Annotated in this window: 52 protein-coding genes and 2 tRNA genes (1 of these 54 only partly in view); 19 read left to right on the plus strand and 35 right to left on the minus strand. The window is 66.1% G+C overall.

Features of this window, described 5'->3' with window-relative positions; translation table 11 throughout:
- Positions 1-1617 (plus strand): RNA degradosome polyphosphate kinase (locus RhoFasB10_RS20795; RefSeq protein WP_167678354.1); only part of this gene is annotated, 1617 nt, incomplete at its 5' end.
- The gene (locus RhoFasB10_RS20800; RefSeq protein ID WP_114331264.1) at positions 1617-2552 is read left to right on the plus strand and encodes an NUDIX hydrolase; all 936 of its coding nucleotides are present in this window, start codon (positions 1617-1619) and stop codon (positions 2550-2552) included. The genes RhoFasB10_RS20795 and RhoFasB10_RS20800, both read left to right, overlap by 1 nt.
- A gap of 133 nt (positions 2553-2685) precedes the next feature.
- Here RhoFasB10_RS20800 and RhoFasB10_RS20805 read toward each other — a convergent pair whose 3' ends face one another.
- The 3 genes from RhoFasB10_RS20805 to leuC form a co-directional block, all read right to left on the minus strand.
- Positions 2686-3381, minus strand: coding sequence for an HU family DNA-binding protein (locus tag RhoFasB10_RS20805; protein WP_068428477.1), 696 nt, complete (start codon positions 3379-3381; stop codon positions 2686-2688).
- 148 nt (positions 3382-3529) lie between these two features.
- Positions 3530-4147, minus strand: a complete 618-nt coding sequence (gene leuD, locus RhoFasB10_RS20810; protein ID WP_068428474.1) for a 3-isopropylmalate dehydratase small subunit — start codon at positions 4145-4147, stop codon at positions 3530-3532.
- A 50-nt stretch (positions 4148-4197) separates the two neighbouring features.
- The gene (leuC, locus tag RhoFasB10_RS20815; protein ID WP_167678356.1) at positions 4198-5622 is read right to left on the minus strand and encodes a 3-isopropylmalate dehydratase large subunit; all 1425 of its coding nucleotides are present in this window, start codon (positions 5620-5622) and stop codon (positions 4198-4200) included.
- A 190-nt stretch (positions 5623-5812) separates the two neighbouring features.
- On the opposite strand from leuC, the gene RhoFasB10_RS20820 reads away from it, so the two are divergent.
- From RhoFasB10_RS20820 to RhoFasB10_RS20830, 3 genes are read left to right on the plus strand one after another with little or no spacing between them, the layout of a single operon-like run.
- Positions 5813-6514, plus strand: a complete 702-nt coding sequence (locus RhoFasB10_RS20820) for an IclR family transcriptional regulator (RefSeq protein WP_068428468.1) — start codon at positions 5813-5815, stop codon at positions 6512-6514.
- A 55-nt stretch (positions 6515-6569) separates the two neighbouring features.
- Positions 6570-7079 (plus strand): PPOX class F420-dependent oxidoreductase, encoded by a 510-nt coding sequence (locus RhoFasB10_RS20825; protein ID WP_114331288.1) that lies wholly within the window; start codon positions 6570-6572, stop codon positions 7077-7079.
- Positions 7080-7134: 55 nt separating this feature from the next.
- Positions 7135-7302 carry a DUF5302 domain-containing protein gene (locus RhoFasB10_RS20830; RefSeq protein WP_165839592.1) on the plus strand — a complete coding sequence of 56 codons (168 nt, stop codon included), beginning with the start codon at positions 7135-7137 and terminating at the stop codon, positions 7300-7302.
- Between the two features lie 56 nt (positions 7303-7358).
- Here the strand turns inward: RhoFasB10_RS20830 and RhoFasB10_RS20835 are convergent.
- Both RhoFasB10_RS20835 and RhoFasB10_RS20840 read right to left on the minus strand, forming a co-directional pair.
- Positions 7359-7431: transfer RNA gene (locus tag RhoFasB10_RS20835), tRNA-Glu, on the minus strand.
- 116 nt (positions 7432-7547) lie between these two features.
- Positions 7548-7619: transfer RNA gene (locus RhoFasB10_RS20840), tRNA-Gln, on the minus strand.
- Between the two features lie 206 nt (positions 7620-7825).
- On the opposite strand from RhoFasB10_RS20840, the gene RhoFasB10_RS20845 reads away from it, so the two are divergent.
- The gene (locus RhoFasB10_RS20845) at positions 7826-9346 is read left to right on the plus strand and encodes a bifunctional 3'-5' exonuclease/DNA polymerase (RefSeq protein WP_167678391.1); all 1521 of its coding nucleotides are present in this window, start codon (positions 7826-7828) and stop codon (positions 9344-9346) included.
- Here the strand turns inward: RhoFasB10_RS20845 and RhoFasB10_RS20850 are convergent.
- The 3 genes from RhoFasB10_RS20850 to RhoFasB10_RS20860 are packed head-to-tail and all read right to left on the minus strand — an operon-like array spanning position 9328 to position 12612.
- Positions 9328-10311, minus strand: a complete 984-nt coding sequence (locus RhoFasB10_RS20850) for a YihY/virulence factor BrkB family protein (protein ID WP_346764443.1) — start codon at positions 10309-10311, stop codon at positions 9328-9330. The two genes, RhoFasB10_RS20845 and RhoFasB10_RS20850, sit on opposite strands and share 19 nt — an antisense overlap.
- A gap of 19 nt (positions 10312-10330) precedes the next feature.
- Positions 10331-11803, minus strand: coding sequence for a glutamate--tRNA ligase (gltX, locus tag RhoFasB10_RS20855; protein ID WP_167678358.1), 1473 nt, complete (start codon positions 11801-11803; stop codon positions 10331-10333).
- Between the two features lie 35 nt (positions 11804-11838).
- Positions 11839-12612, minus strand: a complete 774-nt coding sequence (locus RhoFasB10_RS20860) for a fumarylacetoacetate hydrolase family protein (RefSeq protein WP_068428456.1) — start codon at positions 12610-12612, stop codon at positions 11839-11841.
- A 187-nt stretch (positions 12613-12799) separates the two neighbouring features.
- Here RhoFasB10_RS20860 and RhoFasB10_RS20865 point away from each other — a divergent pair, with 187 nt between their 5' ends.
- The gene (locus RhoFasB10_RS20865) at positions 12800-13945 is read left to right on the plus strand and encodes an MFS transporter (RefSeq protein ID WP_167678395.1); all 1146 of its coding nucleotides are present in this window, start codon (positions 12800-12802) and stop codon (positions 13943-13945) included.
- Positions 13946-14020: 75 nt separating this feature from the next.
- Here the strand turns inward: RhoFasB10_RS20865 and RhoFasB10_RS20870 are convergent, their stop codons facing one another.
- The 5 genes from RhoFasB10_RS20870 to RhoFasB10_RS20890 all read right to left on the minus strand — a co-directional run bounded on the left by RhoFasB10_RS20870 (position 14021) and on the right by RhoFasB10_RS20890 (position 20343).
- Positions 14021-15031 carry a 3-isopropylmalate dehydrogenase gene (locus tag RhoFasB10_RS20870; protein ID WP_068428450.1) on the minus strand — a complete coding sequence of 337 codons (1011 nt, stop codon included), beginning with the start codon at positions 15029-15031 and terminating at the stop codon, positions 14021-14023.
- 41 nt (positions 15032-15072) lie between these two features.
- Entirely contained in the window at positions 15073-16668 is a 1596-nt protein-coding gene (gene serA / locus RhoFasB10_RS20875) for a phosphoglycerate dehydrogenase (RefSeq protein ID WP_114332652.1), read from the minus strand.
- A gap of 148 nt (positions 16669-16816) precedes the next feature.
- A complete protein-coding gene (gene ilvC, locus RhoFasB10_RS20880; RefSeq protein ID WP_174551464.1) occupies positions 16817-17818 on the minus strand; it encodes a ketol-acid reductoisomerase in 1002 nt (333 codons plus the stop codon).
- 57 nt (positions 17819-17875) lie between these two features.
- Positions 17876-18379 (minus strand): acetolactate synthase small subunit, encoded by a 504-nt coding sequence (ilvN, locus tag RhoFasB10_RS20885; RefSeq protein ID WP_068428441.1) that lies wholly within the window; start codon positions 18377-18379, stop codon positions 17876-17878.
- A complete protein-coding gene (locus RhoFasB10_RS20890) occupies positions 18376-20343 on the minus strand; it encodes an acetolactate synthase large subunit (RefSeq protein WP_068428439.1) in 1968 nt (655 codons plus the stop codon). The genes ilvN and RhoFasB10_RS20890 overlap by 4 nt, the downstream gene beginning before the upstream one ends.
- Positions 20344-20597: 254 nt before the next feature.
- Between RhoFasB10_RS20890 and RhoFasB10_RS20895 the strand changes: the two genes are divergently transcribed.
- A complete protein-coding gene (locus RhoFasB10_RS20895; protein ID WP_243637017.1) occupies positions 20598-21110 on the plus strand; it encodes a PH domain-containing protein in 513 nt (170 codons plus the stop codon).
- Positions 21111-21179: 69 nt separating this feature from the next.
- Positions 21180-23021 carry a dihydroxy-acid dehydratase gene (gene ilvD, locus RhoFasB10_RS20900; RefSeq protein WP_167678360.1) on the plus strand — a complete coding sequence of 614 codons (1842 nt, stop codon included), beginning with the start codon at positions 21180-21182 and terminating at the stop codon, positions 23019-23021.
- Between the two features lie 52 nt (positions 23022-23073).
- Here the strand turns inward: ilvD and RhoFasB10_RS20905 are convergent, their stop codons facing one another.
- Positions 23074-23979: a DoxX family protein gene (locus RhoFasB10_RS20905; RefSeq protein ID WP_068428434.1), complete on the minus strand. Its 906-nt coding sequence runs from the start codon at positions 23977-23979 to the stop codon at positions 23074-23076.
- A 114-nt stretch (positions 23980-24093) separates the two neighbouring features.
- Here RhoFasB10_RS20905 and RhoFasB10_RS20910 point away from each other — a divergent pair, with 114 nt between their 5' ends.
- On the plus strand, positions 24094-25233 hold the full coding sequence (locus tag RhoFasB10_RS20910; protein ID WP_068428432.1) for a PQQ-dependent sugar dehydrogenase: 1140 nt from the start codon (positions 24094-24096) through the stop codon (positions 25231-25233).
- Positions 25234-25235: 2 nt separating this feature from the next.
- On the opposite strand, the gene gatB is transcribed toward RhoFasB10_RS20910, so the two are convergent.
- The 4 genes from gatB to RhoFasB10_RS20930 form a co-directional block, all read right to left on the minus strand.
- Positions 25236-26741: an Asp-tRNA(Asn)/Glu-tRNA(Gln) amidotransferase subunit GatB gene (gene gatB / locus RhoFasB10_RS20915; RefSeq protein WP_167678362.1), complete on the minus strand. Its 1506-nt coding sequence runs from the start codon at positions 26739-26741 to the stop codon at positions 25236-25238.
- Between the two features lie 112 nt (positions 26742-26853).
- Complete coding sequence (locus tag RhoFasB10_RS20920; protein WP_068429134.1) at positions 26854-27885, minus strand: ATP-dependent 6-phosphofructokinase; 1032 nt, start codon at positions 27883-27885, stop codon at positions 26854-26856.
- A gap of 59 nt (positions 27886-27944) precedes the next feature.
- Positions 27945-28607 carry a response regulator transcription factor gene (locus RhoFasB10_RS20925; protein ID WP_167678364.1) on the minus strand — a complete coding sequence of 221 codons (663 nt, stop codon included), beginning with the start codon at positions 28605-28607 and terminating at the stop codon, positions 27945-27947.
- A 10-nt stretch (positions 28608-28617) separates the two neighbouring features.
- Complete coding sequence (locus RhoFasB10_RS20930) at positions 28618-29811, minus strand: histidine kinase (RefSeq protein ID WP_167678366.1); 1194 nt, start codon at positions 29809-29811, stop codon at positions 28618-28620.
- A gap of 185 nt (positions 29812-29996) precedes the next feature.
- Between RhoFasB10_RS20930 and RhoFasB10_RS20935 the strand changes: the two genes are divergently transcribed.
- Entirely contained in the window at positions 29997-30620 is a 624-nt protein-coding gene (locus tag RhoFasB10_RS20935; RefSeq protein ID WP_068428425.1) for a hypothetical protein, read from the plus strand.
- Positions 30617-31975, plus strand: coding sequence for an alpha/beta-hydrolase family protein (locus RhoFasB10_RS20940; protein ID WP_084423860.1), 1359 nt, complete (start codon positions 30617-30619; stop codon positions 31973-31975). Before RhoFasB10_RS20935 ends, RhoFasB10_RS20940 begins: the two co-directional genes overlap by 4 nt.
- Here RhoFasB10_RS20940 and RhoFasB10_RS20945 read toward each other — a convergent pair.
- Genes RhoFasB10_RS20945 through gatC form a run of 3 tightly spaced genes read right to left on the minus strand, consistent with a single transcriptional unit; the run spans position 31972 to position 34770 of the window.
- Entirely contained in the window at positions 31972-32985 is a 1014-nt protein-coding gene (locus RhoFasB10_RS20945) for an alpha/beta hydrolase-fold protein (protein WP_068428417.1), read from the minus strand. The genes RhoFasB10_RS20940 and RhoFasB10_RS20945 overlap by 4 nt on opposite strands.
- Before the next feature lie 16 nt (positions 32986-33001).
- Positions 33002-34474: an Asp-tRNA(Asn)/Glu-tRNA(Gln) amidotransferase subunit GatA gene (gene gatA / locus RhoFasB10_RS20950; RefSeq protein ID WP_068428415.1), complete on the minus strand. Its 1473-nt coding sequence runs from the start codon at positions 34472-34474 to the stop codon at positions 33002-33004.
- Positions 34471-34770: an Asp-tRNA(Asn)/Glu-tRNA(Gln) amidotransferase subunit GatC gene (gatC, locus tag RhoFasB10_RS20955; protein WP_167678367.1), complete on the minus strand. Its 300-nt coding sequence runs from the start codon at positions 34768-34770 to the stop codon at positions 34471-34473. Before gatC ends, gatA begins: the two co-directional genes overlap by 4 nt.
- 88 nt (positions 34771-34858) lie before the next feature.
- On the opposite strand from gatC, the gene RhoFasB10_RS20960 reads away from it, so the two are divergent.
- Entirely contained in the window at positions 34859-35002 is a 144-nt protein-coding gene (locus RhoFasB10_RS20960) for a hypothetical protein (RefSeq protein ID WP_167678369.1), read from the plus strand.
- Between the two features lie 51 nt (positions 35003-35053).
- Entirely contained in the window at positions 35054-35704 is a 651-nt protein-coding gene (locus RhoFasB10_RS20965) for an ACT domain-containing protein (protein ID WP_068428409.1), read from the plus strand.
- 4 nt (positions 35705-35708) lie between these two features.
- Here the strand turns inward: RhoFasB10_RS20965 and ligA are convergent, their stop codons facing one another.
- The 8 genes from ligA to RhoFasB10_RS21005 all read right to left on the minus strand — a co-directional run bounded on the left by ligA (position 35709) and on the right by RhoFasB10_RS21005 (position 44998).
- A complete protein-coding gene (ligA, locus tag RhoFasB10_RS20970) occupies positions 35709-37844 on the minus strand; it encodes an NAD-dependent DNA ligase LigA (RefSeq protein WP_167678371.1) in 2136 nt (711 codons plus the stop codon).
- A gap of 51 nt (positions 37845-37895) precedes the next feature.
- A complete protein-coding gene (locus RhoFasB10_RS20975; protein WP_167678373.1) occupies positions 37896-38915 on the minus strand; it encodes a methionine synthase in 1020 nt (339 codons plus the stop codon).
- On the minus strand, positions 38912-40003 hold the full coding sequence (gene mnmA, locus RhoFasB10_RS20980) for a tRNA 2-thiouridine(34) synthase MnmA (RefSeq protein WP_114332641.1): 1092 nt from the start codon (positions 40001-40003) through the stop codon (positions 38912-38914). Before mnmA ends, RhoFasB10_RS20975 begins: the two co-directional genes overlap by 4 nt.
- The gene (locus tag RhoFasB10_RS20985) at positions 40003-41241 is read right to left on the minus strand and encodes a cysteine desulfurase family protein (RefSeq protein WP_068428402.1); all 1239 of its coding nucleotides are present in this window, start codon (positions 41239-41241) and stop codon (positions 40003-40005) included. Before RhoFasB10_RS20985 ends, mnmA begins: the two co-directional genes overlap by 1 nt.
- Positions 41242-41302: 61 nt before the next feature.
- The gene (locus RhoFasB10_RS20990) at positions 41303-42220 is read right to left on the minus strand and encodes a lysophospholipid acyltransferase family protein (protein ID WP_167678375.1); all 918 of its coding nucleotides are present in this window, start codon (positions 42218-42220) and stop codon (positions 41303-41305) included.
- Complete coding sequence (locus RhoFasB10_RS20995; protein ID WP_167678377.1) at positions 42217-43059, minus strand: GNAT family N-acyltransferase; 843 nt, start codon at positions 43057-43059, stop codon at positions 42217-42219. Before RhoFasB10_RS20995 ends, RhoFasB10_RS20990 begins: the two co-directional genes overlap by 4 nt.
- A 137-nt stretch (positions 43060-43196) precedes the next feature.
- Positions 43197-44153, minus strand: coding sequence for an electron transfer flavoprotein subunit alpha/FixB family protein (locus tag RhoFasB10_RS21000; protein WP_068428393.1), 957 nt, complete (start codon positions 44151-44153; stop codon positions 43197-43199).
- Between the two features lie 44 nt (positions 44154-44197).
- Entirely contained in the window at positions 44198-44998 is an 801-nt protein-coding gene (locus RhoFasB10_RS21005) for an electron transfer flavoprotein subunit beta/FixA family protein (protein WP_068428390.1), read from the minus strand.
- A 209-nt stretch (positions 44999-45207) separates the two neighbouring features.
- Between RhoFasB10_RS21005 and RhoFasB10_RS21010 the strand changes: the two genes are divergently transcribed.
- The 3 genes from RhoFasB10_RS21010 to RhoFasB10_RS21020 are packed head-to-tail and all read left to right on the plus strand — an operon-like array spanning position 45208 to position 48796.
- The gene (locus RhoFasB10_RS21010) at positions 45208-46008 is read left to right on the plus strand and encodes a class I SAM-dependent methyltransferase (RefSeq protein ID WP_346764444.1); all 801 of its coding nucleotides are present in this window, start codon (positions 45208-45210) and stop codon (positions 46006-46008) included.
- A 32-nt stretch (positions 46009-46040) separates the two neighbouring features.
- A complete protein-coding gene (locus RhoFasB10_RS21015) occupies positions 46041-47552 on the plus strand; it encodes a glycoside hydrolase family 57 protein (protein WP_167678397.1) in 1512 nt (503 codons plus the stop codon).
- Positions 47549-48796 carry a glycosyltransferase family 4 protein gene (locus RhoFasB10_RS21020; protein ID WP_167678381.1) on the plus strand — a complete coding sequence of 416 codons (1248 nt, stop codon included), beginning with the start codon at positions 47549-47551 and terminating at the stop codon, positions 48794-48796. The genes RhoFasB10_RS21015 and RhoFasB10_RS21020 overlap by 4 nt, the downstream gene beginning before the upstream one ends.
- Here RhoFasB10_RS21020 and RhoFasB10_RS21025 read toward each other — a convergent pair.
- Positions 48779-49555, minus strand: coding sequence for an acyltransferase (locus RhoFasB10_RS21025; protein WP_068428383.1), 777 nt, complete (start codon positions 49553-49555; stop codon positions 48779-48781). The genes RhoFasB10_RS21020 and RhoFasB10_RS21025 overlap by 18 nt on opposite strands.
- A gap of 189 nt (positions 49556-49744) precedes the next feature.
- Here RhoFasB10_RS21025 and RhoFasB10_RS21030 point away from each other — a divergent pair, with 189 nt between their 5' ends.
- Positions 49745-51013: a PQQ-binding-like beta-propeller repeat protein gene (locus RhoFasB10_RS21030; RefSeq protein ID WP_346764445.1), complete on the plus strand. Its 1269-nt coding sequence runs from the start codon at positions 49745-49747 to the stop codon at positions 51011-51013.
- 15 nt (positions 51014-51028) lie between these two features.
- Here RhoFasB10_RS21030 and RhoFasB10_RS21035 read toward each other — a convergent pair whose 3' ends face one another.
- Genes RhoFasB10_RS21035 through RhoFasB10_RS21055 form a run of 5 tightly spaced genes read right to left on the minus strand, consistent with a single transcriptional unit; the run spans position 51029 to position 55810 of the window.
- Entirely contained in the window at positions 51029-52201 is a 1173-nt protein-coding gene (locus RhoFasB10_RS21035; protein WP_068428377.1) for an SAM-dependent methyltransferase, read from the minus strand.
- A gap of 7 nt (positions 52202-52208) precedes the next feature.
- Positions 52209-53237 carry a class I SAM-dependent methyltransferase gene (locus RhoFasB10_RS21040; RefSeq protein ID WP_068428373.1) on the minus strand — a complete coding sequence of 343 codons (1029 nt, stop codon included), beginning with the start codon at positions 53235-53237 and terminating at the stop codon, positions 52209-52211.
- Positions 53238-53289: 52 nt separating this feature from the next.
- Positions 53290-54069: an enoyl-CoA hydratase/isomerase family protein gene (locus RhoFasB10_RS21045; protein WP_068428371.1), complete on the minus strand. Its 780-nt coding sequence runs from the start codon at positions 54067-54069 to the stop codon at positions 53290-53292.
- Positions 54070-54095: 26 nt separating this feature from the next.
- Positions 54096-54929 (minus strand): NUDIX hydrolase, encoded by an 834-nt coding sequence (locus RhoFasB10_RS21050; protein WP_068428369.1) that lies wholly within the window; start codon positions 54927-54929, stop codon positions 54096-54098.
- A 38-nt stretch (positions 54930-54967) separates the two neighbouring features.
- Positions 54968-55810, minus strand: coding sequence for an ABC transporter ATP-binding protein (locus RhoFasB10_RS21055; RefSeq protein ID WP_068428365.1), 843 nt, complete (start codon positions 55808-55810; stop codon positions 54968-54970).
- 31 nt (positions 55811-55841) lie between these two features.
- On the opposite strand from RhoFasB10_RS21055, the gene glgX reads away from it, so the two are divergent.
- Positions 55842-57360, plus strand: the 5' portion of a protein-coding gene (gene glgX / locus RhoFasB10_RS21060) for a glycogen debranching protein GlgX (RefSeq protein WP_346764446.1). It continues 629 nt past the right edge of the window; the window shows 1519 of its 2148 coding nt (coding positions 1-1519); the start codon lies at positions 55842-55844; the stop codon falls past the right edge of the window.

The raw sequence follows: 57360 nt of genomic DNA on the forward strand, positions 1-57360 counted from the left end.
TTCCCGTACATCAGCGGCCTCAGCCTGAATCTCGCTGTCACGGTTAAGGATTACGCCACCGCAGGCGAGCACTTCGCGCGCGTCAAGGTTCCGGACAACGTCGACCGTTTCGTGCGTGTGCGACGCGGCGGCGACGGCCAGGCCGTCGATGCGTTCCTCGCGATGGAAGAGGTCATCTCGGCGCACCTCGACGTCCTGTTCCCCGGAATGGAAGTCGTGGAGAGCCACGCGTTCCGCATCACGCGCAACGCGGATTTCGAGGTCGAGGAAGATCGAGACGAGGATCTGCTGCAGGCACTCGAACGCGAGCTGGCGCGTCGCCGATTCGGTTCTCCGGTCCGCCTCGAGATCGCCGACGACATGACCGAGCACATGCTGGGTCTGCTGTTGCGCGAACTCGACGTCGACCCCGGTGACGTCATCCAGGTGCCGGGCCTCCTCGACCTGTCCTGCCTGTGGCAGGTGTACGGCGTCGACCGTCCCACCCTCAAGGACGCACCGTTCGTGCCCGCGACGCATCCGGCGTTCGGCGAGCGCGAGACACCGAAAAGCGTGTTCTCGACGCTGCGCGACGGCGATGTGCTGGTGCAGCATCCGTACGATTCGTTCTCGACGAGTGTGCAGCGCTTCATCGAGCAGGCGGCTGCCGATCCGCACGTGCTCGCCATCAAGCAGACTCTCTACCGCACCTCCGGTGACTCACCGATCGTCAACGCACTCGTCGACGCGGCAGGCGCGGGCAAGCAGGTCGTCGCACTGGTCGAGATCAAGGCGCGGTTCGACGAGCAGGCCAACATCGAATGGGCACGCAAGCTCGAAAAAGCCGGGGTACACGTCGTATACGGTCTCGTCGGCTTGAAGACGCACTGCAAGACGTGCCTCGTCGTTCGACGCGAAGGATCGGTCATTCGTCGGTACTGCCATATCGGAACCGGCAACTACAACCCGAAGACTGCCCGCATCTACGAGGACGTGGGCTTGTTGACGTCGTCGCCCGAGATCGGCGCCGACCTCACCGACCTGTTCAATTCGCTGACCGGATACTCCCGCAAGTCCCACTACCGGAACCTCCTGGTGGCTCCGTACGGGGTTCGACGCGGAATCATCGAGCGCATCGAACGCGAGGTCGAGCACAAGCAGGCCGGCCGCAACGCCGGTGTCCGGTTGAAGGCCAACGCGCTCGTGGACGAACAGGTCATCGACGCCCTGTACCGTGCGTCCGCTGCCGGAGTCCCGATTCAGGTCGTCGTGCGCGGCATCTGCGCGCTGAAGCCAGGCGTACCCGGCTTGAGCGAGAACATCGAGGTGCGTTCCATTCTCGGGCGTTTCCTCGAACACTCACGGGTACTCGAGTTCCGCGGTTCGGAAGAATTCTGGATCGGCAGCGCGGACATGATGCATCGCAATCTGGACCGCCGCGTGGAAGTCATGGCGCAGGTGAAGGATCCACGGTTGACTGCTCAACTCGACGACATCTTCGAGTCCGCTCTCGACCCGACCACGCGCTGCTGGGTTCTGCAGCCCGACGGCAGCTGGGCCGCGTCGCCCGCACAGGGTGAGACCGTGCGCGAGCACCAGGTCGAGCTGATGCGCAGCCGTCGGAGTCGGGCCTCCTGATGAGCCGCGGCGACAAATCGCTGCGCGCCAACATCTTCGCCGCGGGTGCCGTCCTGTGGCGACGATGCCCCGGCGACGGAGGCGACATTCGTGTCGCTCTCGTTCATCGCCCGAAGTACGACGACTGGTCTTTTCCGAAGGGAAAGATCGACCCGGGCGAGAACGCCGTCGTGGCCGCAGTGCGGGAAATCGCCGAGGAGACGGGGTTCGACGCCCGATTGGGCCGGTATCTGACCAAGGTCACGTATCCCGTTCCGGGGCACCAGAAGACGAAGAAGGTCGACTACTGGGCCGCGGAGGCACGCGACGGCAAATTCGAAGCGAACTCCGAAGTGGACGAGCTGAGATGGGTAAGCCCCGAGCACGCCGCGCGTGAATTGTCGTATCCGATGGATCGCAAGGTGCTGAACAAATTCCTGAAGCAACCGGCGGACACCCGGACCCTGTTGCTGGTTCGGCACGGTCGCGCCGGGCAACGATCGCGCTACAAAGGCGACGACGCGTTACGCCCCTTGGACAAGCTCGGACAAACCCAGGCAGCGGCGCTCGTCGGACAGCTGCGAGCGTTCGGAGCGGAGACCGTGCACGCGGCGAATCGGCGGCGGTGTGTGCAAACCGTCCAGCCTCTTGCGGACGCGCTGGGGGAACAGATCACGTTGGAACCCTTGCTGTCCGAAGAGGGGTATTGGGAGGACCCGCCGACCGCTCGCCGGCGTGCCCGCGAGATCGCGTCGGCCGATCACGTGACCGCACTGTGCAGTCAGGGCAAGGTCATTCCGGATCTGCTGTCGTGGTGGGCGGAGAAGGACGGCGTCACGCTACCGCCGAACCGCAATCGAAAAGGCAGCGTCTGGGTGCTGACGCTGTACGGCGACAAACTGATCGCGGCCGATCACCTGGCGAGCCCGCTGCCGACCGTGCCTGCCGAAGACTGATACGCGGTACGACACGACACAACGGCCGACACAGAAACGGTCCACGACAACGACATACAGGACGACGACAGGGCCCCGACATCGAATGTCGGGGCCCTGTCGTTGTTTTCGGTACTGCCGTACCGTTCGACGCTTACTTGCGTGCGGTGCGCTTGGCCGGGGCCTTCTTGGCGGCGGTCTTCTTGGCTGCGGTCTTGGCCGGAGCCTTCTTCGCTGCAGCCGTGGTCTTCTTGGCTGCGGTCTTGGCCGGAGCCTTCTTCGCTGCAGCCGTGGTCTTCTTGGCAGCCGTTTTCGCGGGAGCTGCCTTCTTGGCGGCGGCGGTGGTGGTCTTGCGGGCCGTCGTCTTGGCCGGTGCTGCCTTCTTCGCGGCGGCGGTGGTGGTCTTGCGGGCCGTCGTCTTGGCCGGTGCTGCCTTCTTGGCTGCCGTGGTCTTACGAGCGGTCGTCTTGACTGCTGCCTTCTTGGCTGCGGTCTTCTTCGCTGCTGCAGTCTTCTTCGCCGGCGCAGCAGCCGATCCACGCTTGACGGCAGGGCCGGACGCCGGAAGCTTCTGTCCGCCAGCGATGACGGCCTTGAACTGAGCACCCGGACGGAAAGCAGGAACGTTGGTCGGCTTCACGCGAACGGTCTCGCCGGTACGAGGGTTGCGCGCGACACGAGCCGCACGGCGACGCTGCTCGAACACACCGAATCCGGTGATGGTGACGCTCTCGCCACGGTGAACTGCACGCACGATGGTGTCGACGATGTTCTCGACAGCCTCGGTCGCGCTCCGCCTGTCAGACCCCAACTTCTCGGTCAGGGCATCGATCAGCTCTGCCTTGTTCATGGATTTCCTCCGCAATATTGTGGCCCATCGTCGGACCGACTACTACAACGGTAAACCCCAAGACGTCAAGAGTCTATGCGCCACGCCAATTTTCATCAGGCGCAACGGAAAGATTTACCGCCACAGTAGGTCTCGGAGGCCGAATTTCCTACCCTTCGGACGGGGCCTCGATGCGCTCGGGAAGCGTCGTAGGTTTCCATGAAGGCCTTGCCTTTTCGTACTCGGCAATGGCGTCTACCTGGCGTAACGTCAATCCGATGTCGTCCAGGCCCTCCAGCAGGCGCCACCTCGTGTAGTCGTCAATATCGAAGCGCACCACCAAGGTTCCCGCTGTGACGGTCTTCTCTTCCAGATCGACGGTGATCTCGAGTCCCGGCTGCTCTTCGAGTGCCTTCCAGATCAATTCGACGTCGCTCTGCTCGACCTGTGCGGCCAGCAAACCCGCCTTTCCGGCGTTCCCGCGGAAGATGTCGGCGAAACGCGACGCGATGACGACCCGAAATCCGAAGTCGGAGAGGGCCCACACCGCATGCTCCCTCGAGGACCCCGTTCCGAAGTCCGGTCCCGCCACCAGAACCGAACCGCGGTCGTACGGACTGTTGTTGAGAATGAAATCAGGATCGTTTCGCCACGCGGCGAACAGACCGTCCTCGAAACCCGTACGCGTGACTCGCTTCAGGTACTCGGCCGGAATGATCTGATCGGTGTCGACGTTCGACCGACGCAGCGGTACGCCGATTCCTTTATGGCTGGTAAAGGGTTCCATCGAAAAATCTCCTACGGTCAACGAATAATTCGTGCGAATGAAAGGCCGGGTCAGACGAGATCGGCGGGCGACGACAGCGTGCCTCGTACCGCAGTGGCAGCCGCGACGAGCGGCGAGACCAGGTGAGTACGGCTCCCTTTCCCTTGACGCCCTTCGAAGTTTCGGTTGGAGGTGGACGCCGAACGCTCGCCGGACGCGAGCTGATCCGGGTTCATTCCGAGACACATCGAGCATCCGGCCTGGCGCCATTCGGCGCCTGCGGCGGTGAAGATCTCACCGAGACCTTCCTCCTCGGCCTGTGCGCGCACGCGCATCGATCCGGGCACGATCAGCATGCGCACACCGTCGGCGACCGTGCGGCCGTCGAGAACCTCTGCGACGGCACGCAGATCCTCGATGCGACCGTTGGTGCAGGATCCGACGAACACGGTGTCGACCGAGACCTCCCGCAGCGGAGTTCCTGCCTCGAGACCCATGTACTGCAGCGCCTTCTCGGCAGCCAATTTGGCGCTCTCGTCGGCGAAATCGTCCGGATTCGGAACGCGATCACCGAGTGGCGCGCCCTGCCCCGGGTTGGTACCCCACGTCACGAACGGCGTGAGCGACGACGCGTCGATGTGAACCTCGTTGTCGAAGACGGCATCCGGATCGGTCTTCAGCTGGTCCCACGCCGCGACGGCCTCGTCCCAGTCCGCGCCCTGCGGTGCGTGCGGCCGCCCCTTGATGTATTCGTAGGTGATCTCGTCGGGCGCGATCATGCCGGCGCGAGCCCCCGCCTCGATCGACATGTTGCAGATCGTCATTCGAGCTTCCATCGACATCGCGCGGATGGCCTCGCCGCGGTACTCGAGAACGTAACCCTGACCGCCACCGGTGCCGATCTTCGCGATCACGGCGAGGATCAGGTCCTTGCTCGTGACGCCGGGCGCGAGCTGCCCGTCGACGGTGATCGCCATCGTCTTGAACGGACGCAGCGACAGCGTCTGCGTCGCCATGACGTGTTCGACTTCGCTCGTGCCGATTCCCATTGCGATGGCGCCGAAAGCACCGTGCGTCGAAGTGTGACTGTCTCCGCAGACAACCGTCATTCCCGGCTGCGTCAGGCCCAGCTGCGGGCCGATGATGTGGACGATGCCCTGATCCAGATTGCCCATGGGGTGCAGCCGAACTCCGAACTCCTCGCAGTTCTTGCGGAGCGTGTCGACCTGCGTCCGCGACACGACATCCGCGATGGGCGCGAAGATGTCGGCGGTCGGGACGTTGTGGTCCTCGGTGGCGATGGTGAGGTCCGGCCGTCGGAGCGGTCGCCCGGCGAGACGGAGGCCGTCGAACGCCTGAGGACTGGTGACCTCGTGCACGAGATGCAGATCGATGTAGATCAAATCGGGCTCACGCGAAGCACCTTCACCTTCGCCGCGTACGACGACGTGCTGATCCCACACCTTCTCCGCCAGCGTGCGTGCTGTTCCGGACATGGTTACCACCAATCTCTACTTCGCTCGAGTCACTTCTGCCTGTCGCGCCGGTGGGCTACGGGCCGGCCCACGTCGCGTCGTTCGTCGACACTGCACAGCACACACCCACTGCGCGTCTCTCGCATCGTGCGCGCACCCTGTGCGATCTCACAATGTGCATTCCCACTATGCGAGACGCTAGTATCGACCTATGAGACAGCATAGCGGCATCGGAGTTCTGGACAAAGCTATGGGCGTTCTGTACGCGGTAGCCGAGGAACCCTGCACGCTGAGCGATCTCTGCGCACGAACCGGACTCCCCCGCGCGACTGCCCACCGTCTGGCCGTCGGACTCGAGATCCACCGTCTTCTCACCCGAGACGCCAACGGCCTGTGGCGTCCTGGACCCGGTCTGGCGGAACTCGCCGCCACCGCGTCGGACACGCTTCTCGACGCGGCCGCCTCGGTCCTTCCCCGCTTGCGTGAGATCACCGGCGAGAGCGTGCAGATCTACCGGCACGAAGGATCGGTTCGCGTCTGCGTCGCCTCCATGGAACCTCCGACGGGACTGCGCGACACGGTCCTCGTCGGAGCGCGCCTTCCGATGACTGCAGGCTCCGGCGCCAAGGTCCTTCTGGCGTGGGCCGATCCGCACGCTCAACGAGCGATATTGCCCGAGGCCGAATTCGGCGAGCGCGCGTTGGCCGAGGTGCGTCGACGCGGATGGGCACAGAGTGCAGGCGAGCGTGAGCCCGGCGTCGCGTCGGTGGCCGCGCCGATTCGCGACGCGGTCGGCAATGTCGTTGCGGCAGTGTCGGTTTCCGGTCCAATCGATCGAATCGGTCGGCGCCCCGGCGCCCGCTGGGCCGCCGACCTCCTCGCGGCGGCGGAGGCCATTCACAAGCGATTGTGAGCCGTCGTTCGTCGAATGCGAACACCGATCGGTCTCCTCTGATAGGAAGATGCTCGTGGGAACCAATCAACGGGCACAGATCACGATGACCGACGCCGAGATCGGCGAATTTCTCGAACGCAGCCGCGTCGCAACCCTCGCGACGATTGGTCGTGACGGCACACCGCATCTCGTCGCGATGTGGTACGCGCTGCTCGACGGCGAAATCTGGTTCGAGACCAAAGCGAAGTCCCAGAAGGCCGTCAACCTACGCCGCGATCCGCGCATCACGGTTCTCGTCGAGGACGGTCATACGTACGACACACTGCGCGGTGTGTCGATCGACGGCCACGCCGAGGTCGTCGACGATCCGGACGCCACCCTGAACGTCGGCATCAGCGTCTGGGAGCGCTACACCGGTCCCTATTCGGACGAGGTTCGCCCGATGGTCGAGCAGATGATGAACAAGAGAATCGTCGTTCGCGTCGTCGTCGACCGGATTCGTTCCTGGGATCACCGCAAACTGGGGCTCCCGACGCTTCCGCTCGGCGGCACCACGGCTCAGTACCTTTCGAAAATGGGGTGAGTCCGACCTGCCGGGAGGAGTACCTTCGTGGGCAGTCGACGCCCGAGGAGTGATCATGACCCAGTCCGACAACGAGAATCTGAAGAAGAAGTTCCGCGAAGTGCTGGACAAGAAGAACCACAAGTCGGTGACCGCGACCGACCACCTGGACGGCGGACCCAAGGTGCACAACGCGCACGGGCCGGCCGATCACCAGAAGATGTTCCGGCGCAAGAGTGTATGACCGTCCCGACGAACGAAAAAACCCTCCCACCGCGATCGGTGGGAGGGTTTTCGTTGTAGCCCCGACGGGATTCGAACCCGCGCTACCGCCTTGAGAGGGCGGCGTCCTAGGCCGCTAGACGACGGGGCCAGGATCTTTACAGCACTTGCAGTGTTGCTTCCGGTTGCACTCCGCCAACCACTCGCTGAGTGCTCAGGAAGCTTAACCGGCTCGCGCTCTGCGACCAAATCGCCGCTTCGCGCTTGCTGGGGTACCAGGACTCGAACCTAGAATGGCGGTACCAGAAACCGCTGTGTTGCCAATTACACCATACCCCAATGACCTTCTCGAACTGCTCGGCGAGCGTTTCCGCTGCGCTCTGCACCTCGTTTCGAGCCGTGATAGAGATTAGCAGGGCCCACCCATGATTCTCCAAATCGCCTGGTCAGAGGCATTGACTTGACTCCGCGGCCCCGTCGATGGCCTGTAAACGACACTACTGAAGACTGCATGGGGTGAACGTTCGCGAGAATCCGCCGTGAAGATGGTCGTCGCACCGTCGGGCGCGGGTGGCGTCCTGGTTCCGATCGATGACGACGGAACGGTCCGCGACGGAATCACATGTTCCGATCTTGCGGACACCGTCTGCAGGATCGAGGCCGACTCTCACCCACGCTGGATCTGGGACTCTGCAGCGCGCGTCTATCCCCCGCTGCTCGACGCAGGCGTTCGCGTCCAGCGCTGCCACGACCTCGAGCTCACCGAGTCGATTCTGGCGACGCGGCGCGGCGAGGTGATGGTGGCCGCCGTCGACCGCGACGATCGGCCGGGCCTCTTCGAGACGTACGACCCTCCGTCGCCTGGCTCATTGGTCGAGTCGTATCGGACGCACGCCATCGCGATGCAGGATTCGGCGACGCTTCGACTGCTCGTCGCCGCCGAATCGGCGGGAGCACTCACCGCCGCAGAGATGAGCTACGACGGGCTGCCGTTCTCGTCGACGCGTCATCGGCAGTACCTGGAGACAGTCCTGGGTCCCCGTCCACCCGACGGATCGCTGCCGCGGTCGATGATCGAACTGGAAATCGCCGTCGGCGAGGTCTTCGGTCGCCGAGTCAATCCGGCATCGCCCGCCGAGGTGGTGGCCGCATTCGCCCGGGAGGACATCGTGCTCGACTCCACACGCGCCCATGTTCTGCGACGGATCGACCATCCTGCGATCCCGCTGATTCTTCGCTACCGCGATCTCGCGAAATTGTTCAGCACCAACGGATGGTCGTGGCTCGACACCTGGGTGAGGAACGACCGGTTCCGTCCCGTGTACGTTCCCGGTGGGGTCGTGTCCGGGCGTTGGGCGAGCCGTGGCGGCGGTGCACTGCAGATTCCGAAGGCCCTGCGGCACAGTGTGATCGCGGATACAGGACACACCTTCGTGATCGCCGACGCCGGTCAGTTGGAGCCGCGCATTCTCGCCGCGATGTCGGGTGATCGACAGATGATGAATGCAGCGGGCAGCGACGATCTCTACGCACTGGTCGCCGGCGCCGCATTCGGCGGGGACCGAGCCAAGGCCAAGGTCGCGATCCTCGGAGTCCTCTACGGCGCGACGTCGGGTGACGCGCGGGCCCTCCTCACGCTGCTGCGTCGCCGCTTCCCGGACGCCGTCGACTACGTGGAACGCGCCGCGCGCGCCGGCGAACGGGGTGAGACGGTCCGTTCGTGGCTCGGACGAGCCTGCCCGCCGCCGACGCCGGAGTGGTGGTCCCACGGCGACACCCATGCCCGCGGCCGCTTCACACGGAACTTCGTCGTGCAGGCGACGGCGTCGGAATGGGCGCTTTGTCTCCTGGCCGAACTACGGCGACGCCTGTCGGCACATCCAGGATCAGGCGAACTGGTGTTCTTTCAACACGACGAAGTCGTGGTCCACACGTCCGACCCCGACACCGCGCGCGGACTCGTCGTCGACTCCGCGCTGGCGGCGACGCGACTGCTGTTCGGCGACACCGTCGTACGCTTCCCGATGGACATCGCGGTCCGGCCGCACTACGCCGATCCGGATTGACCGTTCGGTCCCGGGCCGTCGAAACTGACGTCGATCTCCTCGAACCCCTTGCTGCGTTGCGCCTCCGCCTGCCCGGTGTAGGTGAGACGGTCCCCTTCGGTCAGGTCGACATCGTCGGTGAACGGGGTCAACAGCGAACGCGGATAGAGCTTGTCGACGCGTACGACGTTGATCTCGACCGCGACGACGATGAGAACCGCTGCGACGTACATGAAGGCGAGCAGTCCGAGCACGACCGCGAACACACCGTTGATGATCGAGGCTCGGCTCACGACATGTTTGATGTAGACCCCGCCGAACGTCTGCAGGAGCTGCCAGATCACCCCTGCCGCTACAGCACCCGGCAACACGTCCCCCACCGACAGTGGCCTCGCCGTGGCGAGCCGGAACGCGACACCGAACACCACGATGTTCAACAGAACGACAGCAGCCAGCACGACGGTGCCCGTGATCTCCCCGAAGTAGCCCGCGGAACTGATCACGTTGACCGCGGTGATGCCGAGTACCGCGACTCCGACGGTACTGAGCAGCCCCAGACCGCGTAGGCGTGCCCGAATCGGGTCCGGGCGCAGATTCTTCGGGACGGCCCACGCGGTGTTCATCGCATTCTGGAACGCCACCGCGACACCGAGACCGCCGTACAGCGATCCGACGACGCCGACGACGAGACCCAGTGTGCCGCCACCGATGCGAGTGGGTTCGCCGACGTCCTGCCCGACAATCGGGATCTGATTCAGCGCCGAGTCCAGAATCTGTTGCTGCAGATCGGGATTGCCCGCGAGCACGATCCCCAGAATGGTCGAGCCCAACAGCAACAGCGGAAAAAGAGATACGAACGCGTAGTAGGCGATCAGGGCGGCGAGGTAGCCACCCTGATCGTCGACGAACTTGTAGACGACAGCGAGCGGAAACCCGACCACCGGATGTCTGCGTTGGAACCGGTCCACCCGGCCGGAAGCGCTCACCGGCTCGCCATCGGGTGGATCAACCCACCAGGGCGCGCGCCGCGCCGAGTCGAGCGAGCGACTTGTCGCGGCCGAGCAGTTCCATGGATTCGTACAGCGGCGGGCTGATGTGCGATCCGGTGATCGCAACGCGCACGGGAGCGAATGCCTTGCGGGGCTTGAGCCCCAGACCGTCGATCAGCGCGGACTTCAGCGATTCCTCGAGCTCGGCTGTCTTCCATTCGGGCAGTGCCGTCAACGCGGCGATGGTCGCGTCGAGCACCGGGCCCGCGTCGGCACCGAGATTCTTCGACGCGGCCGCCGGATCGATCTCGAATTCGTCGTCGGACACGTACAGGAACTTCAGCAGCCCCCACGCGTCGGACAGCACGACGATGCGTGTCTGCACCAGATCCGCGGCGATCGCGAACTGCGCCTCGTCGATCTCGGCAGGCAGATGGCCGTGCTCGGTGAGGAAGGCACGCAGACGCGTCGCGAAATCCGCCGGCTCCAGCAGTCGGATCTGCTCGGCGTTGATGGCGTCGGCCTTCTTCTGGTCGAAGCGCGCCGGGTTCGAGTTGACCTTGCCGATCTCGAACGCCTCGACCATCTCCTCCAACGAGAACACGTCGTGATCGTCCGAAATCCCCCACCCGAGCAATGCCAGATAGTTGAGCAGCCCTTCGGGAACGAACCCGCGGTCGCGGTGAATGAACAGATTCGACTCGGGATCGCGCTTGGACAGCTTCTTGTTTCCCTGCCCCATCACGAAGGGAAGGTGACCGAATTCCGGTGTCCGCTGCGCGACTCCGATACGGACCAACGCTTCGTACAGCGCGAGCTGACGCGGCGTCGACGACAGGAGGTCCTCACCACGGAGAACATGGGTGATGTTCATGAGTGCGTCGTCGACAGGATTGACCAACGTGTACAACGGAATTCCGTTGCCACGGGTGAGCGCAAAGTCCGGAACCGTTCCCGCCTTGAACGTCGTCTCGCCGCGCACCAAGTCGTTCCACGTCAGATCGTGATCCGGCATGCGAAGGCGCACAACGGGTTTGCGTCCCTCGTCGACGAACGACTGCTTCTGTTCCGGCGTGAGGTCACGATCGAAATTGTCGTACCCGAGCTTCGGATCGCGACCTGCCGCCTTGTGCCTGGCCTCGACTTCCTCGGGCGTCGAGAAGCTCTCGTACGCCTCCCCTGCCTCCAGAAGCTTCGCGACGACCTCGAGGTGCTGCTCGCGTCGAAGCGATTGCCGATACGGTTCGTACGGTCCACCGACCTCGGGGCCCTCGTCCCACGTCAGACCGAGCCAGCGCAAGGCGTCGAGAAGGGCGGCGTAGGACTCCTCGGAGTCGCGGGCCGCGTCGGTGTCCTCGATGCGGAAGACGAACGAGCCACCGTGGTGGCGCGCGAACGCCCAGTTGAACAGCGCGGTGCGGATGAGGCCGACATGGGGTGTGCCCGTCGGCGAAGGGCAGAATCGGACTCGTACTTCGGTGGAGGTCATGTCTCGCTCACGTTCGAGGGCTTGAGTGTGTGTGTCTAGTTCTTGGCTACGACAGGGTTCGTCAACGTTCCGATGCCCTCGACGGTGATCGACACCGACTGGCCGTCGGCGATCGGCCCGACGCCCTCCGGAGTGCCGGTCAGGATGACGTCACCGGGCAGCAGAGTCATGACGGCGGAGACCCATTCGATGATCTTCGGGATGTCGTGCAACAGCAGCGACGTGCGGCTGTGCTGCTTGACCTGGCCGTCGACCTCGGTCTTGATCTCGACGTCCGATGCATCGAGCGACGTCTCGATCCACGGACCGAGCGGGCAGAACGTGTCATGCCCCTTCGCCCTGGTCCACTGACCGTCGGCACGCTGGTGATCGCGGGCGGATACATCGTTGGCGACGGTGTATCCGAGCACGACGTCGAGAGCCTTGGACGCGGGAACGTCCTTGCAGGGGCGGCCGATGACGACCGCGAGTTCGCCTTCGTAATGAACTTCGTTCGACGTCGGGGGAAGCACGATCGGAGCGCCCGGTCCGACGATCGACGTGTTGGGCTTGATGAAGATGACGGGAGATTCGGGCGCTTCGCCACCCATCTCCGCGGCGTGCGCCGCGTAGTTCTTGCCGATCGCGATCACCTTGCTGGCGAGAATCGGCGCCAGCAGGCGAACATCGGCGAGCGGCCACGAGCGCCCGGTGAAGGTCGGTGTGCCGAAAGGATGTTCGGCGATTTCCTTGGCAGTCTGCGCGTCACCCTCCCCTTCGATACTCACGAAAGCCACACCGTCAGGACTTGCAATTCGACCCAGTCGCATACCGAAAGTCTATCGACCCACGTTTTCCTCGTGGCCGGGCCGTCGAATTGCCCACCACCGTCGCGGAGTACAGTCGATCGCAGAGTTCACACTGAGAGATTCAGTGTTTACATAGTGAGATGGAGCAGTGAGGAACGTGACGAGAACCGACAGTGAGAGCCGGACGACGAGTCGTCGAAAGTGGTTCATGCTCGGGCTCGGAATGCTTGCCCAGACCGCAGGAGCCGTGTTCATCAACGGCGCCGCCTTCCTGATCCCCGCACTGCACGACGATCTCGGCCTCAGTTTCGCGACCGCCGGAATTCTCGTCGCGATGCCGACGGTCGGCATCATGCTGACGCTCATCGCATGGGGCGTGCTCGTCGATCGCGTCGGCGAAAGGCTGGTTCTGGCAATCGGATTGGGGCTCACCGCACTCGCGAGTGTCGCCGCGTACTTCACCACTTCGCTACCGATACTCGGGCTGTGTCTCCTGGTCGGTGGAATGGCTGCAGCCAGTGCCAACAGTGCGAGCGGACGCGTCGTCGTCGGCTGGTTCCCGCCGAAGCAGCGTGGGCTCGCCATGGGAATCCGTCAGATGTCGGTTCCACTGGGTGTCGCTGTCGCCGCGATGACCATCCCGTCCATCGCGCGCGACCACGGCGTCGGATCCGCTCTGCTCGTCCCAGCGGTCATCTGTGGACTCGGCGCGATTCTGTGCCTGGGCGTCGTCGATCCCCCGCGTCCGGACCGCGCTGCGGCCGAGAGGCAAGGACTGCTGGTCAACCCGTATCGCACGAGCAGCCAGCTGTGGCGTATCCATTCGACGTCGATCCTGCTCGTCGTGCCGCAGTACGTCGTGTGGACGTACGCACTCGTGTGGTTGATGTCCGACCGCGGATGGTCCGCCGCATCGGCCGGTGTACTCGTCACCGCAACCCAGATCCTGGGAGCCCTCGGCCGCATGGGCGTCGGCGCATTGTCCGACCGCGTCGGCAGCCGAATGCGTCCGCTCCGCTGGGTCGCCGTATCGACGACGGTCACCATGCTCGTACTCGCGATCACCAACTGGATGGACTCCCCCGTGTCCATCGTCGTCATGGTCGTCGCATCGGTCGTCACCGTCGCACCCAACGGGTTGGCCTTCACCGCGGTGGCGGAGTTCGCGGGACCGTACTGGAGCGGTCGTGCGCTGGGAATGCAGAACACCGGTCAGTACATCGCCGCGTCCCTCGTACCCCCGGCATTCGGCGCCCTCGCGGCCGTCAGCTTTCCCGTGGCGTTCCTGGTGTCCTCGATCTTCCCCGCCCTGTCCGTCCCCGTCATCCCGGCGGACCACGAGTCGAAGGACTGACCGGGGTCCGCACAAACCGAAGGCCTCCTTCGGTCACTCTGAGTGACCGGAGGAGGCCTTCGGTGCGAGAAAGGGTTACAGCTTCGACGCGATCCTGTCACCGATTTCCGACGTCGAGGCCGGAGCAGTTCCGCGCGACGCAAGGTCCGCGGCCACCGCAGCTTCGACGCGCTCGGAGTTCGCGGTGTCCCCGAGGTGTGCGAGGAGCAGCGACACCGAGAGGATCGCGGCCGTGGGATCCGCCTTGCCCTGGCCCGCGATGTCGGGTGCGCTGCCGTGAACGGGCTCGAACATCGACGGATTCGTACCCGTCGCGTCGATGTTTCCGCTGGCTGCGAGACCGATTCCGCCGCTGACGGCTGCGGACAGGTCGGTCACGATGTCGCCGAACAGGTTGTCGGTGACGATGACGTCGAAACGACCGGGGTCGGTGACGAGGTGGATCATGGCGGCGTCGATGTGCTGGTAGGCGACCTCGACCTCCGGGAATTCCTTGGCAACCTCGTCGACCGTGCGTGCCCAGAGGCTACCGGCGAAAGACAATACGTTCGTCTTGTGCAGCAACGTCAGGTGCTTGCGACGACCTATGGCCCGCGCGAAACCGTCACGCACCACGCGCTCGACACCGAAGCGAGTGTTGACGCTGACCTCCGTCGCGACCTCGTTCGGCGTACCGACGCGCAGCGCACCGCCGTTGCCGGTGTACGGGCCTTCGGTTCCTTCACGGACGACGACGATGTCGATGTTCTTGTTGCCGTCGAGCGGTCCGACGACACCCGGGTACAGCTTGGCCGGACGCAGGTTGATGTGGTGGTCCAGCGCGAACCGAGCGCGCAGCAGCAGTCCGCGCTCGAGCACACCACTGGGCACGGACGGATCGCCGATGGCGCCCAACAGGATTGCGTCGTGCGCCCGGATCTCGTCCAGAACGGAATCCGGGAGAAGCTCGCCGGTCGCGTTGTAGCGGCGAGCACCGAGGTCGTACTCGGTCTTGTCGACGCCGGGGACGACGACGTCCAGCACCTTCAGTGCCTGGTCGACGACCTCGGGGCCGATTCCATCTCCAGCGATGACGGCGAGCTTCATTGACTCCTCGTTCTGTTCGAGCGAATGGATGTGAGAGACGATCAGGACAGGTCGACGAGCTCGATGGTCGACGCACCGACCGCCGAGGCAATGTTCGCGCTGACCTCGGCGGACACGTCCTTGTCGACGCGAAGCAGGATCGTCGCGCCGTCGCCCTCGGAGTCCTGGCTGAGCGCCGCGGCCTGGATGTCGACGCCCGCGTCACCGAGCAGTGTGCCGATGCGGCCGAGGCTGCCGGGCTGGTCGGTGTAGTTGATGATGAGGTTCTTGCCCTCGGCACGCAGGTCGAAGTTGCGTCCGTTGATGTTGACGATCTTCTCGACTTGCTGGGTTCCGGTGAGCGTGCCCGCGACGTTGAGGACGGTGCCGTCGCCGTAGACGGCGCGGATGTCGACGACGCTGCGGTGGTTCTCGCTCTCGGGTGCCGTGGTGACCTCGGCGGTGACACCGCGCTCCTCGGCGAGCGAGGGTGCATTGACGAACGTGACCGAGTCCTCGATGACGGCGGAGAACAGACCGCGCAGCGCCGACAGCTTGAGGATTTCGACGTCCTCGGCTGCGAGCTCACCGCGGACGTCGACCGACAGCGACGACGGCAGTTCGTCGGATAGCGCACCGAGCAGGACACCCTGCTTGCGAACGATGTCGAGCCACGGCGACACTTCCTCGCCGACCGCGCCGCCCTTGACGTTCACTGCGTCGGGAACGAATTCGCCTGCGAGAGCGAGCAATACGGACTTCGCGACGTCGGTGCCCGCGCGATCCTGCGCTTCGGTGGTCGACGCACCGAGGTGCGGCGTGACGACGACCTGGGGCAGTTCGAACAGCGGGCTGTCGGTGCAGGGCTCGCTGGCGTAGACGTCGATGCCTGCAGCGAAGACGTGGCCGCTGGTGATGGCGTCGGCGAGAGCCTGCTCGTCGACGAGCCCACCGCGAGCCGCGTTGACGACGATGACGCCGGGCTTGGTCTTGGCGAGGGCTTCCTTGCCGATGATGCCCTTGGTCTCGGGGGTCTTGGGCAGGTGCACCGAGAACATGTCGGCGCGCGTGAGCAGTTCGTCGAGGCTGACGAGCTCGATGCCGAGCTGCGCGGCGCGTGCCGCGGAGACGTAGGGGTCGTACGCGATGACGTGGGTCTCGAACGCGGCGAGGCGCTGCGCGAACAGCTGGCCGATGCGGCCGAGTCCGACGACGCCGACGGTCTTGCCGAAGATCTCGACGCCGTTGAACTTGCTGCGCTTCCACTCGTGCTCACGCAACGTCTTGTCGGCGGCGGGGATCTGACGCGCAGCGGACAGCAGCAGCGTCACGGCGTGCTCGGCAGCGGTGTGGATGTTCGACGTCGGTGCGTTGACGACGAGGACACCGCGCTCGGTGGCTGCCGGTACGTCGACGTTGTCGAGGCCGACGCCTGCGCGGGCGACGATCTTCAGCTTGGTGCCTGCGGCGAGGACCTCGGCGTCGACTGTCGTCGCGGAGCGAACGAGGATCGCGTCGGCCTCGGGGACGGCGGCGAGCAGGGCGGGGCGGTCCGGGCCGTCGACCCAACGGACCTCGACGCCGTCGCCGAGGGCCTCGACTGTGGACTGCGCAAGTTTGTCGGCGATCAGAACGACAGGACGGCCTGGCTGGCTCACGTGAAGAACTCCCCTATGTCGGTTTCGAGCTGGTGAAAGAGTGCGAGTGCGGGACAAGTTTAATGGCCTGGGCGAACAGCACGGGGTTCACCCTCACCGAACGAGCGAAGGGCACCCTCGCGGATGCCCTTCACTCGTGTACGACGGATCAGGCCGTCTCGGTGATCGGACGGTCGACCCAGCTCATCAGGTCGCGCAGCTTCTTGCCGGTGACCTCGATGGGGTGCTCGGCGTTGGCCTTGCGCAGGCCTTCGAGCTCGGTGTTGCCGTTCTCGACGTTGGCGACGAGGCGACGGGTGAACTCACCGGACTGGATGTCGGCCAGGATCGCCTTCATGCGCTCCTTGGTGCCCGAGTCGATGACGCGCGGGCCGGAGAGGTAGCCGCCGAACTCCGCGGTGTCGGACACCGAGTAGTTCATGCGGGCGATGCCACCCTCGTACATGAGGTCGACGATGAGCTTGAGCTCATGCAGAACCTCGAAGTACGCCATCTCGGGTGCGTAGCCGGCCTCGACCATGACCTCGAAGCCCGTCTTGACGAGTTCTTCGGTGCCACCGCAGAGGACAGCCTGCTCGCCGAAGAGGTCCGTCTCGGTCTCTTCCTTGAACGTGGTCTTGATGACGCCTGCGCGCGTGCCACCGATGCCCTTGGCCCACGACAGCGCGAGCGCCTGGCCCTCGCCCTTCGGGTCCTGATCGATGGCGATGAGCGCGGGAACGCCCTTGCCGTCGACGAACTGGCGACGCACGAGGTGGCCGGGGCCCTTGGGGGCCACCATGCCGACCGTGACGCCGGCAGGAGCCTTGATCAGGTCGAAGTGGATGTTGAGTCCGTGACCGAAGAACAGCGCGTCGCCGTCCTTCAGGTTCGGCTCGATCTCTTCCTTGAAGATCGATGCCTGAGCGGTGTCGGGTGCGAGCACCATGATGACGTCGGCCCATGCGGAAACCTCTGCCGGCGTACCGACGGTCAGTCCCTGCTCCTCGGCCTTGGCGCGAGACTTCGAGCCTTCCTTCAGGCCGATGCGGACGTCGACGCCCGAGTCGCGCAGGCTCAGCGAGTGCGCGTGGCCCTGGCTTCCGTAGCCGATGACCGCGACCTTGCGGCCCTGGATGATCGACAGATCAGCATCGTCGTCGTAGAACATCTCGACTGCCACTGGTTATTACCTTTCCTCTTGGGTTTTACGCTGTACTGCTCGCGGCTAGCGCGAGGCAGTGATCGATTTCGGTCCACGTCCGACGGCAACGACTCCCGACTGAACTATTTCTCGAATTCCATAGGGGTCCAACATCTTCAGCAACGCATCGAGCTTCGAGCGGGTGCCCGTCGCCTCGACCGTGACGGACTCGGGCGACACGTCGATCACCTTGGCGCGGAACAGGTTCACCGTTTCGATGACCTCGCTCCGCACGCTTGCGTCGGCACGCACCTTGATCAGGACCAACTCTCGCGCCACCGACGTGTCGTCGTCCTGCTCGACGATCTTGATGACGTTGATGAGCTTGTTCAGCTGCTTCGTCACCTGTTCGAGCGGGAATTCGTCGACGGTCACGACGATGGTCATGCGCGAGATCTCGGGAATCTCGGTGCCGCCGACGGCGAGCGAGGAGATGTTGAATCCGCGACGCGAGAACAGCGCGGCGACGCGGGCCAGCACACCTGGCTTGTCCTCGACGAGGACGCTGAGGGTATGACTCGTGCTCACTTCGCGGTGCCCTTCTCGTCGTTCGCGGACAGCGCCTCACCGTGCGCCTGCTCGCGGTTCATGGCTTCGTGGATGACGGCCGGCTCGGCGACCGAGGCCTCGTCCTCGTCGAACAGCGGGCGGATGCCGCGTGCTGCCATGATCTCGTCGTTACCCGTGCCTGCGGCCACCATCGGCCAGACCTGCGCGTCGGCACCGACGATGAAGTCGATGACGACCGGCCGGTCCGTGATCGCCCGGGCCTGCGCGATGACGTCGTCGACGTCTTCCTCGCGCTCGCACCGGATTCCGACGCAACCGAGAGCCTCGGCCAGCTTGACGAAGTCCGGAATGCGCTGCGTGCCATGGGTTCCGAGGTTCGTGTTGGAGTAACGCTCCTCGTAGAACAGCGTCTGCCACTGCCGAACCATGCCGAGGTTGCCGTTGTTGATCAACGCGACCTTGATCGGGATGCCCTCGACCGCGCACGTGGCGAGTTCCTGATTGGTCATCTGGAAGCAGCCGTCGCCGTCGATCGCCCACACCTCGGTGTCCGGCACGCCCATCTTGGCGCCCATGGCTGCGGGAACCGCGTACCCCATGGTGCCCAGACCACCCGAGTTGAGCCACGTACGCGGCTTCTCGTAGTCGATGAACTGCGCCGCCCACATCTGATGCTGGCCGACGCCCGCGCAGTACACCGCGTCGGGACCTGCGGCCTTGCCGACCGCGGAGATGACGAATTCCGGCGACATGCTCCCGTCCTGGGGACGGTCGTAGCTCAGCGGGTACGTCTTGCGGATGCCGTCGAGGTAGGTCCACCACTCCGCGAGGTCCAGCGTCGTGCCGGTGGCACGGTCCGCGCGGATGGCCTCGATCAGCTCGACGACGACCTCCTTGCAGTCACCGACGATCGGCACGTCCGCGTATCGGTTCTTGCCGATCTCGGCCGGGTCGATGTCGGCGTGAATGACCTTGGCGTTCGGCGCGAACGACGACAGCTTGCCGGTGACACGGTCGTCGAAACGAGCGCCGAGCGTGATGAGCAGGTCGCTCTTCTGCAGTGCCGCAACGGCTGCAACGGTTCCGTGCATGCCCGGCATGCCGAGGTTCAGCTGGTGCGTGTCGGGGAACGCGCCACGCGCCATCAGGGTGGTGACGACCGGAATGCCGGTCAGCTCCGCGAGTTCCAGCAACTCGGCCGACGCATTGGCCTTGATGACACCGCCGCCGACGTACAGCACGGGCTGCTTCGCGTCGGCGATGAAGCGCGCCGCTTCGCGAACCTGCTTGCCGTGCGGCTTGGTCACCGGACGGTAGCCGGGCAGTCGCATCTCCGGCGGCCACGAGAACGTCGTCTGCGCCTGCAGGATGTCCTTCGGGATGTCGACGAGCACAGCGCCCGGACGACCGGACGCGGCGATGTAGAACGCCTCGGCGATGATCCGCGGGATGTCGACCCCGTCGGTGATCAGGAAGTTGTGCTTGGTCACCGGCATGGTGATGCCGGAGATGTCGGCCTCCTGGAACCCGTCGGTGCCGATGAGGCTGCGGGCGACCTGACCGGTGATCGCGACGACCGGGACCGAGTCCATCTGCGCGTCGGCGAGCGGGGTCACGAGGTTCGTCGCGCCGGGTCCGGACGTCGCCATGCAGACACCGACGCGGCCGGTTGCCTGGGCGTAACCCGTTGCAGCGTGTCCTGCACCCTGCTCGTGCCGGACGAGGACGTGACGGACCTTCTTCGAGTCGAAGAGCGGGTCGTAGACGGGAAGGACGGCGCCGCCGGGAATACCGAATACCGTGTCGACGTCGAGTTCCTCGAGCGCTCGGACGACGGACTGCGCGCCGGTCACCTTTTCGGGTGCGACCTGACGGCGAGATCCTTCGACGATGCCTACCGTCGGCGTCTCTTGCGTCGACGAGCTGCTGACTGCCCCCGACTTACGTGTCGTGGGCCCTGGGCGTGCGGTTGGTGCGCTCACTGCGGCTTCCTCAGGGTTTTGGTACTGGACGATCTCTGGGCAAGAAAAAACCCCCGCCAGCCGAGGCTGTACGAGGGTGGCGCGTCGATGCGAGTTGGAATGAACCGGCTCAGGCGACGACGCGCCGGCCGATTACGAGTATCTGATTCCGCTTCACGCGCTCGACGGTAGGCGCGCGCATAGCGAACAGTCAAACTCGTCACGACGCAATCCCATTATGTGAGATCGCGCAGTTGCAATGCGAAGATGAATGGGTGTCGTCTCCGCAGCAGTCCGAACCACCGGACACATCATCCCACACGCCCGATCCCTCCCCACAGGTCATCCGGCTTCCCCGCCTCGCGCTGATCGGCGTGGCCCTGCTCCTGTTCGGAGTTTTCTTCCCCGCAGCGAGTTGGCCTGCCGCTCTCGGCTGGCTCTTCGTGGTCCCCATCGTAGTGGCCGTGTGGGTGATTCGGGTCAGGACCGTGGTGTCGATCGACGGTCTTTCGGTGCGTCGATTCCTCGGCTCCGAGTTCATAGGGTGGGACGACGTCCGCGGCATCCACTTTCCCGATCGCCGGTGGGCACGCGTCGTGCTGAAGGACAAGAGCGAGAAGTCACTCCCTCTCGTTCGTTTCGACCGTCTGCCTCAGTTGGCGGCCGCGAGCGGTGGACGCATCACCGATCCGTACGCGGCAGCAGCAGCCGATGCCGCCGCGGCCGATGCCGAGCGGGCGGAGCAGGATTCGGAAACCGACGACGGACCGGACAAGGGCACCTCGTGATACGGGAGTAGCCTTGCCGGAGCGATATCCGCTGAAAAGTATTCGCTCCACAGATTGAGGAATCGAAGCATGCCGCCGCTACGGTCACGGGTTACCACTGTCGGACGCAACGCCGCGGGCGCACGCTCGCTCTGGCGCGCCACCGGAATGACGGACTCGGATTTCGGTAGGCCGATCGTCGCGATCGCCAACTCGTACACCCAATTCGTGCCCGGCCACGTGCATTTGAAGAACGTAGGCGAAATCGTCGCCGACGCCGTCCGCGCTGCCGGTGGCGTTCCACGTGAGTTCCACACGATCGCTGTCGACGACGGCATCGCAATGGGCCACGGCGGCATGCTCTATTCCCTGCCGAGCCGTGAAATCATCGCGGACTCGGTCGAATACATGGCCAACGCGCACACCGCCGACGCGCTGGTCTGTATCTCCAACTGCGACAAGATCACTCCCGGCATGCTCAATGCCGCGATGCGTCTGAACATCCCGACGGTCTTCGTCTCGGGCGGTCCGATGGAAGCGGGCAAGGCCGTCGTCGTCGGTGGCGTCGCGCAGGCACCGACCGACCTCATCACCGCGATCTCGGCGAGCGCCAACGAGTCCGTGTCCGAGGAAGGACTCGACGAGGTCGAGCGCAGCGCCTGCCCCACGTGTGGTTCGTGCTCGGGCATGTTCACCGCCAACTCGATGAACTGCCTCACCGAGGCCCTCGGTCTTGCTCTGCCGGGCAACGGATCCACACTCGCGACGCACAGTGCGCGTCGCGCACTCTTCGAGCAGGCGGGCACCGTCGTCGTCGAAGCCGCGCTCAAGTACTACCGCGAGGACGACCACTCCGTGCTGCCGCGCAGCATCGCCACCCCCGCCGCGTTCCGCAACGCGATGGCACTCGACGTCGCGATGGGCGGCTCGACCAACACCGTGCTGCACACGCTCGCCGCAGCCCAGGAGGGCGAGGTCGACTTCGATCTGGAGACCATCGACGCCATCAGCCGCAAGGTCCCCTGCCTGTCCAAGGTGTCGCCGAACTCCGACTACCACATGGAAGACGTGCACCGCGCAGGTGGAATCCCGGCGCTGCTGGGCGAACTGCGTCGCGCAGGCCTGCTCGAGACCGACGTCTCGACGGTGCACACGAAGAGCTTCGACGAGTGGCTCGACACGTGGGACATCCGCTCCGGCAAGGCTTCCGACGAGGCCCTCGAGCTGTTCCATGCTGCTCCCGGTGGAGTGCGCACCACCGAACCGTTCTCGACGGACAACCGGTGGTCGTCGCTCGACACCGACGCCGCAGGCGGGTGCATTCGCGACAAGGAGCATGCGTACACCGTCGAGGGTGGTCTTGTCGTGCTGCGCGGCAACATCGCGGTCGACGGCGCCATTCTGAAGACGGCGGGCATCGACGAGGAACTGTTCTCGTTCCAGGGCCCGGCGCTCGTCGTGGAGTCGCAGGAAGAAGCCGTGTCGGCGATCCTGCAGAAGAAGATCAAGCCGGGCGACGTGCTCGTCGTGCGCTACGAGGGCCCCAAGGGCGGCCCGGGCATGCAGGAGATGCTGCACCCGACGGCGTTCCTCAAGGGTGCCGGTCTCGGGAAGGAGTGCGCGCTGATCACCGACGGCCGCTTCTCCGGTGGCACGTCCGGCCTGTCCATCGGCCACATCTCCCCGGAGGCCGCGTCGGGCGGCGTCATCGGTCTGGTGGAGAACGGCGACCAGGTGCGCATCGACGTCGGCTCGCGCACGCTCGAGATCCTCGTCGACGACGACGTCCTCGCGACGCGACGGGCCAAGATGGAAGCGTCGGAGCGTCCGTGGCAGCCCGTGGATCGGCAGCGCACGATCACCACGGCCCTGCGCGCGTACGCAGCTCTCGCGACGTCGGCCGACAAGGGCGCAGTGCGGTACGTGCCCTAGGCCCCCGTGAGTGGGAATGCGTACTCCAGTACGCATTCCCACTCACATGCGGCTACGCCGCTATCGGGTTCGCACCGTTCAGGAAGATCCAGATGCACACGCCGCCGGCGATGCCGAGCAGCAGCGCGAGGAACGAACCGAAGCGCGGACGCGTCGCCCATCCCCTGCGGCCGTCGAGCGCGATCTTGCCCGGGCCGGTCAGGATGATCGCGGCGGCTGCAACACCCAGGAGGCTCTCGTATTCGACGCCGTTCGGCGCGAAGAACTGCAGACCCGGGTCGGCGGCCTGTTTGAAGCACCACGCGTTGATCATGACGCCGAGAACCGCGGCACCCGCGAACGGCGTCGCCAGTCCGAGTATCAGCAGCGCACCGCCCGCGGTCTCACCGACCGCGCCCGCGATCGCGAGGATGTTGGCCTGCTCGTAGCCGGTGTCCTCGAGCAGTCCGCGGAAGCCGTCGAGACCCGGGCCGTTCCACAAGCCGACCAGCTTCTGAAGGCCGTGCACGAGGAAGATGCCACCCACTGCCAGACGCAGCAGCAGCAATCCGAGATCCAGCGTGCCGCGCTTGGCCGGGATCTGCACCGTCTCGGTACGCACGACGGGTTCCGGCGCGGAAGCGGCTGGGGACACGGACGGTGCCGGTGAGACCGGCGCACTCGTCTGGGAGCGATCGAACACCTCCGTCGGCTTGTCCGAGTACGACGATCCGGTGTCCGACGGCGTCGGCTCCTCGTATTTCGACGGGCGGAACGCGGGTAGCTGCTCGGTCGGGTACGACGCCGTGCTGCTTCCGAAGTCCAAGTCGTCGTCGGTACGTGGCAACTTGTTCGAGTCACCCGAGGCCGGGCGCGCCTTCGGTGGCTGCTGAATCTGTTCGGTGGGCTGGTCGTACGGGCTCGACGCAGGCTCGTAGCCGGAGTCGGGCTTGTCGGAGTCACGGGGCTTGTCGGTCACGTCTCCAACACTAGAGCGGTGAGGCGCCGATGCACCTACATTGAGTCGGGCGCGGCGCTCACGGATCCGGACCGCCTGGCGAAGTGCGCCGAGGTTTCCGTAACGTTTGCGTACATGAAGTTGGTGCGTGCGTCGTCACGAAGAGCTACCGCCTCCGCAGTCCTGGCCGTCACCGCGATCATGGCGGCGGGATGTGCACGCTTCGACGACTCCGCATCCACCCCGTTCAGCCCCGAGCCGTCCTTCGGCGCAGCCGAGATCGACCCCGTCGACCCCGACGCGCCTCCGACGTCCACCTCCGCCGCTCCCGGCCCGCCTCCCGGTCCGTGTGTCGACCCGGACCCGAACGTGATCGCGACGTGTCTCGACACCACCGGTGGTCTCGTCATGCTCCCCGGTGGTGCCTCGGCGTTGATCGGCGAGCGGCGTACCGGGCGGATAGTGCAGGTCGCCCAGGGGCAGCAGCCGACGGAAGTAGCGCGCGTCGACGTCGACGCGTCCGGCGACGGCGGTCTGCTCGATCTGGCGTTGTCCCCGAGCTACGCCGAGGACGGACTCATCTACGCCTACATCACGACGGGCTCGGACAACCGTGTCGTCCGTATCGCAGCCGGAGACACCCCGAAGCCAGTACTGACGGGCATCCCGCGCGGCCAGGTGAGCAACCGAGGTGCGATCGAATTCTCCAGCCCCAGTCAGATGCTGGTACTGACGGGCGATGCCGGAAACCCTGCTGCCGCAACGGATCCGGCGTCACTTTCCGGCAAGTTGCTGCGCGTCGACTCGTTGACGCCGTCCGCGAACCCGCCTGCCCCGGCCGTCGCACTGAGCGGTATCGGGACCGCAGGCGACGTCTGCACCGATCAGACCGGCAGCATCTGGGTCACCGACCGGACGGCCGTCGAGGATCGGCTGCAGCGCATCGACCAACTCGGCACGGTCGTCTCACCGGTCTGGACCTGGCCGGACCGTCCCGGTGTCGCCGGCTGCGCGGCCGGCCCCGGCACGGTGGCCATCGCGCTGACGACGGGCAAGGCCGTCGCCGTGCTCGCAACCGACGAGAACACCGGAGCCGTGACCGCCGCGCCGTCCCTCGTCGCGCAGGACCGTTACGGCCAACTCAACGGCGCCGCGATCTCCGGCGACGGCACGATCTGGGCCGGGACCGTCAACAAGAACGGTGACGCGCCCGGCCCCAACGACGATCGCGTCGTCAAGATTCCGGTCCCCGCAGGCGGAGGCGGATTCGACTAGAGCTAGCTGCAGGCGGCGAGCACGAGTTCCTTGACTCGTGCTGCGTCGGCCTGGCCACGTGTCGCCTTCATGACGGCACCGACGATGGCACCCGCCGCCTGAACCTTGCCGCTGCGGATCTTGTCTGCGATACCGGGATTCGCGGCGAGAGCCTCGTCGACGGCTGCCTGCAACTTGGTGTCGTCCTTCTCGACGACGAGACCACGAGCAGCCATGACGTCGGCAGGTTCACCCTCCCCGGCGAGGACACCGTCGACGATCTGACGAGCACCGTTGTTGTTGACCTTGCCGTCGGCGACCAGCGCGACGACGGCTGCGACCTGAGCCGGCGTGATGGCCAGCTCGGTGAGCTCGACGCCCTTGACGTTCGCCTGCTGAGCCAGATAGGACACCCACCACGACCGCGCGGCCTGCGCGGGTGCACCCGCGTCGACGGTCGCCGCGACGAGGTCGAGAGCTCCGGAGTTCACGAGGTCACGCATCTCCTCGTCGGAGACGCCCCAGTCAGCCTGGATGCGGGCGCGGCGCAGCCACGGAAGCTCGGGCAGCGTGCCGCGGAGCTCTTCGATCCAGGCTGCGTCCGGTGCGACGGGCGCGAGGTCGGGCTCGGGAAAGTAGCGGTAGTCTTCGGCCGTCTCCTTCTTGCGTCCGGGCGACGTGGTGCCGTCGGACTCCTGGAAGTGACGGGTTTCCTGCACGACCTCGCCGCCGAACTGCAGCACGGCTGCCTGCCTGCGCATCTCGTAGCGAACGGCGACCTCGACGCTCTTGAGCGAGTTGACGTTCTTCGTCTCGGTACGCGTACCGAATTCGGTGGCCGTCTTCTCCATGAGCGACACGTTGGCGTCGCAACGCAGCGAGCCCTGATCCATGCGGACGTCGGACACGTCGAGGGCCTTCAGCAGGTCACGCAGGGCGGTGACGTAGGCGCGTGCCACCTCGGGAGCGCGCTCCCCGGTACCGGTGATCGGCTTGGTGACGATCTCGACGAGCGGAACGCCCGCGCGGTTGTAGTCGAGCAGCGAGTGGCTCGCTCCCTCGATGCGCCCGGTCGCGCCGCCGACGTGCGTCGACTTGCCGGTGTCTTCCTCCATGTGCGCCCGCTCGATCTCGACGCGAAAGGTGCTGCCGTCGTCGAGGACGACGTCGAGGTAGCCCTCGGTGGCGATCGGCTCGTCGTACTGCGAGATCTGATAGTTCTTCGGCTGATCCGGGTAGAAGTAGTTCTTCCGAGCGAAACGTCCCCACGGGGTGATGGAACAGTTCAGTGCAAGGCCGATGCGGATGGCCGATTCCACGGCGGCGGAGTTGACCACCGGAAGGGCGCCGGGGAGGCTCAGGCACACCGGGCAGACCTGCGTGTTGGGCTCGGCACCGAACGCAGTCGGGCAGCCGCAGAACATCTTGGTCGCTGTGCCCAGCTCGACGTGGACCTCCATACCCAGAACGGGGTCGAATCGGGTCAGCACGTCGTCGTAGTCGATGAGATCGACCGTGGCAGCAGTCATGCACGTCAGTTTATGCGCTGGTGCGAACGCGTCAGTAACGAGGCGCCTCCGGCACCCGTGAGTACTAATGCATAGCCCTCTATACATCAGTACTCACGGGCGCCGAAGGCGCCTACCCGAAGAACGCCGCCGCGTCGACGTACCGGCTTTCCGGCACCCGCTTGAGTTGCTTGACGGCCTCGTCGAGCGAGACCAGCCCGATGTCGACCCCGCGCAGCGAGACCATCTTTCCGAAGTCCCCGGCGTGGGCGGCGTCGGCGGCGTTGACACCGAAACGCGTCGCGAGCACGCGGTCGTACGGCGTCGGCGTCCCGCCGCGCTGCACGTGCCCGAGCACCGTCGTGCGTACTTCCTTGTTGATCCGCCGCTCGATTTCCTGGCCGAGTTGATGCGCGACGCCGGTGAATCGCACGTGTCCGAATTCGTCGATACCGCCGTCGAGAAGCGACATCGACCCCTCCTTCGGCTTCGCCCCCTCGGCGACGACGCAGATGAAGTGCGAGTCGCCGCGCTGGAACCTCTTGCGCACGAGATCACAGACCTCGTCGACGTCGAACGGCTGCTCCGGGATCAACGTCATGTGCGATCCGGACGCCAGACCGGCGTGCAGGGCAATCCATCCCGCGTGCCGTCCCATGACCTCGACGAGCATGACGCGCTGATGCGACTCCGCGGTGCTGTGCAGCCGGTCGATCGCGTCGGTGGCGATGGTGAGCGCGGTGTCGAAGCCGAATGTGACGTCGGTGCAGTCGATGTCGTTGTCGATCGTCTTCGGCACGCCGACGACGGGAACGCCTTCCTCCGACAGCCAGTTCGCGGCCGTGAGAGTTCCCTCACCACCGATCGGGATGAGCACGTCGATGCCGTTGTCCTCGAGCGTCTGCTTGATCCGGTCGAGCCCGGCGCGCAACACATCGGGGTTGGTCCGTGCTGTCCCGAGGATCGTGCCGCCCTTGGTCAGCAGCCGATCGTTGCGGTCGTCGTTGCGGAGCTGAATCCGCCGGTCCTCCAGCAACCCTCGCCATCCGTCGAGAAATCCGACGACGGTCGATCCGTAGCGCGCATCCGCGGTGCGAACCACCGCCCTGATCACTGCGTTGAGTCCCGGGCAGTCACCGCCGCCGGTCAGAACACCGATGCGCATCGAATTCTCGCCTTTCGTCGTGGCCATACCTCCTACCGTAATTCGTGACGGTCGGATGGTCAGCCTGGAGTGACGACGCCACTCTCGTATGCCAGCACGACTGCTTGCGCCCGGTCCCGCAGACCGAGTTTGCCGAGCACCTTGCCGACGTGTGTCTTGACGGTCTGCTCGGCGACGAACAACGACTGCGCGATCTCCGTGTTCGACATCCCCTTGGCGATCAACTCGAGCACCTCGCGTTCGCGCGGCGTCAGAACCCGCAGCGACGACGGTTCCACCCGGGGTGTTCCGCGCCTGGACGTCACGTCGGCGATGAGGCGACGAGTAACCGACGGCGCGAGCAATGCCTCCCCCGCGGCGACGACGCGTACGCCGCGGATCAGTTCCTCGGCGGGCGCATCCTTGAGCATGAAGCCGCTGGCGCCGACGGTGAGCGCTTCGTAGACGTAGTCGTCGATGTCGAACGTCGTGAGCATCAAAATGCGTACCGGATGTGGCAGTCCCGCACCGAGAATGGCGCGCGCGGCATCGAGACCGTTCATCTGCGGCATGCGCACGTCCATCAGTACGACGTCGGGGAGCAGCCGCGTCACTTCGGTGACGGCACTCGCTCCGTTGTCGGCGTCCCCGATGACGGAGATGTCGGCCTGAGCGGCCAGCAATGCACCGAATCCCTGTCGAACCATTGCCTGATCGTCGGCGATGAATACCGTGATTGCCACGGGTGACACCCTATGCCGACGGGGCCGCCACCGGAATCGCGTCGACGGGTAGTCGGGCGACGACTTCGAAGCCGCCGTCGGACAGCGGACGTGTGTCGAGCCACCCCGCTGCACCGCGGGCTCGGTCTCTCATACCCTGCACGCCATGGCCTCCGGAGTTCTCGACGGCGACGACGCCCGCGGGTGACGGCCCGTTGATCACTTCCAGGAACACCAGATCCGATCCGTAGTCGAGACGCACACGCACATCGCTGTCGGGGGCGTGGCGAGCGGCGTTGGACAGCGATTCCTGCAGAATGCGATACAGCGCGAGACCCGTACCGGCCGATACGAGCGACGGTTGTCCCGTCGACGTCCACGTGAGTCGAACACCGGCTCGTTGCGCGCTCACCAGAAGCGCGTCGACGTCCGACGCGCTGGGCTGCGGGGCGTCGTCGACGACGTGACCGTCGCTGCGCAGAACCCCGAGCATGCCGCGGATCTCGTTGAGCGCCTCGCGCGCGGTGGCGCCGATGGACTCGAATTCCGCTGCAGCCGATGGCGATACATCGTCGAGTCGATACGGAGCGCTCTGCGCCTGCACCACCACGAGAGACATGTGATGGGCGACGACGTCGTGCAGATCTCGCGCGATCTTCGCCTTCTCCTCGAGGATGGCGCGCCGCGCCCGTTCGAGTTCGCTCACCTCCTCCTGGCGAGCCAGTTGACGACGCGACAGCACGAGCCATCGCACGAGCAGTCCGAACACGACGACAGCCGTGAACCCGACGGCCCAGCCGATGCCGTCGTCGCCGGGTATGAACGACAGGAACAGCAGTACCGTCGCCCCCCAGGCGACGCCGACGATCGGCATCGCACACCGCAGACTCACTGCGAACACCAGCACCAACATCACCATGATGTGGGTGACCTGCCACGGATAGTCGTAGCCCGGAACGTTGTCGAACGCGACGGGCACGACCAACGCGGAGGCCGCCGAGATCGCCCATCCCAGGGCCGGATTGGCGCGCACGAGCAGAAACGGGAAGACCGCCAGCGCAGCGACGATCGGCATGAGGGGCGGCGACACGTCATGCGTCAACTGCAGCGTCGGCCATGCCACCGCGTACAGAATCGCCGTGACGAGAACGATCACGACATCGACGACTCGACCCGCGACGAGCCGTCGCACACCTGCCACGGTCGTGTTCACGGGGCTTCCCATCGAATTACCTTTGCTCACCCCGTGAACTCTAGGAACCGACGCGACGAAAGTCGTCATACCTCGGGGTGAGATCAGGACCCGTACCGCGGTATCAGAAGGACCGGCTGTCGGTCCGGAGGTGTGACGCGAGATCGCGACCTCGGTGCGATGACCTGCAGCGTGGAGCGTTCCTAGCGTCTCGGGTCATGACAGCGAGAGCGAAGATCGCCATCGGAGCACTTCTGACCACGGTGGGTCTCGGAGCAAGCATCGGACTCCCCACCGCCGCCGCCTCGGACGCGCACACCTCGGCGGTGTCCGTCGCCATCGACGCCTTGACCGCGAATGACGCCGTTCTCGCGGCCGGCCGGGTGCCCACGGGTTTTCGGACGATGTTCTACGAGCCCGCCGTCGAGAACGGTGTGCTCGTGAACCCGACGGGCGAGTGCTCGTCACCGATTCCCCTTCCACGGGAGTTCGACACCGCCTGCAAGGCACACGATCTCGGGTACGACCTCATCCGATACGGTGCTGCGACAGGCGATCCGGCGGCAACGCGACTTCGCGAGGACCTCGACGCATCGCTTCGGACTTCCCTGCACGATTCCTGCCGTGTTCGTGACGGAATCGGTTCCCGTTCGGTCTGCTACCTGATGAGCGACGTCGCCTCTGCCGCAGTCGATTTCAACTCGTGGCGCCAGGGGTACGGCAACCCAGGCCCCGAACCTGCTCTGCCGTTCCTTCTCGCCGGCACGCTCGTCGCCGCCGGTGCTGCTGCAGCGTCCACCGCGGCCGCCGTTGTCGCACGCCGAGCGAAGGCACACGCATGACCGCGACCCTCGTCATCCCGGCGACTCACCCGATCGACACTCCCCGACGCCCACCCGCCGTTCCCCGCGTCACGACTTCGGTTCTGCTGTCGGCGGCGACCGTGGCATCGCTGGCCCCGTCGCTGCTTCCTCGCGCACCCGAAGTCCAGGCGGTCGTGACAGCGCTGTTCGCAGCCACGGCCCTGCTGCTGTCCGCCGTCCTCCACCGGATCACGACGCGACTGCACTGCAGGGGCCCGCAGCCGACCGCGCGACGCGTCGCAGCCTCGGTCGGCATCGTCGCCGTGGCCGGAGCAGTCGTCGCCGCCGCTCACTGGCAGAACCGACTGCGTGACGCGATGGGTCAGCCGCCCACCGGCGCGATGCACTGGGTCGAAGTACTGTGCGGTTCGGTGTCGATATCGGCGATGCTGATCGTCGCCGGAGTCGGATCGGCACGCGGCGTGCGAGCTGTCGGCACGGCGCGAGTCACGGTCGCTGCGCTCGTCGTGGTCGTCGTCGGCTCCGTGTTCGCGGTTCCGTGGGCTCGGCACGCGTTCTCCACTCGCTACACGCTTGCCGACGCCGTCGTCGACACCGATCTCACCGCTCCGAACACAGCGTCGCAGATCCGGTGGGACGACTTGGGTCGCGAGGGCCGCAGGTTCGTCGCTGCCGGGGCCGACGGTTCGGCAATCCGGACGTACGTCGGACTGAGATCCGCCGCGACCGTCGACGAACGAGCACTGCTCGCCGTCGACGAGCTGGGTCGTGCAGGGGGATTCGGCAAGGAGCACATCGTCATCGCTGTTCCGACCGGATCGGGATGGGTCGACGAGAACGCCGTCAGCGGCATCGAGGAGCGATTCGCCGACGACGTCGCGACGGTGGCTCTGCAGTACTCCGACCAACCCAGTTGGGCGACATTTCTTTTCGCCGAGGACGCAGCCGTCGACGCGACGACCGCACTGTTGAACGCAGTGCGAGACAGACTGCGAACGTACGATCCGCTGTCGCGTCCCGAGCTCCACGTCTACGGACAGAGCCTCGGATCGGTCGCCGGAAGCGCTGCGGTGCACCGTGATTCGAGTTTCGTGTGCAGCACGGTATGGGCGGGACCTCCCAGTGGTGAGGTGACCGCAGGCGGAGGCGTCGTACTCGCCAACAGTTCCGATCCGGTCGTCTGGTGGTCGGCCGATCTGATTCACGAGCGTCCCGACCTGACCGACGCCCGCGTGGACGCACCCGTCCCCGCATGGATTCCGGTGGTCTCGTACCTGCAGACGACCGTCGACCTGCTGTCCGCACTGAACGCGCCCGCGGGTCACGGACATCGGTACGGCACCGACCAGGGCACGAGCATTCGCGAATGCTAGAGACCCAATCGATGTGCCAGCCAATCCATTTCGATCTCGAGCGCGGGCGCCCACACGTCCATCGAGTGGCCACCGGGTAGTTCTGCGTACCGCACGTCCATGCCGTCGGCGACGGCCGCGTCGAACAGGCGACGCGTCTGCGGCCGAAACTCCTCGTCGGCGTCTCCGACGACGAAAGCACCCGCTGTGTCCGGATAGTCGTTCTGCTCGAGCAACGTCAGAGGTGCGACGGCGTCGAACTTCGCCACCGATTCGTCGCTGTCGTCACCGAAGGCCGCGGTGATCGACTCGTCCCGTGTGCCGCGTCGCGGCTCGTCCTCACCCGAAATGTCGAGGAACGTCGGGTACACGTCCGGCACACGCAGCGCGGTCTGCACCGAACACGTTCCGCCGTACGAGTATCCGCCGATCGCCCACTCTCGTGGATCGGTGGAGCCGTGCATGTTCTGCTGAACCCACGTCGGAACGTCGACGGCGAGATACGTCGAGACGTTGCCCAGATCGGAGTCGATGCACATGGGGTTGGCGTCGGCGTCGCCCAGCGCATCGGCGACGACGACGATGGGTGCATGGCCGTCGTGGTTCGCTGCGAACGTATCCATCGTCCGCGCGAGATGGCCACCCTCGATCCAGTCGACGACGTGACCCGGCTGGCCGGTGAGCAGCACCAGCACCGGGTTGTCGCCGTGAGCGTCCGCGCGGTAGAACGGCGGGGTGTAGACCGACGCGGGTCTGGCCTCGAATCCCGACACCGTTCCCGGGATGTCGACGCTGGTGACGGTGCCGACGGGCGGATGCCCCATCGCCGCAGCGAGAGTCGGCACCTTCCAGACCTGCGTGTTCGTCACCGCGACGAGGGCACCGACCACGGTGAGCACGGTCAGAACCCCGAGGACTCGGCGGCGCAACAGAATCCAGCCGAGAAGGAACGCCACCGCCAGCGCGAGGGCGGGAAGGACGATCGAGTCGATCCGGACGTGCACGACGTCCAGCGCGACGTCGTGCATCATCCCGATCAACTCGGTGTCACTTCAGAGCGCCGCGTGCTGCCTCGTACGCCGCACCGATGCGGTAGAGGCGGTCGTCGGCGAACGCGGGTGCCATGATCTGCAGACCGACGGGCAGACCGTCCTCGGACGCGAGTCCGGACGGAACCGACATCGCGCAGTGGCCTGCGAGGTTGGTCGGCAGCGTGCACAGGTCGTTCAGGTACATCGCGATCGGGTCGTCGACCTTCTCCCCCAGCGGGAATGCCGTCGTCGGCGTCGTCGGAGAGACCAGCACGTCGACCTGCTCGTAGGCCCTGTCGAAGTCCCGGGCGATGAGCGTGCGCACCTTCAGCGCCTGGCCGTAGTACTCGTCGTAGTATCCGGCCGACAACGCATAGGTGCCGATCATGATGCGGCGCTTGACTTCTGCACCGAATCCTTCGGCGCGCGTGATCGCCATGACCTGCTCGGCGCTGTGCGTACCGTCGTCGCCTGCGCGGGAGCCGTAACGCATTCCGTCGAAACGGGCGAGATTGGACGACACCTCCGACGGGAGGATCAGGTAGTACGCGGCGAGCGCGTGCACGAAGTTGGGGCACGACACCTCGACGACCTCGGCACCGAGGGAGGTCAGCGTGGCGACCGCGGCATCGAAGGACGAGATGACACCCGACTGGTAACTGTCGGAGTGCAATTCCTTGACGACGCCGACCTTGACGCCCTTCAGGTCGCCCTTGGCACCGTCGCGTGCAGCGGCGACGACCGACGCCACCGGGGTGTCGACCGACGTGGAGTCGCGCGGGTCGTGTCCGGCGATGACCTCGTGCAGCAATGCCGTGTCGAGAACGGTACGGCCACACGGGCCACCCTGATCCAGCGACGACGCGCACGCGATGAGTCCGTATCGAGACACCGTGCCGTAGGTCGGCTTGGTGCCGACGGTTCCGGTCAACGCGGCAGGCTGACGGATCGAGCCGCCGGTGTCCGTGCCGATCGCCAGAGGCGCCTGGTACGACGCCAGGGCCGCCGCACTTCCGCCGCCCGATCCGCCGGGGATGCGGGTGGTGTCCCAGGGGTTCTTCGTCGGACCGTATGCGGAGTTCTCGGTCGACGAGCCCATCGCGAATTCGTCCATGTTCGTCTTGCCGAGCAGCGGGATACCCGCGCCACGCAGCTTCGCCGTGACCGTCGCGTCGTACGGCGAGATCCATCCTTCGAGGATCTTCGACGCGCACGTCGTCGGCATGTCCGTCGTGGTGAACACGTCCTTCAGCGCCAGCGGAACGCCGGCCAGAGCCGACGCGGGCGCGTCGCCGGCGGCGAGCGAGGCGTCGACCTCCTTCGCGGAGACGAGTGCACCGGCACCGGAGACGTGAAGGAATGCGCCCAAGTCGCCGTCGACCTGCTCGATACGGTCGAGGTGAGCCTGCGTGACCTCGACGGCCGACACCTCACGGGAGTGAATGCGCGTCGCGAGTTCGGACGCGTCGAGTGCGGTCAGGTCGGTCATTCGCTCTCTCCCAGGATCTGCGGCACTGCGAAACGGTCTTCCTCCGCGTTCGGCGCCTCGGCCAGCGCCTGCTGAGGCGTCAGGCCGGGCACGATGACGTCGGGGCGCGTCACATTGGTGATGGCGCTGGGGTTGGCCGTCGGCGGCACGTCGTCCGCGGCGACTTCCGCGACCGTCTTCACGTGGTGCAGAATCGAATCCAGCTGACCTGCGAACTCGTCCAGTTCGACTTCGCTCAGCGCCAGCCGAGACAGCCGGGCGAGGTGAGCTACCTCGTCGCGGGAGATATCAGGCACCGCGTGGACCCCTTTCACAACAATCGAAGATGCGCCGCACGGGCACATGACGTGTGCAAGCTTATAGGTCCGGCGACGGCCGCAGCCCGTGGACCTTCCGCTGTCGACGGCCGGACACGCCCATGGTGTCGTCAAGATCACCGCCACCTTCGCGCTGGTCGACCCGGGCACGACCGAGAAAGCGTCGACGGCGCGCGGCGCGGACCCGACGTGCGGCGTGAGGGATGCCTAGAGTTCTCTACGGATCGTCCGTGTTCGAAGAGAGTCACCGAAAGGGAGCGTCATGTCCTACCTGCTCCGCGTCCAGCTTCCCGACCGTCCCGGCAGCCTCGGTGCACTCGCCGTCGCACTCGGTTCCGTCGGAGCGGACATTCTGTCTCTCGACGTCATCGAACGCGGCGACGGGTACGCGGTGGACGACCTGGTCGTCGACGTCGCGCCCGGATCCCTTCCCGACACGCTCATCACCGCGGCGGAGAACCTGAATCACGTACGGGTCGACTCGATCCGGCCGTACACGGGCGTGCTGGACACACATCGCGAACTCGAACTGATCGACAGCGTCGCCGCGGCCACCGACGACCGACTACAGGTACTCGTCGACGGTGCGCCACGCGTCCTGCGGGTCGGGTTCAGCATCGTCGTGGCCACGGGCGAACGCGGCACGTACCGGGTCGTCGGTAGTTCCGGCGCCCCGGAAACCCACGCCACGGAGATGCCGTGGATGCCACTGCAGCACCCGGCCGCGCTGGACGGCGATGCCGAGTGGGTGCCGCAAGCCTGGCGCGACATGGACACCAAGATCGCTGCAGCGCCGCTCGGGTCGACGGGGACCGTCCTCGTGCTGGGACGTCCGGGCGGCCCCGACTTCAGGCCGTCGGAGGTGGCGCGACTCGGCTACCTCGCCGGAATCGTCGCCACCGTCCTGGGCTGAAGCGTTACTCGTCGACTGGGTCGGCAGGCCGGACAGCGTCCGGACCCTCGGTCAGCAGCAGCGTGAAGCCTGCTTCGTCGAGCACGGGAACCCCGAGTTCGACGGCCTTGTCGTGCTTGCTTCCCGGCGATTCGCCGACGACGACGAACGCCGTCTTCTTCGACACCGATCCGGCCGCCTTGCCGCCACGTGCGAGGATCGCCTCCTTCGCCTGGTCACGCGAGTAGTTCTCGAGCGAACCCGTGACGACGATCGACATGCCTTCGAGGTTCCGAACGATCGAGTCGTCGCGCTCGTCCTCCATCCGGACGCCCGCGGCGCGCCACTTCTCGACGATGGTTCGGTGCCACGGCACGGTGAACCATTCGGCCACGGCCTTGGCCATGGTGGGGCCGACGCCGTCGACCGCAGCCAGCTCTTCTTCCGACGCGTTCTCGATGCGTTCGAGGCTGCCGAACTCGGTGGCGAGCGCACGACCGGCGGACGGTCCGACATGGCGGATGGACAGGCTGACGAGAACCCGCCACAGCGGCCGGTCCTTGGCCTTGTCGAGATTGTCGAGCAACCGTCGGCCGTTCGCGGACAGCGCGCCGCCCTTGGTCCGGAAGATCGACGTCTTCAACAGGTCGTCCTCCGTGAGCGAGAAGATGTCGCCCTCGTCGAGCACCACTTCGGCTTTCAACAGATCCGTCGCCGCCTCGTAACCGAGACCTTCGATGTCGAACCGGCCTCGCTCGGCGACGAAGAACAGGCGTTCACGACGCTGACCAGGGCAGAACTGGGAGTTGGGGCAGCGAAGGTCGGCGTCGCCCTCCTTCGCGGGAGCCAGCGTGGTGCCGCACTCGGGGCACTCGGTGGGCATGACGAACTCGGTCTCGTCACCTGTGCGTGCGTCGACGACCGGCCCCAGAACCTCGGGAATGACCTCGCCCGCCTTGCGGATGGTGACGGTGTCGCCGATCAGCACGCCCTTGCGTTTGACTTCGGACCCGTTGTGCAGCGTTGCCAACGACACCGTCGAACCGGCCACGAGCACCGGTTCCATGTACGCGAACGGAGTGACACGGCCCGTACGGCCGACATTGACCCTGATGTCGAGGAGCTTGGTGGTGACTTCCTCGGGCGGATACTTGTAGGCGATGGCCCAGCGCGGCGCGCGCGAGGTGGTACCGAGCCTGCGGTGCAGAGCCATCTCGTCGACTTTGACGACGAGCCCGTCGATCTCGTGTTCGACGTCGTGGCGATGGGTGTCCCAGTACTCGACCTTCTCGACGACGGCGTCGATGCCCTCCACCTGGCTGGTGTGGGTCGACACGGGCAGACCCCACGCCTTCAACGCTTCGTAGGCGTGCAGCTGCGAGTCGGGCGAAAACCCTTCCATTCGGCCGAAACCGTGGCAGATCATGCCGAGTCGACGACGCGCGGTGACCGCGGGATTCTTCTGCCTCAGCGACCCTGCTGCCGAGTTCCGGGGATTCGCGAACGGCGCTTTGCCCTCCTCGACGAGCGCGGCGTTGAGCGCCTGGAAGTCCTCCAACCGGAAGAACACCTCGCCGCGCACTTCCAACAAGGCCGGAATGGGATGATCGGGACTCTCGGTCAACGTCTCGGGGATGTCGTCGATGGTCCGCGCGTTCAACGTGACGTCCTCGCCGGTGCGGCCGTCGCCACGCGTGGCACCGCGGACGAGTGTGCCGTTCTCGTAGACCAGGTTGAGCGCTACACCGTCGATCTTGACCTCGCACAGGTAGTGCAGACCGGATCCGGTTTCCGACTCGACGCGTTTGGCCCAGGCACGAAGCTCGTCGTAGTCGAACACGTTGTCCAAGCTCAACATTCGTTCGAGATGGTCGACGGCGGTGAACTCGGTGGCGAACCCGCCCCCGACCAGCTGCGTCGGCGAGTCGGCGGTACGGAGCTCGGGATGTGCTTCCTCCAGCGCGTTCAGATCGCGCAGCAGAGCGTCGAATTCGCCGTCGGAGATGATCGGCGAGTCGCGCACGTAGTAGCGGAACTGGTGGCCACGCACTTCCTCGGCCAACTTCTGCCACTGCTCCCGATCTTCGCTGGATGCCGGTGTGCCGGCAGCCACGGCGTCAGCGGTGTCGGTCGAAGCAGGTACGTCAGTCGATTCGTCCACTCCCGAAGATTATCGGAATACACCGACACCAAACCTCGCCGAACGAACCTCCTACAGCGAGTCCGGCGCGTCACCGAACGCATCGGCGACGTTCTCGACCAACGTGAGCGCGGTGCGCGCCCATTCGGGGGTCGCCGAGGCCAACCCGCACGCGGGCGTGACCGACACCTGAGAGGCCAGCGTCGACCTCGGGAATCCCAGCCGATCGACGAGCGTCACCGCAGGTGCCGCCGCCTCTCGCCAGGTCGGCGTACGTTCCGGCGTCGTACCGGGGACGACGCCGAGGACGAGCGTTTTCCCTGCCTGCAGAAGCTCGCCGACCGCGTCCAGGTCGGAAGAACGCAGCAGCGACGCATCGAGCGCGACGGCGTCCGCGGCGCTGCGACGGATCAGATCGATGGGCACACCCGTGGCGCAGCAGTGCACCATCGCGGGTACTCCGATCGAATCGAGAACGGAATCGAGCAGCTCCAGCGCGTCGGGTTCGGGAAATGCCGGCACGGGATCGAGTCGGCTCACACCCGGTAGCGAACCGCGAAGCACCGCAGGCAAACTCGGCTCGTCGAGCTGAACGACGACGTCGACGCCGAGCCGCCGACGCAGTTCGGCGACGTGCTCACGGATGCCCTCGGCCAGCGATTCCGCAACGTGCCGGACGGCTCCCCGATCGGTGAGCACGCGATGCGCGTTCCGAAGTTCGACCTCGGCCGCCATCGTGAACGGTCCGGCGACCTGCGCCTTCAGCACCGACAGAGACGCCGCGAAACCGCCTGTCTCCCACAACTCTTCGAGTATGTCGAGATCGCGACTCAACAGGTCCTCGGCGTGGCGCCCTGCCCGAGTCGCCCGCTGCGCGATGCGATATCCGGACGTGCGCACATCGAGTTCGACGTCGACCATCAACGCCCCGGTACGACCGATCAGGTCGGCGCCGAGCCCACGGGCGGGCAGTTCGACGACATGGGGCAGGGCGGGCAATTCACCAAGCACGATGCCCGCCGCCTCACGCACGTCGGTGCCGGGCCACGAGCCGATTCCGGTCGCGAGTCCGGCGAAAACGCTGCTGCTCACTCGCTCTCGGAACGGGTGCCCGCGATGGTGGCGCTACCGATGACGATGTCGCCCAACACATCTCGCCGATACAGTACGGCCGCCTGTCCCTTCGCGACACCGGTGAGCGCACTGCGGAGTTGGATGTCCATACCGCCGTCGGACGTCGCCTCGGCGACCGCTTCGGTGGTTCCTCCGTGCGCGCGCACCTGAACGACGCACTCGATCGGTCCGGTCGGCGCGACGCCGTCGGTCCAGATGGCACGCTCGCCGGTGATGCCCCAGACGTCGAGACGCGTTGCCGACCCGACGATGACGTTGCCGCTGTCGGGTTCGATGGCCGTCACGTAGCGGGGTTTGCCGTCGGCGGCAGGACCCTGCACGCCGAGGCCCTTGCGCTGGCCGATCGTGAATCCGTGGACTCCGTCGTGGTCGGCCAGTTCGGCACCGGTGTCCGCGTCGACGACCTTGCCCGGCCGGATGCCGATCTTCGCGCCGAGGAATGCACGTGTGTCACCGGACGGGATGAAGCAGATGTCGTGACTGTCCGGCTTGTCGGCGACGGCGAGTCCCCGTTCGGCGGCTTCGGCACGGATCTCGGACTTCGGCGTGTCACCGATCGGGAACATCGCACGCGAGAGCTGGGCCTTGTTCAGCACCGCGAGTACGTAGGACTGGTCCTTGTCGGCGTCGACCGCGCGGCGCAGCACACCGTCGTGCAGCTGGGCGTAGTGGCCCGTGGCAACGGCATCGAAGCCCAACGCCAGCGCACGGTCGGCGAGCGCCGAGAACTTGATCTTCTCGTTGCACCGCAGGCACGGGTTCGGGGTCTCCCCCGCCGCGTAGGACTCGACGAAGTCGTCGATGACGTCTTCCTTGAACCGGTCGGCGAAGTCCCAGACGTAGAACGGGATGCCGAGGACGTCGGCGGCACGTCGGGCGTCTCCCGCGTCCTCCTTGGAGCAGCAGCCCCTCGAACCGGTCCGGAGCGTTCCGGGGTCACTCGACAGAGCGAGGTGCACGCCGACGACGTCGTGCCCTTCGTCCACTGCCCGGGCCGCCGCGACAGCCGAGTCCACTCCGCCGCTCATCGCAGCCAAAACACGCATCAGCGTTGTCCTCCCCGAGCTCCTACGCTCGCCAGTCCCGCAGCGCGGGCACGTTCTGTCACCTGTGGCAACGCAGCCAGAAGTCGATCCACGTCGTCGTCCGACGATCCGGCCCCGAGCGAGAAACGCAAGGATCCGCGCGCGGTCACCGGGTCGGCGCCCATGGCGATCAGCACATGACTCGCGCGAGCGACGCCCGCGGTACATGCCGATCCGGTCGAACATTCTATCCCGGCCGCGTCGAGCAGCATGAGCAGGGAATCACCCTCGCATCCGGGGAACGTGAAGTGCGCGATGCTGTCGAGACCGCCGTCGCCCTGCGCACCGTTGACGATCACGCCGGGATCGATGGCCCGAACTCCGGCGATCATCTTCTCGCGCAGCCGCGTCAGCTCTCGGTGGCGCGCGGAACGGGTGTCGACGGTGTCCTTCAGCGCTGCCGCCATGGCGACGACGGACGCGGTGTCGTGCGTCCCGGACCGTACGTCCCGCTCGTGCCCGCCACCGTGGAGCAGCGGCACACACGGAACGCTGCGGCCGAGCAACAACGCGCCGACGCCCTGCGGTCCACCGAATTTGTGTGCCGCGATGCTGAGTGCCGACAGTCCGCTGGCGGCGAAGTCGACGGGAAGGTGGGGCACGGCCTGGATGGCGTCGCTGTGCATCGGGATGCCGTACTCCTGCGCGACGGCAGCGAGCTCCGCGATCGGCATGATGGTGCCGACCTCGTTGTTGGCCCACATGACGGTGATCAGCGCGATCTCGTCACCGCGCAGCGCGAGCTCGGCGCGCAGAGTGTCCGGCTGGACGCGTCCGGACGCGTCGACCGGCAGCCACGTGACGTCGGCACCCTCATGCGCGGCGAGCCACTCCACCGCGTCGAGAACCGCGTGGTGTTCCACCGAGCTCGCGACGATCCGGGTGCGCGACGGTTCGGCGTCGCGCCTGGCCGCGAAGATGCCCTTGACCGCGAGGTTGTCGCTCTCGGTTCCGCCTGAGGTGAAGATCACCTCGGACGGCCGTGCGCCGAGATTCTCCGCAATGGACTCGCGCGCTTCCTCGACGCGCCTGCGGGCTGCGCGCCCCGATCCGTGCAGCGACGACGCGTTGCCGACGGTGGCGAACACGGCCGTCATCGCCTCGATCGCGGCGGACGACATGGGCGTCGTCGCAGCATGATCGAGGTAGACGGGTGCGCTCGAGGCAGTGGTAGCAGCCGAACTGCGGGCAGAAGGCATAACGCTGTTCAGGATAGCCGCTCGGCGTGAGCCGGAAGAACGCGCGAGATTCCGCCGAGGGTCAGGCGCCCTGCTGCATCGCCGAATGAAGTACGACGTTCCCGGCGATCACACCGTGCAGGTCGGCGCTCAGCGCATCGCCGGATCGCACCGATGCCTCGCACCGCCGCGCGAGGTCTCGACGATCGTTTCCCGGCGGTTCCGGCGCCGCGAGTCCGACTTCGGCGACAATCCCTTTCAGGCGGAAGATCCTGGAGATCGATTGTCCGATCGTCTCGTCGCCGACGAAGCACGTCGACGTCGTCTGCTCACCGGAAGCGTCGACATAGCGCAGTCGGACCGGTTGAACCCATGTCTCGGTGTCCACGGCGGCCTGGAACATCGCCGGGCGGAACGACCCGTAGGCACGGCCACACCACGTCGTCGCTTCGGGGAATGCGACGACCGTGCCGCCCCCGCGCAGCCGGTCCGCGACCTGTTCCACGGTGCCGGGCAGTGCGCGCAGGCTGCGTCGGTGGATCGGCAAAACCTTCATCGCGCGGGCGAGAACTCCGAGAACCGGCCAGTCGATCAGATCGCCGCGGGCGACGAACGTCGCAGGTCGCAGCGCGGTGAGCACGATGACGTCGGTCCACGAGACGTGGCCGGCCACGACGAGCGCGCCGCCCTCGGTCCTGGACTTCTCCCGCACCGACCGCTGGTCGTCGACGCGCAGGCCGATCCCGATCGCGAACAGCAGCATCCTGGCCCCGAAGCGCGTCACACTCCGCCGCGCGTGCGGAGACGCCACCCCGACGAGAATCAGGATCGGCAGAAGCATCAGCGCCGTGACGGCGAGGAGCGTTCGCAGAACGACAACGACGGTCCGGACCGCCGACGTGTCACGTCCGATGCAGCTGTCGCCGCACGGGCTCGACGGCATCCACGCGTGATCGATCTCGGGCGGGGCCGAGGTCGCCGCGACGTCTCGGCATGTCATCGGCCGGCCTGCGAGTCGTAGGTCGCGGCGGCGCTTCTGAGTCGGTCGAGGTATCGCGTGTTGGCTTCGCGGAGTCCGAGCAGCGCGACGAAGTCGGCGACACCGAAGTCCGGGTCGTGAGCGGGCTCGCCACAGATCGTCGCGTTCAAGCGCAGGTACCCGCGCAGCAGCGGCGGCACGGACGGTCGGGCCGGGGGAACAAGGTCGTCGAGCGTACGGCCGTCGACGACGACGGGGTTGTGTGGGATCGCCCGCCGGTCGGCCGGCGAGGCGTGCTTGGTCAGGAGAAGATCGCGCACGCCGCGTACGTTGACGCCGGGTTCGTCGTCCGGCGTGGCCTGTATCGGCACGGACACGCAGCCCATCACCCATTCGAGGCCGGTCACTTCGAGGTAGTGCAGGATTCCCGACCACATGAGTCCGAGAACCGAGCCGGAACGATGCTCGGGACGGACGACGGCCCGGCCCATCTCGACGACCCGGGACGACGCTGGATCGAGTGCGGACAGATCGAATTCCGTTGCGCTGTAGTAGCCGCCCGCGCGAGCGGCGGCGTCGGGCGGAAGCATGCGGTAGCAGCCGACGAAATCGTCGGTCAGGTTGTCACGGACGAGAAGATGGTCGCAGAAGTCGTCGAATCGGTCGGCGTCGAGGCCGTTCGTGTCGGCGGGGATCTCGAACCCCGGTTCGGAGGCGAACACGTCGTAGCGAAGCCGCTGTGCGGCTTCCCGGTGGTAGCGGTCCGTGGAGAGGACCAGCGAGTACCTGTCGGTGGCAGGCGCGGCGGGAGCGGTGGTCGCGAGCTCCGCTGCGGCCGAGGTCATGACTGAAGTGGTCATGATGCTGTGTCTAACGAGCTTCAGCACCGTCCGCGCATCACCTGGGTTACGTGTCCGAACACGTTGTGTGAACGGCTGTATCACACAGTTCGGCCCCCGCACCCAGTGGGTACGGGGGCCGATTCGGCTACGACGTGTCAGCCCTTGTGCTTCTTGACAGCATCGGTCAGCTGCGGTGCGACGTTGAACAGGTCGCCCACGACACCGAAGTCCGCGATCTCGAAGATGGGAGCTTCCTCGTCCTTGTTGACGGCGACGATGGTCTTCGAGGTCTGCATACCTGCGCGGTGCTGGATCGCGCCGGAGATACCGAGCGCGATGTACAGCTGCGGCGAGACCGTCTTACCGGTCTGTCCGACCTGGAACTGGCCCGGGTAGTAGCCGGAGTCGACGGCGGCGCGCGATGCACCGACGGCGGCACCGAGCGAATCGGCGAGCTCCTCGACGACGTTGAACTTGTCCGCGCTGCCGACGCCACGTCCACCGGAAACGACGACCGACGCCTCGGTGAGCTCGGGACGGTCGCCACCGACGATCGGGTCACGCGAGGTGACCTTGGTGACGCCTTCTTCCTGGGCCGGGACCTCAACCGTCTCGCGGGTGCCCGCGCCGGCCTTCGGCTCTGCCTCGACTGCGCCGGGGCGCACCGAGATGACCGGGACGTCGCCGTTGGCCTTGGCCTCGACGGTGTACGCGCCACCGAAGATGGAGTAGACGGCACTGCCGTCACCGTTGACCGCGACGACGTCGGAGTGCAGGCCGGAACCGAGGCGTGCAGCCAGACGTCCGGCCACCTCCTTGCCCTCGGTGCTCGACGCGGTGATGATCGCGGCGGGGCTGACCGACTCGGCCAGAGACGACAGCACGTCGATCTTCGGGGTCAACAGGAAGCCGTCGACGTCGTCGGACTCGGCGGCGTAGATCTTCTCGGCACCGGCCTCGGTCAAGGCGTCGGCGAGCTTGTCGGTGGTGCCGGCCGGACCGGTCACGACTGCGGACGGCTCGCCGAGAGCGCGTGCCGCGGTGATGAGTTCGAGACTGACCTTCTTCAGGCTTCCCTCTGCGTGCTCGACGAGCACAAGTACTTCTGCCATGTTCTAGCTTCTCCTCTTGTGGTCTGGCTGCTTGGGGTGGGCGATCAGATGATCTTCTGGCCGACGAGGTAGGCCGAGATCTTGTCTCCGCCGTCGCCTTCGTCGGTGACGCGCTCACCAGCAGTCTTGGGAGGCTTCGGCGTGGACGAGGTCACCGTGGTGCCTGCGTTCTCGACACCGACGGTCTCTGCCTCGACGCCGATGTCCGCGAGGGTCAGCGTCTGGACCGTCTTCTTCTTGGCGGCCATGATGCCCTTGAAGGACGGGAAGCGCGGCTCGTTGATCTTCTCGGTGACGCTGACGATGGCGGGCAGCGTGGCCTCGAGGCCGAAGATGCCTTCGTCGGTCTCGCGTTCTCCGGAGACCTTGTCGCCGTCGACGACGAGCTTGCGCAGCTGCGTCAACTGCGGGATGCCGAGGTATTCGGCGATGATCGCGGGAACGGCTCCGGTGCGGCCGTCGGTGGCCTCGTTACCGGCGATGATCAGCTCGGTGGCCTCGCCGTTCTCGAACTCGATCTGGCCGAGTGCCGCCGCGAGTGCCCATGCGGTCTGGATCGCGTCCGAACCGTGCAGCGCAGGATCGTTCAGGTGGACGGCGCTGTCGGCGCCCATGGACAGAGCCTTGCGGATGGCGTCAGTCGCGCGGTCGGGGCCTGCGGACAGCACCTTGACCTCACCACCCTTGGACTCCTTGATGAGCAGTGCTTCCTCGACCGCGCGCTCGTTGATCTCGTCGAGCACGGCGTCGGCGGCTTCACGATCGAGGGTGAAGTCACCGTCGGTCAGCTTGCGCTCGGACCACGTGTCGGGAACCTGCTTGATCAATACGACGATGTTCGTCATGGGTCTGCGTCGACCTCCTGGTCATGTTCCGCTGAATCGAGTGTTCGTATGGGTTCTTGCAGTTCTAGCACCTGGCCGTAGATTACCCCATGTCTAGTTACCGGTGGGTAACTTACTGCGTTTCCCGCCTGACCATACATCCAGGAGGGCCACGCCAGGGACTGCCCGTCGCTGTCCTACTGGGCAGTAGAGGCATTACCCTCTCGTCGGTGAGCGATTCATCGAACGCAGGTTCCGTCGTGGACGGCGCGCCCGAACCGTTACCCCTCACCGGGGAGCGCACGGTTCCCGGCATCGCCGAGGAGAACTACTGGTTCCGTCGGCACGAAGTCGTCTACGAGCACCTGCGAGATCGTTGCGCGGGCAAGGTCGTACTGGAGGCCGGTTCCGGTGAGGGCTACGGCGCGAACATGATCGCCGACGTCGCGACGTCCGTCGTCGGCCTCGATTACGACGCGTCGGCGGCAGCGCACGTCCTGACGCGTTACCCCCGCGTCGGAATGCTGCGCGGGAACCTGGCGCAGCTACCCCTGGCCGACGACTCCATCGACGTCGTCGTCAATTTCCAGGTCATCGAGCATCTGTGGGACCAGGCTCAATTTCTCGCCGAGTGCCACCGCGTACTCGCCCCCGGCGGAGTTCTGTTGATCAGCACGCCGAACCGCATCACGTTCTCCCCCGGGCGTGACACTCCCCTGAATCCGTTCCACACCCGTGAGCTGAATGCCGCAGAACTCACCGAACTGCTGGGCGACGCTCGATTCACGGTCGAGACGATGACAGGCGTGCACCACGGCTCGGTCCTGCGCGCCCTGGACACCAAACACGGTGGTTCGTTCATCGACGCGCAGATCGAACGTGCACTCGCGGGCGAGCCGTGGCCCGACGATCTGACGGCCGATGTCGCGGGAATTCGCTCGTGCGACTTCGAGATTCGCACCTCCGACATCGATGCCAGCCTCGATCTGGTGGCCGTCGCAACGAAGCCTGCGACCTCGGTGAGCGAGTGAGCGAACGCCGCACTCCGGTGACCGAGCCAGGGATGTTCGCCCTGGTTCTGCACTCCCACCTTCCCTGGCTCGCCAATCACGGACGGTGGCCCGTGGGCGAGGAATGGCTGTACCAGTCGTGGGCCGGCTCGTATCTGCCGTTGGTGGAGATGCTCGGCCGGCTGGCCGACGAGGGCCGCACGAACCTGCTGTCGCTCGGCATCACTCCGGTGCTGGCCGCCCAACTCGACGACCCGCACTGCCTGTCCGGCATGCATCACTGGCTGGGCAATTGGCAGCTGCGTGCGCACGAGGCGACCGATCGCGGACTGTCGACGCGTGAGCACAGGGCCGCGTCGCACGCTCTCGACACGTTCGAAACACAGTGGCGCCATGGGGGTTCCGCCGCGATTCGCCGGCTCGTCGACGCCGGAACGGTCGAGTTGCTCGGTGGACCGCTCGCACATCCGTTCCAGCCTCTCCTCGACGAGCGATTGCGCGAATTCTCGCTGTCCGAGGGGCTTTCGGATGCCCGGTCACGATGGGGCACCCGCCCGACGGGTATCTGGGCTCCGGAATGCGCCTACGCACCGGGCATGGAATTCGGTTATGCCGCAGCGGGAGTGACGCATTTCATGGTCGACGGCCCGGCGCTGCGCGGCGACACGACACTCGGCCGTCCCGTTCGCGAGTCCGACGTCGTCGCGTTCGGTCGCGATCTGACGGTCAGTTATCGGGTGTGGTCGCCGAAATCGGGATATCCGGGCCACCCCGCGTATCGCGACTTCCACACCTACGACCACGCGACGGGGCTCAAGCACGCACGGGTGACGGGCCGGACCGTCGATTCCGCCGACAAGGAACCCTACGATCCCGAACGCGCATCCGCTGCCATCGACAAGCACGTCGCCGATTTCGTCGACTCGGTTCGACGACGCCTGCGCGAGGAGTCCGACCGAATCGGACGAGGCGCCCTGGTCGTCGCTGCCTTCGACACCGAACTGTTCGGCCACTGGTGGTTCGAGGGCCCGGTGTGGCTGGAGCGTGTACTGCGCGCATTGCCGGAGGCCGGAATCGACGTCGGGACGCTCGACGGCGCTCGGACGCGTGGCTACGTCGGCACGCCCGTCGACCTGCAGAAGTCGTCGTGGGGATCGGGCAAGGACTGGCGTGTCTGGGCGGGCGACGCCGTCGCCGACCTGGTGACGCTGAACGCCGAGGTCTCGGCCCTGGCATTGGACACGATCGACAAGAACGCGTCTCGCGAGTCCGACGGGCCCGTATTGCGCAACCGGGTCGACGACCAGATTCTGCGTGAGACACTGTTGGCACTGGCAAGCGACTGGGCGTTCATGGTCAGCAAGGACTCCGCCGCAGGATATGCCCGCGACCGCGCGCACATCCATGCGCACGCGCTGCGGGAGATCGCCGACGCGGTCGCGCGGGGTCCGGTCGGCAGGGCCGCCGAACTCGCCGAACGGTGGAATCGGGCCGACGGCTTGTTCCCCGGACTCGACGCCAGACGTTTGCGTGGGGATCATCGTGACGAAGGGGCGGCCGAGTGAAGATTCTGATGGTGTCGTGGGAGTACCCACCCGTCGTCGTCGGCGGGTTGGGCAGGCACGTACATCATCTGGCGACCGAGCTGGTGCGGGCAGGCCACGAGGTGGTGGTCCTGTCGCGTCGCCCGACGGGTACCGACGCCTCGACGCACCCCACCCTTCACCGCATCGAGGACGGCGTCCTCGTCGTCGCTGTCGCCGAGGATCCCGCACACTTCGTGTTCGGCGAGGACATGGCGGCGTGGACCCTTGCGATGGGCCACGCGATGGTTCGGGCGGGCATCGCCCTCGGCAAGCCGGGACTCGGTGACGGTTGGCAACCCGACGTCGTCCACGCGCACGACTGGTTGGTTGCACATCCGTCGATCGCGCTCGCCGAGCACTTCGACGTCCCACTGGTGTCGACCATCCACGCCACCGAAGCAGGGCGGCACAGCGGCTGGATCTCCGGGCCGATCAACCGTCAGGTCCACTCGATCGAGTGGTGGCTGGCCAACGACTCCGACGCCGTCATCACGTGTTCGACATCGATGAAGGACGAGGTGACACGGCTTTTCGGCATCAAGGACGCCGCCGTCACCGTCATCAGGAACGGGATCGACATCCGTACGTGGAGCTTTCGGCGTCGCGAACCGCGCTCGGAACCGGCCAAGCTGCTCTACGTCGGCAGGCTGGAGTACGAGAAGGGGGTCCAGGACGCGATCGCTGCACTCCGCCGCATCCGTCGTAGTCACCCCGGCACGACGCTTCACATCGCCGGTGAGGGAACACAATTCGCGTGGCTGTCGCAGCTGGCCCGCACGCACCGCGTCGCACGTGCGGTGTCGTTCCTCGGTTCGCTCGATCACACCGAACTCCTCGGGTGGCTGCACGGCGCCGACGCGATCGTATTGCCCTCTCGCTACGAGCCTTTCGGCATCATCGCGCTCGAGGCCGCGGCAGCCGGAACTCCGCTCGTGGCTTCGACCGCGGGCGGGCTCGGGGAAGCGATCGTCCACGGCACGACGGGCCTGTCGTTCGAGCCCGGCGACGTCGCCGGCTTGGCCACCGCCGTGCGGTCGGTTCTCGACAACGTGGACAAGGCGCAGGAACGTGCCGAGGCCGCGCGCGCCCGCCTGACGGTCGACTTCGACTGGAAGCACGTCGCGGACGCGACCGCGCAGGTGTACCTCGGAGCCAAACGGAAGGTGCGTTATCCGCTCGGCAGGCCGGTCATCGTCGAACGCGCGCTACCCGAACGAAGCTGAGTCGCCGCGGGCGGCTTCTGCCGCCTTCAGCGACTTCTTGCGTTCGATGTCCTCGAGCGCGGCGATGTACTCGGCGCGCGCCGCCGCGCCGGCTTCCCAGTCGGCCTTGCGGTTGCGCACGACCTTCGCCGGTGCGCCGACCGCGATGCTGTAGTCCGGGATCGTGCCCTTGACCACCGCGTGCGCACCCAGCACGCATCCGCGTCCGATGTCGGTCTCGCGCAACACCGTGACCTTCGCCGCGACCCACGTGTCCGGACCGATGCGGACGGGACCCTTGACGATGCCCTGATCCTTGATGGGCGTCGTCACGTCGTCCATGCGGTGGTCGAAATCGCAGATGTAGCACCAATCCGCGACGAGCGTCGACGCGCCGATCTCGATGTCGAGGTAGGTGTTGACGACGTTGTCCTTGCCGAACACCACCTTGTCGCCGATCCGCAGCGAGCCTTCGTGACACCGAATGGCATTGCCGTCGCCGATATGCACCCAGCGGCCGATCTCCAGCCTCGACAACTCGGGCGTCGAGTGGATCTCGACGTTCTTGCCGAGGAACACCATGCCGCGCAGAATCACGTGCGGATTGGCGGCCTTGAACTTCGCCAGACGGTAGTACCGCACCAGGTACCACGGCGTGTAGGCCTTGTTCTGCAGAACCCACCGCAGGGAATCGAGCGTCAGGAAACGTGCCTGTTCGTCGTCGCGCCGTCTCGATCCCCGCCAGCGCGAACGCAACGGCGCGTTCCACATACTCGTCATACCGAGCACCTTAGATAACCGGCCGCGCTCACTCCACCATGGCCCCGCACGGCCGCTTCGTCGGCGGACATCGGTGCCGGGATAGTCTCTTGTGCGACGCGCGTGCCCGGCGAACCATGCACGCGACCTGAGACGAGGGAGAAAAGCACGGTGCGTGGCGGCAGGGCAACGTTCGCTCGAGCAGCGGCAGTGGCAACCGCCGCACTGGTCGCCTCCACCGCCTGCGGAGGCAGCGACACCGTCGACGCCTTCGCTCCCGGAGCATGGCCCGCTGCGCACGGTGATTCTCGAAACAGCAGCTCCACCGGCCACGACGGATCGACCGACGTCGAACTGCAGTGGTCGCGCCCGCTGGGTGGCGCGGTGGGATCCCCGATCTCCATCGCCGCGAGCGGACAGATGTTCGTCGGCACGTACTCGGACGCAGGCTGCAACCTCTTCTCGTTCGAGATGGAGTCCGGCCGCAAGCGGTGGTGCAACCGCGTCGGACCGTCCGTCCCGACGGCCACACCTCTCGTCGACTCGGTCGCCAATGTGTACGTCGGCGACGACGGCGGATTCTCGTCGTTCAACGAGCACGGTCAATTACGTTGGCGGACACCGGTGTACGGCGTTCCCCGGTCTGCACAGTTCCTCGGCGACGGCAGTGTGCTCGCCGTGACGCATCTCGGCCAGGTCAACGTGCTCGACACACAGACCGGGCAGTTGACCGTGCCGATCCACGATCTGATCGAGCCGCCTTCTTTCCTGGAGTCTCCGGACACGAACTTCCTCGCGCCGACGACGGGTCTCGACGACTGCACTATCGGATCCCCGGAATGCCCCGTCGGCGCGGGCCCGGCTGTCGACCTCGATACGGGATCGATCTACCTCGTGCTGTGGCGCCCGGGAGCCATTGCGCCGCAACTGGTGTCGCTGTCCTACGATGCGCATGCGACTCCCTCCATCACCGAGAGATGGTCCTCGGAACTGCTGCCGGCAGCGGTAACGTCGAGCCCGGTCCTGTCGGCGGACGGGCAGACCGTCTACGTCGCGGACGTCGACGGCCGTCTCACCGCGTACGGCGCCGGCGACGGGGCGTCGAAGTGGGCGTACGGAGCTGGATTCGGTGTGTCGGCGTCGCCGTCCGTGTCGGCGGACGGGTCGATCGTGCCCTCGGGTGGTGACGGCATCGTGCAGTCGATCCGCGACGACGGCGATCACGCCACGCAGGTGTGGGCTCGTGACGATCTGAAGCAGGCCGGCGGACCCGTGCAGAGCGCGGACGGTGTCGTCCACACGGTCGTCCGCCGCGGCGACGATCTGGTACTGACGTCGCTCGACGGTTCGTCGGGCGAGACTCTGTCCGAGAGCACCCTTCCAGGCGCGCAGGGATCGACGGTCGGCACGTCGGTCGGACCGGAAGGTCAGATGGTGACGTCGACCAATCTGGGCGAGATCTTCACCTACGCACCCTGATTCGAGCCGTCGGGATCAGCTCGAACCACCGGGGCGCCGTGCTTCGCAGACGAACGCGAACGCCGAACGCTCGACACGCGTGATGACCACCGACAGGGCGACGTCTCCCCGCAGTTTGAGCTTCGGTCGCAGCACTGCGGGATCGACGTCGACACCTCGGACGAGAATTTCGGCCGAGCCGCAGCGCCTCGACGCCAACGCCTGCCGCAGTGTCTTCTCGGAATACTTGATCTGTTCGAGCACACGAAATCCGTTGACGCCCTCGGGAACCGAGTCGCCGGTCAGATAGGCGATTCGAGGGTCGAGTTGCCACAGACCGTGACGCGCACCGTAGTGCCGCACGAGTCCCGCGCGCACCACCGCCCCGTCCGGATCGACGATCCACTCGCCCACGGGGCCGGCGTCGATGTCGTCGGGTTCGGCGTCGGTCACCTCGAACGACGAACCGTCCGACGCCAACACCGTTGCGCGCCTACGCACTCCGTCGTGGGTGAGGCCCGTCGACCACAGACATGCCTCCCGCACACCGCCGCTCAGGGACACGACTTCGACTTCGCCCTCCCATCCGAGCCTGTCGAAGTCCAGACCGGGCGCACATTTGACGACCAGATCGTGTCCGGCATAGGCGCCCAGCAACGACGGTAGGGGCGGTTCGAGCGCCGCAGGATCGTGCGTGCGCCTTCCACCGGCACGCCTGCCCGGGTCCGCGAGTACGACCGTTCCACGAGTGGTCGGAGTCAGGGCATCGGCACGCAGTACCGCGACACCCGGGACGTTGTGCGATGCCATCCGTGTGCGCACCGGATCGAGATCGCTACCGACGACGGTTCGAGCAGTCGTCGACAGCGCCGCCAATTCCGTTCCGATGGAACAGGTCACGTCGTGTACGTCGCGACCCTCGAGACGCTGCGCGCGGCGTACGGCGACAGGTGTCGGTGTCGCCTGTTGGACGGCGTCGTCGGTCAGCAACCACCGCTCGGCTCCGTCGATCTTGGTAGCCGCCTTGCGCCGCAGACGCGTCGTCTCGACGAGTGCGGCGGTGCGATCTCCGTGCGCGGCACGCAGAATCGAGATGTCGGACAGCATCGACGCCGAGTCCAACGGCCGTTCGTCGACGTCGCGCAATGCGGCGACGCCGACATCGCTGGTCAGAAAGTCGATGTCGGCGCCGGTGAAGCCGTAACCCATGATTCGATCAGTCGGACTTCACTCCGGTGATCATCACGTTGTAGAAGAATCCGCGCGGCACCACGTGCCTGAGGACCTTCTCGTCGACCCAGCTGAGCGTCTTCCATCCGCCGAACGCGAACTTGGCCCAGTTCCATCCGAGCTTCTCCGCCGGAACGGCGGCTTCGAACGTACGCACCGGCCATCCGAGCAGTGCCGCGGCGAACTCTTCGGTCTGGGCCTGTACGTCCACCGCACCTGCGCTCCGCGCGATGTTCTCGAGGTCGGTGGGGTCGAAGGTATGCAGGTCGACGACGGCTTCCAGCGCCGCGGCGCGGGACGATTCGTCGAGTTCGGCCTGCGGCTTGCGCCAGCTCGCGAGGAAGGGCAGCTTGGTGACACGCGTGGTGGTCTCCCACGTCGCACGGCCGAGCCAGCGAGCGTAGAAGTTGCCCACGGTCGTCGGTTCGCCGGCGAACACGAAGCGTCCACCGGGCTTGAGCACGCGCAACACCTCGCGCAGAGACTGTTCGACGTCGGGGATGTGGTGCAGCACCGCATGGCCCACGACGAGGTCGAAGGTGTTGTCCTCGTAAGGGATCGTCTCCGCGTCGGCGACGCGTCCGTCGACATCGAGGTTCAGGTGCTCGGCGTTGCGCAGGGCGACCTTCACCATGCCCGGCGACAGGTCGGTGACCGAACCCTTCTCCGCGACGCCCGCCTGCATCAGATTGAGCAGGAAGAACCCTGTGCCGCAACCTAATTCGAGGGCACGACCGTACGGCAGGTCGTCCTGCGCACCCGGCTGGCCGCTGACCGCCTGGTCGAAACGCCCACGCGCGTACTCGATGCAGCGCTCGTCGTACGAGATCGACCACTTGTCGTCGTACGTCTCCGCTTCCCAGTCGTGGTACAGGACCTGAGCGAGCTTGGTGTCGCTCCGGGCAGCCTCGACCTGCTCGGCCGTAGCGTGCGGGTTGGGAGCAGGATCGTTCACGGCGCTTGCGGCAGACGATGCGGGTGCATCGGAGTTGCCGTCGTGTGGGCTTGCAGTCATGAGGGCAGCCTACTATCCGGTAGTGAATGAACAAGTTCCAGTTTTGCCGACCTCACTCGCCGACGAACTCCGCCTTGCCAGGTCCGTTGGCAACGAAGGATTCCATGCCGATGGTGCGGTCCTTCGTGGCGAACAACGCGGCGAACTGCTGAGCCTCGATCTTCAGACCGGTGTTCAGATCGGTGTCGAGCCCCTGATCGATAGACGCCTTCGCGGCGGCGAGAGCGCGGGCCGCACCCGTCGTGAACTGCGACGCCCACGCACGTGCGGCGTTGTAGACCTCGTCGGGGGCGACGACCTCGTCGACCAAGCCGATGCGCAGAGCCTCGTCGGCTCCGACGAACCGACCGGTGAAGACCATGTCCTTCGCCGTGCTCGGACCGACCAGGCGCGCAAGCCGCTGGGTACCACCGCCGCCGGGAATGATGCCGAGAAGAATCTCCGGGACACCGAGCTTGGCGTTGTCGCCTGCGATACGACGATCCGCGCCGAGCGCGACCTCGAGTCCGCCTCCGAGTGCGTAGCCGGTGATCGCGGCGACGACGGGCTTCGGGATGGCAGCGAGCGACCCGAGCGCGGACTGCAGATCACCGATGATGGCCGACATCTGCGCGGCCGTGAGCTCGAGCATCTCCTTGATGTCCGCGCCTGCCGCGAATACCTTCTCGCCGCCGTACACGATGACGGCCTTGACCGACGAGTCGACGGTGGCCGCCCGGGCCGCGTCGCGAATCTCTTCCTGCACTTGACGATTCAGCGCGTTCATGGGGGGACGGTCCAGGCGGATGGTGCCGATGCCGTCTGCTACCTCGAGAGTCACGTACTCAGCCATGGCGCTCACGCTACCGGTAGGCGGACCTAACGGTCTGCCCACGGGTGGGTGCTGCCCGCGTAGTACGCGTCCTGGCCCGGAAAATCGACGCGTAGTTCGCCGTCGGAGTGGTAGAGATCCGGCTGGATGGGCGTGACGTCGGGCGACGCGGCCAGGACGGCATCGACACCGTCGAACGTCGTCAGTCCCGCGAGTTGACTCCACGTCGGAGGCAGCAGGATCGTCGCGCCGCGACGCCAGTCCTCCAGCGCAGCATCCAGCGAACGCCATCCGACCGACGCCGCCTCACTGGTCTCGCCGTCCGCGGTCTGCCCCTCCGGCACCACCGCGACGAAGAACCGGGTGTCGTAGCGACGCTTCTCCCCCACCGGCGTGATCCAGTTCGACCACGGACGCAACAGGTCGGCGCGCAACACCAACTCGTTGCGCGTCAGGAACTCGCCGAACGTCTGCTCCCGTCGTTCGAGTGCACCGCGGTCGTCGGCGAAGCGGCGCGTGTCCGAAACGACGGAGTCCGCAGTCGGTCCGGCGAGCAGGACGCCGCATTCTTCGAACGTTTCCCGCGCCGCCGCACACACGAGCGCTGTGGCCTTGCGCTCGTCCACACCGAATCGTTCGGCCCACCAGGACGCGCTCGGTCCGGTCCACTCGAGTCCGGTGTCGGCGTCGGCGTCGGACAAGTCGACGCCTCCCCCGGGAAACACCGTCATGCCGCCGGCGAACGCCATGCCACCGACCCGTTCCAGCAGGAACACCTCGATACCCGCAGCCGCGTCGCGCAGAAGAATCACGGTCGACGCGTCGCGCACCGGGACGTCGGCGAGATCGGACGGGGTCGAGGCACCGCTGGCTGTGGACATTGAAGGAAATCTACCGGACTTACGTAACGGCCATCACATCAGCGGCGGTGCTGTGCTCCGGCCCGCGTACGGCGCGCGAAGAATCTGCCGTCGACGCGATCGAGCGTGATCGACTGGCTGAACGCTTCGGTCAGGTTCTCGGCGGTGATGACGTCGTCGACGAGGCCCTGCGCGACGACTCCACCCTCCTTGAGCAACAGTGCATGCGTGAAGCCCGGTGGGATCTCCTCGACGTGGTGCGTGATGAGCACCGTCGCGGGCGCGTCCGGGTCGGCGGCGAGATCGGCCAGGCGGGCGACGAGCTCCTCGCGTCCACCGAGGTCGAGACCCGCGGCCGGCTCGTCGAGAAGAAGTAGTTCCGGGTCGGTCATGAGGGCGCGAGCGATCAGCACACGCTTGCGCTCGCCCTCGGACAGAGTTCCGTAGGTGCGGTTCGCGAGGTGTTCGGCACCGAGGCTCTCGAGCATGTCGACGGCACGCTCGGTGTCCATGTCGTCGTACCGCTCACGCCACCGGCCGAGCACGCTGTACCCGGCGGACACGACGAGATCGGCGACGGTCTCGTCGGCCGGAATGCGGTGGGCCAGCGCGGAGGAGGACAGACCGATGCGCGGTTTGAGGTCCGCGACGTTGGCCTTGCCCATCACTTCACCGAGCACGTGTGCGACGCCCGAGGTGGGATGCACCTCGGCAGCTGCGATGCGCATCAACGACGTCTTGCCTGCCCCGTTCGGACCGAGGACGACCCAGCGCTCGTCGAGCTCCACCTGCCAGGTCACAGGGCCGACAAGCGTCACACCACCTCGCCTGATGAGTACGTCGTCGAAGTCGATGAGGAGATCGGGATCTGGTTCGGACACGAGGTCTATCTTGTCCCACATTCGTCGGGCTTTCACGGCAGGATCTGTATGCGTGTCGTCCAATGTTCATCACACCGTCGGCGAGCCCGACTCGGCGAATCGTCCCGCACCGGGGTCCCCTTTCCCGCTCGGGGCAACAGTCGGCGAAGGTGGTACGCAATTCGCAGTCCACTCGCCCGACGCCGATGGCATCGAGATCTGCCTGATCGACGACGACGGCGGCGAGCGTCGCATCGCACTCGGCAGCCGTACGTACGGCGTCTGGCATGGGTTCGTCGAGGGCGTCGAAGCAGGAACGAAGTACGGAATCCGAGCGCACGGCCCGTGGAACCCGTCGGACGGCCGCAGATTCAATCCGCAGAAGATTCTGCTCGATCCCGCCGCGCGCACGATCCACGGCACCGCCGGATCGGCGGAGGCTCTCCTCGCCTACGAGGACGACCCGTTCGGGCGTCCGAACACCGTGGATTCACTGGGCCATGTGCCGCTGGCGGTCGTTACCGCGCCCGACGTACCTCCGAGCGCACCCCGGCCCGGCATCCCGTGGGATCGAACGGTCGTCTACGAGATGCACGTCGGCGCGTTCACTGCCCGGCACCCGGACGTACCGGCCGAGCATCGCGGCACCTATCTCGGACTGACGGCCCCCGCAGTACTCGACCATCTCACCCGCCTCGGCGTGACGACCGTCGAACTGCTGCCGGTGCATGCGACGATCACCGAGCCGGGCGTCCGTGCTCGCGGGATGCGTAATCACTGGGGATACTCGACCGGCGCGTTCTTCGCGCCCGATCCACGGTTCGCGTCGACGCCGGGAGCCGAGATCGCCGAATTTCGCACGATGGTCGACGCGCTGCACTCGGTCGGTATCGAAGTGATACTCGACGTCGTCTACAACCACACGTGCGAGAGCTCGGTCGACGGCCCGTCCATCAGTTGGCGCGGGCTCGACGCGCCCGGTTACTACCTTCTCGACGGACGTGGCCACGACGTCGACCTGACCGGGTGCGGAAACACGACCGACTCGGCGTCACCTGCTGTCGTACGCATGGTCTGCGACAGTCTTCGCTACTGGGCGACGGACATGGGTGTCGACGGGTTCCGTTTCGACCTCGCGAGCACGCTCGGCCGCCCCGCGTGGCGATTCGATGCGCGCGCACCGCTTCTGACTGCGATCGCGACGGATCCCGTGCTGTCGACACGCAAACTGATCGCCGAACCGTGGGACGCGACAGGCGCCGGCTATCAGGTCGGCGGGTTCGGCGCGATGTGGTCGGAGTGGAACGACCGGTACCGCGACACCGTCCGTCGGTTCTGGGCGGGACAGACCGGCGTGCGTGAACTCGCCTCTCGCATAGCGGGTTCCGAGGATATCTTCGGCGGTGACGTCCGAAAGCCCTGGGCCTCGGTCAATTTCGTGACTGCACACGACGGCTTCACCGCCCGCGATCTGGTGTCGTACTCGCGCAAGCACAACGACGCGAACGGTGAGGACAACCGAGACGGCACCGACAACAACATCTCGGAGAACCACGGTGTCGAGGGCCCGACCGACGATCCCGATGTCATCG

It is taken from the genome of Rhodococcus sp. B10, from assembly GCF_011770055.1.
In the GTDB taxonomy this organism is placed as follows: Bacteria; Actinomycetota; Actinomycetes; order Mycobacteriales; family Mycobacteriaceae; genus Rhodococcoides; species Rhodococcoides kyotonensis_B.

Excerpts from the sequence above, each read along its gene's own strand:
- RhoFasB10_RS20800 (WP_114331264.1), top strand. The coding sequence starts at position 1,617 with ATGAGCCGCGGCGACAAATCGCTGCGCGCCAACATCTTCGCCGCGGGT.
- RhoFasB10_RS20805 (WP_068428477.1), bottom strand. The coding sequence starts at position 3,381 with ATGAACAAGGCAGAGCTGATCGATGCCCTGACCGAGAAGTTGGGGTCT.
- leuD (WP_068428474.1), bottom strand. The coding sequence starts at position 4,147 with ATGGAACCCTTTACCAGCCATAAAGGAATCGGCGTACCGCTGCGTCGG.
- leuC (WP_167678356.1), bottom strand. The coding sequence starts at position 5,622 with ATGTCCGGAACAGCACGCACGCTGGCGGAGAAGGTGTGGGATCAGCAC.
- RhoFasB10_RS20820 (WP_068428468.1), top strand. The coding sequence starts at position 5,813 with ATGAGACAGCATAGCGGCATCGGAGTTCTGGACAAAGCTATGGGCGTT.
- RhoFasB10_RS20830 (WP_165839592.1), top strand. The coding sequence starts at position 7,135 with ATGACCCAGTCCGACAACGAGAATCTGAAGAAGAAGTTCCGCGAAGTG.
- RhoFasB10_RS20845 (WP_167678391.1), top strand. The coding sequence starts at position 7,826 with ATGGTCGTCGCACCGTCGGGCGCGGGTGGCGTCCTGGTTCCGATCGAT.
- gltX (WP_167678358.1), bottom strand. The coding sequence starts at position 11,803 with ATGACCTCCACCGAAGTACGAGTCCGATTCTGCCCTTCGCCGACGGGC.
- RhoFasB10_RS20860 (WP_068428456.1), bottom strand. The coding sequence starts at position 12,612 with ATGCGACTGGGTCGAATTGCAAGTCCTGACGGTGTGGCTTTCGTGAGT.
- RhoFasB10_RS20865 (WP_167678395.1), top strand. The coding sequence starts at position 12,800 with ATGCTCGGGCTCGGAATGCTTGCCCAGACCGCAGGAGCCGTGTTCATC.
- RhoFasB10_RS20870 (WP_068428450.1), bottom strand. The coding sequence starts at position 15,031 with ATGAAGCTCGCCGTCATCGCTGGAGATGGAATCGGCCCCGAGGTCGTC.
- ilvC (WP_174551464.1), bottom strand. The coding sequence starts at position 17,818 with ATGTTCTACGACGACGATGCTGATCTGTCGATCATCCAGGGCCGCAAG.
- ilvD (WP_167678360.1), top strand. The coding sequence starts at position 21,180 with ATGCCGCCGCTACGGTCACGGGTTACCACTGTCGGACGCAACGCCGCG.
- RhoFasB10_RS20910 (WP_068428432.1), top strand. The coding sequence starts at position 24,094 with ATGAAGTTGGTGCGTGCGTCGTCACGAAGAGCTACCGCCTCCGCAGTC.
- gatB (WP_167678362.1), bottom strand. The coding sequence starts at position 26,741 with ATGACTGCTGCCACGGTCGATCTCATCGACTACGACGACGTGCTGACC.
- RhoFasB10_RS20920 (WP_068429134.1), bottom strand. The coding sequence starts at position 27,885 with ATGCGCATCGGTGTTCTGACCGGCGGCGGTGACTGCCCGGGACTCAAC.
- RhoFasB10_RS20930 (WP_167678366.1), bottom strand. The coding sequence starts at position 29,811 with ATGGGAAGCCCCGTGAACACGACCGTGGCAGGTGTGCGACGGCTCGTC.
- RhoFasB10_RS20935 (WP_068428425.1), top strand. The coding sequence starts at position 29,997 with ATGACAGCGAGAGCGAAGATCGCCATCGGAGCACTTCTGACCACGGTG.
- RhoFasB10_RS20940 (WP_084423860.1), top strand. The coding sequence starts at position 30,617 with ATGACCGCGACCCTCGTCATCCCGGCGACTCACCCGATCGACACTCCC.
- RhoFasB10_RS20945 (WP_068428417.1), bottom strand. The coding sequence starts at position 32,985 with ATGATGCACGACGTCGCGCTGGACGTCGTGCACGTCCGGATCGACTCG.
- gatA (WP_068428415.1), bottom strand. The coding sequence starts at position 34,474 with ATGACCGACCTGACCGCACTCGACGCGTCCGAACTCGCGACGCGCATT.
- RhoFasB10_RS20965 (WP_068428409.1), top strand. The coding sequence starts at position 35,054 with ATGTCCTACCTGCTCCGCGTCCAGCTTCCCGACCGTCCCGGCAGCCTC.
- mnmA (WP_114332641.1), bottom strand. The coding sequence starts at position 40,003 with ATGCGTGTTTTGGCTGCGATGAGCGGCGGAGTGGACTCGGCTGTCGCG.
- RhoFasB10_RS20985 (WP_068428402.1), bottom strand. The coding sequence starts at position 41,241 with ATGCCTTCTGCCCGCAGTTCGGCTGCTACCACTGCCTCGAGCGCACCC.
- RhoFasB10_RS20990 (WP_167678375.1), bottom strand. The coding sequence starts at position 42,220 with ATGACATGCCGAGACGTCGCGGCGACCTCGGCCCCGCCCGAGATCGAT.
- RhoFasB10_RS20995 (WP_167678377.1), bottom strand. The coding sequence starts at position 43,059 with ATGACCACTTCAGTCATGACCTCGGCCGCAGCGGAGCTCGCGACCACC.
- RhoFasB10_RS21000 (WP_068428393.1), bottom strand. The coding sequence starts at position 44,153 with ATGGCAGAAGTACTTGTGCTCGTCGAGCACGCAGAGGGAAGCCTGAAG.
- RhoFasB10_RS21005 (WP_068428390.1), bottom strand. The coding sequence starts at position 44,998 with ATGACGAACATCGTCGTATTGATCAAGCAGGTTCCCGACACGTGGTCC.
- RhoFasB10_RS21015 (WP_167678397.1), top strand. The coding sequence starts at position 46,041 with ATGTTCGCCCTGGTTCTGCACTCCCACCTTCCCTGGCTCGCCAATCAC.
- RhoFasB10_RS21025 (WP_068428383.1), bottom strand. The coding sequence starts at position 49,555 with ATGACGAGTATGTGGAACGCGCCGTTGCGTTCGCGCTGGCGGGGATCG.
- RhoFasB10_RS21035 (WP_068428377.1), bottom strand. The coding sequence starts at position 52,201 with ATGGGTTACGGCTTCACCGGCGCCGACATCGACTTTCTGACCAGCGAT.
- RhoFasB10_RS21040 (WP_068428373.1), bottom strand. The coding sequence starts at position 53,237 with ATGACTGCAAGCCCACACGACGGCAACTCCGATGCACCCGCATCGTCT.
- RhoFasB10_RS21045 (WP_068428371.1), bottom strand. The coding sequence starts at position 54,069 with ATGGCTGAGTACGTGACTCTCGAGGTAGCAGACGGCATCGGCACCATC.
- RhoFasB10_RS21050 (WP_068428369.1), bottom strand. The coding sequence starts at position 54,929 with ATGTCCACAGCCAGCGGTGCCTCGACCCCGTCCGATCTCGCCGACGTC.
- RhoFasB10_RS21055 (WP_068428365.1), bottom strand. The coding sequence starts at position 55,810 with ATGTGGGACAAGATAGACCTCGTGTCCGAACCAGATCCCGATCTCCTC.